This window comes from Pontibacillus sp. HN14, from assembly GCF_021129245.1.
GTDB lineage: Bacteria > Bacillota > Bacilli > Bacillales > BH030062 > Pontibacillus.
This window is the reverse complement of the sequence record NZ_JAJOLR010000007.1, coordinates 57672-115342: the sequence shown is the minus strand read 5'-3', so window position 1 is coordinate 115342 and position 57671 is coordinate 57672. Positions and strand designations below refer to the sequence as shown.

The following is a 57671-nucleotide window of genomic DNA, read 5'->3' as shown; positions in this document are numbered from 1 at the left end:
CAGGGCGTGGGATGGTCTGTTACGGGTTAAAAGGGGGGATTGGGTCGTCTTCTCGTCTTATTCACCTCGATCATGATACATATACAATAGGTGTGCTCGTTTTGGCTAATTTCGGGCAAATGGAAGACCTTATGATAAACGGATCTCGTGTGGGACAATCCTTGAAAGAAAAGATGGACCAAAATGATGAACCAGACAGGGGCTCTATTATGATGATCGTCGCTACAGATCTTCCTGTTACAGAGCGTCAGTTGAACAGAATGATTAAGCGTACAAGCACCGGGCTAGCCAGAACAGGATCAACGATCTCTCATGGTAGTGGCGATATTGCGATCGGCTTCTCAACAGCTACTAAAATTCCACATTATAAACCAACTACCCTCTTATCGATTCCCTCTGTTCACGAAGAGGACTTAAATGCGGCTTTTCGAGCTGTTGGGGAAGCTACAGAAGAAGCTATATTGAACGCTCTTGTGACAGCCGAATCAGTCCCATTACGTGATGGACGGATCGCCATGTCTCTTATCGAAGCGATTGAAGAACATGGCCTTTCTCTTACGTAAGAGGTGAATGGCCTATTAGCGGCTTAGAAATTAAAAAAACGACCAGGTTGCCCTTCTGGTCGTTTTTCCATATTTATTAAACTATTTTTTAATGCAACCGCCGTAGCAGCATGCATTCACTTGGGGAAAGAACAAAGGATAATGTTCCATCTTGTGTTTTATAAACCGATTTTTCAATGATGTTTTGCCATCGTCCCTTTTGAGCTTTAAGGGTGATATCTTTTGTTTCACGTACGTTTCGATTAAACACAAACATCATCTGTTCATCTGCTACTTCCGCTCCGAATTCATCCACCCCATTTTCTATAGATCGAACAAACGTATAGACATCTGAATCCGCAGCATGTGAAATCCAGCTTCCTGTTCGAAGAGCCTGGTGTTCCTGTCTCATAGATCCTAGCATTTTGTACCAGTTCAGAAGGGTTTGATCCTCTTTGCCCCATGGATAGGGCTTCCGGTTATCAGGGTCCTCTCCTCCTGTTACACCTGCTTCGTCTCCATAATAGAGAGAAGGGATTCCCGGGAACGTATACATCCATAAACTTAATGCTTTAAGTTGTTCAGAAACAATCGATTCCCTCTCATCTTTTGAATGGGTCGGTAATGCCTCATCTAGTAACGTTTTGATGCGTTCTACATCGTGGCTTGAGAGCATGTTCATGACCGCATAGAAATATTCCTTAGGGTAATGTTCTCGCAATGTGACAAGACGAGTATGCAAGGTAAAGGCATCTATGTCTCCACGTATAAAATCAAGCATAAGGGCCCGCAAAGGATAATTCATGACAGAGTCTAAAACTCCTCCGAGGAAATAATCTCTGCGTTTCCCATAAGCGGTTTTATTTGAAGCATCTTCCCACACCTCTCCTAGCAGAACGCTGTCAGGCTCATGGTTTTTTAACTCCTTATAAATCATACGGATTAGGTCATCGGTTAACTCATCCGCTACATCCAGCCGCCAATGATTCATCCCCGAGCGTTGCCAGTTCTTAATAACGCTATTCTCGTCATGAACAAGAAACTGCTGATAACTTTCATCTTCTTTATTTACTGTTGGTAACGTTCCCACACCCCACCAGGCATCGTATTCATCCGGATACTGATGAAAGGTGTACCAGGAAAAGTAAGGGGACTCTTTTGATTGATAGGCTCCCACTGAGTTGTAGGTTCCTTTTTGATTAAAGTAAATGCTGTTACTACCTGTATGGCTGAACACACCATCTAGCATGATTTCAATTCCACGGGACTTAGCTTGAGTAATCAGTTCCTCAAAGTCTTCTTTCGTGCCTAACAGAGGATCAACCTTATGGTAGTCACCCGTATCATAACGGTGGTTACTCTCCGCTTCAAAAATCGGATTCAGGTAAATTACCGTTACACCAAGTGACTGGATATAATCGAGTTTTTCGATAATGCCCTGAAGATTTCCACCAAAGAAATCCCATCTGACCACCTCTCCACGCTCATTCCTGATATAGAACGGATCGTTTGACCAATGAGCATGAACTAGACTTGTTTTAGGAGCCTTCTTTAGATCAACCCCACCCGAAGCATGAAACCGGTCTGGAAAGATTTGATACATCGTTGCGTTCTTCCACCAATGGGGAGTATGATAAGCGGGATCGTAAACGGTTATTTGCCACGAGAGTGGATCCACATCGTATACCTTTCCCTCTCCGCTTTCTTCTGGATTCTTACATCCATAATAGAGGGAGCGATCTTCCGTCTCAATTTCAAAGAAGTACCAGACAAGCTGTGGCTCCTCTGGCATTGTAATCATAACTTCATATCCACTGTATTGATGTTCTTCCGTGTATAGATCCATTTCTTTAATATGTTCTTCGTTCGTTTTGTCAAAGATATAGTGAAGGTGTACGCGTGTGACGTGTTGGCGATGATGCACATCAATACTCAACTTAACCTGTGAGGATTTTGGTGCTGCCCCAAATGGGTCACGATAGGATGAATCGAAACTATTATGAAATATATCTAAATGTTTCATCTGGATTCCCCTCCCCCAAAAAACCTAGCCGTTTAACAGTTTAGCTCCACTCATGTTCCAAATTTCATTTGCATAATTTTCAATTGTATAATCACTTGAAAATCTACCAGAATGGGCTATGTTCATTAAACTCATTTCATTCCACTTCCGCCTGTTAGCATAATCATGACTGATCTCTTTTTGGGCCTCTACATAGCTGTTAAAATCTTTTAACAGAAAATACTCGTCATTGTTTGTAACAAGAGCATGATAAAGCTCATGAAATGTTGTGTCCCCTTTTGAAAATGGGCTATAGTGAAATAGCTGATCGACCACACGTCGAATCCGCTGATCCCCTTCGTACATTTCCTTCGCATCATACGCCCCTGTATGATAATAACTGAGCACTTCTTCAGAACTTAAGCCAAACGTGTAAATGGCATCGTTCCCAACCTCTTCATGAATTTCAACATTAGCGCCGTCCATCGTACCAAGCGTAATAGCTCCATTCATCATAAGTTTCATGTTTCCGGTTCCAGAAGCCTCTTTACTGGCCGTAGAAATCTGCTCACTCACATTTGTTGCTGGTATAATTTTCTCAGCTAATGACACCGAATAATCTTCCATGAAAACAACTTTAATCGTATCTTTCGTAACAGGGTCCTGATTCACGACTTCTGCAATCGTATTGATTAACTTTATAACTTTCTTAGCGAAATAATAACCAGGAGCAGCCTTGGCCCCAAAGATAAACGTCCGTGGCGTCATATCTATTCCTGGATTTGCTTTTAACTCATTATACAGATGCATAATATGAAGAGCATTGAGTAATTGACGCTTGTATCCATGAAGTCGTTTTATATGAACATCGAAAATGGAATTCGGATCAATTGAGATTCCGTGATCCTTCTCAATCCACTGAGCCAGATTTTCCTTATTATGTTGTTTGATGTGATGCAGTTCATCTAAGAATGCGCCATCTTCTCGATACGAGAGTAGCTGCTTCATCAAGCGGGGCTCACGTTTCCACTCTTCCCCTACTGTATTTGTAATCAATTCTGCTAGTGAAGGGTTCGCATGGAGCAGCCATCTGCGGTGCGTAATCCCGTTTGTTTTATTATTAAACCGTTCTGGAAAAGCCTCGTAAAAATGCTTCATCTCACGATTCTTTAAGATCTCAGTATGAAGTCTTGCGACCCCATTCACGCTATGGCTTCCCACAATGGATAAATGGGCCATCTTTACGTTCCCATCTGCAATGATTGCGAGCTTGGCAATTCGATCGAAGTCACCGGGGTCTTGCTCCCATAAGGATTGACAGAAACGTTCATTAATCTCTTCAATAATCATAAAGATTCGCGGCAATAATGTGCGTATGACCTCAACCGGCCAGGTCTCAAGCGCTTCGCTAAGAGTTGTATGATTGGTATAAGAAACGGAGGACTGCGTAATCGTCCATGCCTCTTCCCATCCTAATCCCTCCACGTCCATAAGAATCCTCATCAATTCAGGTACAATTAAAGCAGGATGAGTATCATTAATATGCAGCGCGATCCTTTTTGAAAAATCAGACCAAGGAAGGTCCAAATCCTTATACTTTTGAACGATATTTTGTAAACCAGCTGATACAAGGAAATACTCTTGCTTTAACCTAAGTTTCTTGCCTTCTTCATTCGAGTCATCCGGGTACAGAAATGACGTAATCTCTTCTAAATGACGCTGGTGCCCTATATAATTTCCATACGCCTGTTCAATTTGAGCCTTGGCCAATAAATCTTCTTCTGTTGGCTCAGCACTCCACAACCGAAGTGTATTTACGGCTTTTTCCTGATCCCCTACAACAGGAATGTCATAAGGAACCGCTCGTACTCTTTGACTGTTTTTATAAGTGAAATGGAGATCTCCATTTTTGTCTTCAACTGATTCAATTTCTCCACCAAATGACACTTCTATCGCTTCCTCTTCGCGCCTTACTTCCCATGCATAGCCGTCTTCTAGCCAATGATCAGGCAGTTCAACCTGATAACCGTTGACGAACCGCTGCGTAAACATCCCATTACGATATCGGAGTCCAACTCCATGTCCAGCTAAACCAAGAGAAGCTAAAGAATCCAGAAAACAAGCTGCCAATCGACCAAGTCCTCCATTACCAAGACCCGCATCTGCCTCAGACTCTTCAAGAATCGGCAACGTAAGACCAAGGTCTATAAGCCCTTCTTCTACTACATTTAATGCTCCCATATTTAATAGATTATTCCCTAATAAGCGCCCCATCAGGAACTCCATAGAGAAATAATAGACTTGTTTCTTACCTGCTGCTTGATAGGATTGCTCGGTTTCTTTCCATTTCTGAACGAGTCTTCCACGCACCATTTGACTCAATACGTGATAAGCATCTTGTTCGGTTGCCTGTTCAATCGTTTTACCGGTTTCGGATTCTAGATTCTTAGCAAATGCTTCTTTAAACTCTTCTTTACTGCTGAACATACTGGGATCCTCCATTCTGATGCTTTATGCGTAAATTTTTAGCATCGATTGATATAAGTCCATATATTGTTTCGCAGAGTTCTCCCAGGAATATTGGCTTTTCATGACGTTCTTAATAAGCTGTTTCCACGTTGCTTGGTCATGATAAATGTCAATGGCACGGCGAATCGTAAATAACATATCGTGAGCGTTAAAGTTCGTGAAGCTGAATCCATTCCCTTCGCCTGTTGCCTCATCAAAAGGATGAACGGTATCCACAAGACCACCCGTTTCCCTCACAATCGGAACCGTCAAGTAACGAAGAGCTAACAATTGTCCAATACCACAAGGCTCGAACCTTGATGGCATCAGGAATAGATCACTCCCGGCATACACTTGTCGTGACAGCTCTTCACTGAACGTGATGTTGGCTGAGATCTTGTCTGGATACTTGTGCTCAAACCACTGGAACATTTGTTCATAATACTGTTCACCGGTTCCTAATAACACAATTTGAACGTCTTCTTGACCCAATAGGTCATCTAAGATCCTGCCGATGAGGTCAAATCCTTTTTGCTCAACCAGTCGTGAAACAATACCAATCATCGGTATCGTCTGATCAACAGGCAGACCAAGCTTCTCTTGAAGCCACATTTTATTTTGAGCTTTCTTGATTAACGAACTACGATACGGGAAAGCGAGTGATTCATCTTTCATAGGGTTATAGTCTTGGAGGTTAATGCCATTGACAATGCCAGTAAGTCGGTGAGAATGTTTGCGAAGTACTTCATCTAGGTTTTCCCCATAATAAGGTGTTTGAATCTCTCTTGCGTAAGTTTCACTAACCGTTGTGATGGTATCCGCGAAATTTAAAGCCCCTTTCATAAAGCTAATGTTTCCGAAGAATTCAATGCCATCCACAGTCATGAAACGTTCATCAAGATCCATTAAATCATGAAGTACCGATTGCGGGAATATACCTTGATACTTAAGATTATGGATCGTGAAAACTGTTTTCATACCTTCAAATACAGGATCATCTTTATAGTGGGTGTGAAGGAAGAGTGGAATCAAGCCCGATTGCCAATCGTGGCAATGGAGAATTTCTGGCTTCCAGTCAAGTATTCGCACCATTTCCATCACTGCACGATTAAAGAAGACAAAACGCTCCGCTTCATCCTCATAGCCATAAAGATTAGACCTTTTGAAATAATATTCATTATCCAAAAAGTAAACCGGAATTCCTTCGTATTCTAAGTATTCAACCCCTGCATATTGCTGCCTCCATCCCAACTGGATAGTTAGGGTATCGATAAGGGTTAACTGATCTTTCCATTCTTCTTTCATTTCCTGATATTTAGGTAAGACTACTCGAACGTCAGCTCCCTGGTCTTTTAACGCAAGAGGCAAAGACCCTAACACATCAGCTAGTCCCCCAGATTTAATAAAGGGTGTGCACTCAGAACCAATCATCAATACGTTCACGTCGATCACTCCTCTTATAAGATATAGAAAATAATAAAAGGACTGCCAAAATGGAGTTTAGGCAGCCCCGCCTTTTCCTACATGGTTTTACGCTTTGCTACGACAAACGGCTTTTCTGGTGCTCCGATAAGTGTCTTCCCTTCAGAGATCGTACAATCCTTATCCAGGATAACATTCTCTAACACAGCTCCCTCTGCAATATCACACCTTTGCATAATGACAGAGTTCTTAATGACAGCACCTTTCCCGACCTTAACGCCCCTAAAAAGAATACTATCCTCTACATGGCCTTCGACGACGCACCCATTAGCTACTAGGGTGTTCTTTACATCTGACCCTTGCATATACTTGGACGGCGCTTCATTCTTCACTTTCGTTAATATAGGAGCTTCTTCCTTAAATAAACGGTCATGTTCTTCTGACTTTAATAGATTCGTACTGTTGCGATAGTAGCTCTCTACTGAATTCACAAGAGCATGGGCACCCTTATATTCGTAGGCATGAATATGAATGGCTGGTAAGCGATCTTTAATGGCATCGCGGAAAAAGTGAGAGTGACCATGAGCAATGGCTTTCTCAACTAAATCGTGCAGCAGGCTTTTCTTAATCAGAAACATTTCCATATAGACGTTAGGATTGTGATGCTCGTTATGAATGGCTTCTACTCGTTGATTCCCCTCAATATCTAACTTCTGCGCAAGCTGATACTCCGGGAGCATCTCAGACACACGTTTATAAATGACCGTAACATCAGCTTTTGTTTCCTTATGTTCTTTCAAGACCTCTTGAAAATCTATATTGCAAATGTGCTGTGAACCAGAAACGAGTATATAATCCGCAGACGTTCTGCGAATAAAGTCAATATTGTTATGAAAATGCTGGAGATCCCCTTTTGAAATATCTGTTGGATCATTCCAATCCGGAGGAAGGATGAATAAGCCTCCCCGCTTTCGGTCCAGATCCCACGCCTTCCCTTGTTCGAGATGGTCCATTAATGAACGATATTTCCGGCGAGCGAACACCGCAATGGATTCAATGCGTGAGTTCGTCATGTTTGAAACAGCAAAATCAATCATGCGGTAACGTCCACCAAATGGAACGGCTGCCCCACAGCGGAAATAAGTCAATTCATTCAGCATATCCTGTTCATGATCTAAATTAATAATACCTGCTATACGATCCATTTCATTTCCCCCTACTTAGTGAGTCGTTGCATAACTATTTGCCATAACGCTGCCTTCTTCAGCAACAAGGGTAATTTCACTACCTGGCGCTTTGTCCCCGATCACACAATTATCCTCAATAATGCTTCCCTCAGAAATAATAGCGCGGTGAATCTGTACATTACGACCAATCTTAACGTTTGGCATAATAACGGAATCCTTAACCATCGCTCCTTCACCTACATGAACACCGTAGAACAATATAGATGTATCGACTGTTCCATGAATTCGGCACCCTTCATTAATCAGTGCGTTTCGGACCGATGCCGTTGAAGAGAGGTACTGAGCCGGCTGGTTCGGATTCTTTGAATAGATTCGCCAAGCAGAATTATTCAAATCCAAATCAGGTGTCTCTTTTAATAAATCCATATTGGCTTCCCACAAACTATCGACTGTCCCCACGTCTTTCCAATATCCTTCAAACGTATAAGCTTTTAACTTCTTCTCATCTTCAAGTAAAGCGGGAATGATATCTTTTCCGAAGTCATGAGAGGAATCTGACTTCGCATCGTCGTTCGTCAAATACGTTTTCAACACGTCCCACTTGAATATATAAACTCCCATAGAAGCTAAGTTGCTCATAGGGTATGCAGGTTTCTCATCAAACTCAATGATGTCCCCGTTCTCTTTGGTATTCATAATTCCAAATCGACTTGCTTCTTCCCAAGGGACTTCAATGACCGAAATGGTAGCATCTGCGTCCTGTTCTTTGTGGTAATCAAGCATCAACGAATAATCCATTGTATAAATGTGATCGCCTGACAGAATCAACACATGTTCTGGGTCGTATTGGTGCAGGAATTTTAAGTTGCGATAAATCGCATTAGCAGTTCCTGTATACCACCCTCCACCTTCCGCTTGCATATAAGGAGGTAATACAGATACACCGCCATATTTCCTATCGAGATCCCATGACGATCCAATTCCGAGGTAATGGTTCAAGACGAGTGGTTCGTATTGTGTCAACACTCCAACCGTATCAATGCCTGAGTTCGTACAATTACTGAGAGGGAAATCAATAATTCGGTACTTTCCTCCGAAAAAGACAGCCGGTTTCGCCAAATCTTTTGTAAGAGATTTTAACCTTGTTCCCTGACCACCTGCTAACAACATCGCTACACATTCTTTGTTTTTCATGACTTGTCCTCCTTTAGTAAAGAAGTTCTCTTCAAGAAGCTTACTCCAAGTGGCGGAATGGTCATCGAGACATGTTGATCTTGACCCTGCCATGGTATGGAAATCGTTTCGAGGGTAGTGCCGTTTAATTGACCTGACCCACCAAAACGGACATCATCACTTGAGAATACCTCTTCATACATCCCAGATGCCGGAACGCCTACTTTATAATCGTGGTACACTACCGGCGTAAAATTACAGATCACAACGATTTGATCCTCACTTGAACGACCTTTACGAATAAATGAGACAACACTTTGCTCGTAATTGTTTGGATCTACCCATTCAAACCCATCTTCCTTATGATCAAGTTCCCATAATGCAGGGTGATCTTTATAGAGTTTATGAAGTTGGCTCATGTAGGTTTGAACAGAGGCATGGGCATCAAAGTTCAGCAACTCCCAATCAAGATCTTCAAGGTCTTTCCATTCATCGAATTGACCGAATTCCGCCCCCATAAATAATAGTTTCTTACCAGGGTGCGCATACATATAAGCTAAGAACGCCCGTAAGTTAGCGAACTTCTGCCAGTAGTCCCCGGGCATTTTATTGAGCAACGATTTCTTGCCATGAACCACTTCGTCATGAGAAATCGGCAACACAAAGTTCTCTGAGAAAGCATAAAACAAGGAAAACGTAATTAAGTTATGGTGATACTTTCTGTGAATAGGATCCATCTCCATGTATTTCAACATGTCGTTCATCCAGCCCATATTCCATTTATAATTAAACCCAAGACCTCCTACATAGGTCGGTGCACTGACTAAAGGCCAGGAAGTTGACTCTTCCGCCATCATTAGAACATTAGGGGTCTCTTCAAAAATGGCCTCATTCATCTTCTTAATAAATGAAACGGCTTCAAGATTTTCACTTCCCCCATATTCATTTGGCTCCCATTCGCCCTCTTCTTTACCAAAGCTTAGATAAAGCATACTAGCCACCGCATCTACGCGAAGACCGTCTAAATGATATTCCTTTAACCAGTAGATCGCGTTCGAAATGAGGAAGCTTTGAACTTCGTTACGTCCAAAATCAAACGTTAACGTTCCCCATTGCGATTTTTCAGCTTTTAGAGGGTCTTCATATTCATACAAAGGCTCCCCGTCGAACCTGCGTAAGCCATGCTGGTCCTTACAGAAATGGCCCGGAACCCAATCCAGGATGACCCCAAGCCCATTCTGATGACACTGGTCCACAAAATATTTAAAGTCATCAGGAGTACCATAACGTGACGTTACAGCAAAATAGCCTGTAGCCTGATATCCCCAAGATCGGTCAAAAGGGTGTTCCGTTATGGGAAGGAGCTCAATATGCGTGTAACCTAATTCCTTCACATAAGGGATCACCATGTCTGCATACTCCCGATATGTATAAAACACTTCAGGCTCAATATTTTTCCAAGATCCGAGATGAAGCTCGTAAATCGATATAGGTGATTCATAGAGATTGGTATTGTTTCGTTCATCCATCCATACTTGATCGTTCCAGTCATAACGATCTAATGGGTATAAAACAGAAGCTGTATTGGGGCGTAACTCGCTTGAGAAAGCATAGGGGTCTGCTTTCAATTGTAAATGGCCGTGAGGCGTTAGAATTTCATATTTATAAACGGTGCCTGGTGGTAAATCAGGAATGAAGGTAGACCACAGTCCATTTTCATTCAGCTTTTCCATAGGGTGTTGTCGTCCATCCCATTCATTAAATGTCCCGACTACGTTAACTTCTCTAGCATGTGGTGCCCAAACGGTAAACCGTACTCCGTCTTGCCCATTTTGTTGCTCTATATGAGCACCTAACAATTGATAGGCATAACGTAGATTTCCCTGGTGAAACAAATAGATATCGTGATCCATAGCTGTCGAAGTGACCAAACTACCACTCACCCTTTTCTCTCCGTGTAAGAGGATTTTGTATTTGTAAAACATCTTACAATCTATGCTTATTGTTATTATAGAATTCACCCAAGACCATTACAATTGATATTTATTAAAAATTTCTGAAAGTTTTGTCGAAAAATGTTTATTTTTATCACTATTAATAGAAATGCTATTAATTCTTATCAGAATTCACTTCACCTATGTAATTTAGCTCCCTCTATTCTTCCTTCTAATAAAATATTACAGTTACATTTCAATTTTCTGATACTTTTTGTAGTCTTCCTTTTTCGTTTTTGATACCCTTTAAAGGGGAAAGCGTTTTCTAGTAGGATAGTAGTGAATACGAATTGGTGGTGTTTCGTTATGAAAAGATTAGTCATAGTCGGGGGCGGCTATGGTGGGTTAAAAATCCTTCAAGATTTACTCGAAGGTGGTTTGCCAAAGGACGTCCATATTACAATGGTAGACCGCAACCCTTATCACTCCCTGAAAACTGAATTTTACGCCATAGCGGCGGGAACAAAAGCAGATAAAGAAGTTCGGATTGACTTCCCAGAACATGATCAAGTTGATTATGTATTTGGAGAGGTTATGGAGATCGATGTGCAGAATCAGAAAATCGTAGTGCGGGAACATGCTGAACCTGTTCCTTATGATGACCTTGTCATTGGACTAGGATGCGAGGATAACTATCATGGAGTTCAAGGAGCTCCTGAATATACACAAAGTGTCCAAACGTTTAAGAAAGCTCGAACAGCAGGATTTGAAGTAGGAAACCTACATGCACACGGGAAAGTTGCAGTGGTCGGAGCAGGACTAAGCGGAATTGAGGTAGCCTCTGAAATCCGTGAAAGCCGTCCCGATTTAAACATTCGACTATTAGACCGTGGGGAGACCGTCCTTCGTCCTTTTGACCCTAAAATTCAAGAGTACGTAGAAGATTGGTTTAAACGAAATGATGTAGAAGTGATTCACCATGCAAATGTAGAATACGTCGAGCGTGATGGCGTTTGTAACAACGGCATCTGCTTTATGAATGATGTGACGATCTGGACGGCAGGGGTTAGACCTAATCATCTGGTACGTGCCTTACCTTTTAAAAAAGACCAACAAGAAAAAGTCATTATCAACGATTACTATCAGGTACCGGAACAACCTAATGTGTACGTCGTCGGGGACTGTGCTTCATCCGATTATTCTCCAAGCGGCCAATTAGCCGGACAGCAAGGGGAGCACATTGCTGCCATTTTGTTAGCTCTCTATAACGGAAATGAACCAGATAAGCCAAAAGAAATAAAACTAAAAGGGTCTCTTGGTTCCTTAGGGAAATCAGATGGATTTGGAAACATGATGCAAAAACCAGTGACTGGTCTATTGCCTCGTCTTGCAAAGTCTGGAGTTCTGTGGCTCCATAGAAGACACTAAAAAACGCTTAGAGTGTGATAGGTACACTCTAAGCGTTTTTGTATAGAACCCTTTTTACTTATAATTTCTTAATAAACACGACCTTCAAGTAATCTCCGGCTTTATATTCTTTCGTCGTCACAAAATCTGACGGCAGTGTATATTGTTCTTCGATTTTGTAGCGATGGCCGGTTTCTTTAAAGGCCTTTTCAACGAACCCTTTAAACTTGCCCATTCCATAGCCACTATAATTTGTGGATGCGATGATTACGCCATTTTTTTCTGTAATAGCAATGGCTTGTTTGAGTAGGTCCTTGTAATCTTTTGCAGCACTGAAGCGATGCTTCTTTGAACGGGCGAAACTTGGAGGATCCAACACAACAAGGTCAAACGTTAGCTGCTTTTTTACCGCATATTTAAAGTACTCGAATACATCCATCACTTTAATATCATGAGCTTCGTAATCAATTCCATTAATGCTAAACTGCTCAACAGTCTTTGGATAACTTCTATTCGCTAAGTCAACGCTCGTCGTCTTTTGAGCCCCTCCAAGAGCCGCAAAAACAGAAAAAGCACCTGTGTAAGAGAACGTATTTAGTACCGTTTTTCCTTCTGCATAGCGATCACGGATGGCTTTACGTACGTCCCGTTGATCTAAGAATACCCCGGTCATTGGACCTTCATTCAAATGAACCGAGAACTGAACGCCATTTTCCTTCACCAACATCGGAAATTCTCCGCGCTCCCCTGTAACGAAATCATCATCGTCGATATATTTTCCACCTGTATTAAAACGTTTTTTCTCATAAATTCCCTTATACTCCACAAGATTCTGAAGAGCCTTCAGGATTTGGTTTTTGAAAGCATAAATGCCTTCACTATACCAGCTTAAGACATAAAAGGCTTCGTAGTAATCAATCGTCAGGCCACCAATGCCATCCCCTTCACCGTTAAATATACGAAAGGCTGTCGTGGACTCATCTTTAAAGAAGCCGCTTCGCTTTTGAAGGGCCGTACCAATTTTCTTCTCAAAGAACGATTGGTCCATTGATTCATCCTGTTGGCGCGTTACGACCCAGCCATACCCTTTATTTTGCTCGCCATAATAACCTCTTCCTATAAAACGACCACGTTCATCAATCAAATGAAGCGTTTGTCCTTCCTCGCTTAGGATATCAGCATTGATCAGAGCTTCCTTTTCAATTAAAGGAAAACCGTCTTTCATCTTCTTTGCATAGTCGTTTCTCACTTTTACTTTTATTTCGTTCTTCATCATCTCACCCAATCTGCTAGAAGTCCTGAACCTAGCTTATTAAAATTATGACGCTCTTACAGCCGTTTCATACCGATGTTTCCCATCTTATCAGAAGAAGGAGGGAATGGGTACAGTTCACGTCACATCCGCACAATTCCCGTTGACAAACATACAGCACGTTTACTAGAATATAGCTTAACTTAATACCGAATTTAGAACTTTCGTATAATCTTGGAGATAAGGTCCATAAGTTTCTACCAAACTACCGTAAATGGTTTGACTACGAGAGACATTAGATACGTGTATCCACTTCTAATGCTTTCTCTGTCAAACTCTAGCCTAAGCTAGAGTTTTTTTATTTCATTCTGTAAGGCATGACTATTGAGGAGGCAAAACAATGACACATAAAGAAACGATCACCAATCGAATTCAAACAGCTCATCACCAACAGGTCGCTGATCTCGTTATAAAGAACGCCCGCATTGTAGATGTATTTAACTTAGAAATCTTCGAAGAGGATGTGGCGATTACAGATGGACTCATTGTTGGGATCGGAGATTATAAAGGTAAAGAGGTAGTGGATGCAGAAGGTAAATACATCTGTCCAGGTTTCATTGATGGACATGTGCATATTGAATCCTCTATGTTACCCCCCTCCGAATTTGAGAAAGTGGTGCTGCCTCATGGGGTCACTTCCGTCATCACCGACCCCCACGAAATCGCAAATGTGGCTGGAACAGAAGGGTTAGACTTTATGATTAAAGATTCAGAGAATCTCACATTAGATGCCTATATGATGCTCCCTTCCTGTGTCCCCGCGACTCCTTTCGAACATGCCGGAGCTACGCTGTTAGCAGAGGACCTTCGCCCTTACTTAAAACATCCACGTGTCTTAGGGCTAGCAGAAGTGATGGATTATCCTTCTTTACAGCAATCAGCTTCTGACCTCCTTGATAAATTAACCATGCAGAAATCGATGAAAATAGACGGGCACCTCGCCGGGTTAGATACAAACGCGATTAATGTATACCGGGCAGCTGGAATCGATACCGACCATGAATGCAAGACTAGAGAAGAAGCACTCGAACGAGTGAAAAGAGGGATGTATGTCATGATTCGAGAAGGATCGGTCTCTAAGGACCTCTCCAACCTTATCCAAGCCGTCACCCCAAACAACGCGCACCGCTTTCTCTTTTGTACCGATGATAAACATATCGATGATTTGCTCGATGAAGGAAGCATTGATCACAACATACGCTTAGCCATCCAACACGGAATTGATCCGCTTCAAGCTATACAGATGGCTACATTAAACGCAGCACAATGTTACGGATTGTCCAATAAAGGAGCTATTGCACCAGGTTATAAAGCTGACTTTGTTTTACTAGACGACTTAACTACCATCACGATATCTGATGTATATAAAAACGGAAAACGGGTTATTGTTCAGGAGTCACAAGAAAAACCTTCCACTCTCTTAGCTCAACAGTTAACACAGAGTGTTACTGTGCCAGACCTATCAGGTCAGCACCTGCAAATTCCGATAAACTCTGCTGAGTTCGCCAATGTCATCGAGATCATTCCAAATAATTTAGTGACACGTAAATTACGTACAAACGTGAATACCGTCAATCATTCTTTTGAGCCATCAACAGAAAGGGACTTACTGAAAGTGGTCGTTGTAGAACGGCATCACGGAACGGGCCATATCGGGACAGGGATCGTAAAAGGGTTCAACCTATCATCTGGAGCCATTGCTACCACTATCGCGCATGACTCACACAATATCGTAGCCGTCGGTACCAATGACGAAGACCTTCTAACTGCCATTCACTCTTTACAAGACATAAATGGTGGGCTGGTTGTCGTAAAGGACGGGAAAGTTGAATCTTCTTTACGTTTAACTATAGGTGGACTCATGTCTACAGAAGCATCAGAGAGTGTTTATAAATCCTTAAAGGAAATGAAGCAATCCCTTCAAACGATTGGATTCCAAGGCCATTTCAACCCATTCTTAACATTGTCTTTCTTAACGTTACCCGTTATTCCCGCGTTAAAGATGACGGATATGGGGTTATTTGATGTAGAGACAGGGCAGCACATCCCAGTTCAATTTGCACACCCCCAGCCCTCTTAAAGCGTTACCGCTGGAGCACCCTCTATTTTCATAAAAAAGGCTCTTTCTGAAAACATACTTCAGAAAGAGCCTTTCTTTATTAAGATAAAGACTTTAAGTAATCCGTTACCGTCTCAATGCCTTTTGTAAAATTCTCTAAGTGTAAATGCTCGTTTGGAGCATGTAAATTTTCTGATGGCAAACCAAAGCCCATCATTACAACAGGCGAGCGTAATACTCTTGAGAAGACCTCTACAATGGGAATAGACCCGCCTTCTTTTGGAAATAGAGGCGCGACTCCATAAACCTTCTCATAAGCTGCGGCGGCCTTTTGAATCATTGGATTCTGAGAGTTAAGGGACACTGGTTTGGCTGTAATAAGCTTCTTTGTTTCAAGTGTCGCACCAAATGGTTTGTTAGCATCTAAATGATGTAACAGGGCTTCATATACCTCTTCTGGGTCTTGTTCCCCTACAAGACGGCAGCTTATTTTCGCATGAGCTTCACTTGGTACAATGGTTTTGAATCCTTCTTCATGAAACCCGCCCGCTAAACCGTTGATCTCAAGGGTTGGTCGAATGCCAGTGCGCTCTTGGAACGTAAATCCATCTTCTCCATAAAACGCTTCTAACCCTAACTCTTTCTTCGTTCCTTCTTCATCAAATGGAATGGAAGCTACTTCTTCTCTTAATTCCTCAGTAGGTTGCTCGACACCTTTATAAAACCCTTCTACTGCTACTTTTCCTTTATTGTCGTGAAGAGAATTCAATAGATCAACAAGACCATGAATCGCATTCGGTACGCCGCCTCCATATACACCGGAGTGAAGGTCGGTATTAGCCGTCTTCAAGTGTAGTTCCATCGCAAGAGCTCCTCGAAGCGAAGTACAAATGGCAGGCTGTCCTTTTTGAATAAAGGAGGTATCCGAAATTAATACGGCATCTGCCGCTAATTTCTCCTGATTCTGTTCAATAAACGGGGGTAGATTGGGACTGGCCATTTCTTCTTCTCCCTCAATACAGAACTTCACATTGACGGGGAGCTCACCATTTTCCTGCATAAGCTTTTCTACCGCTTTCACATGAATGTACAACTGACCTTTGTCATCCGTTGCCCCTCTGGCATAGAGCTTATCATCCCGTATCGTTGGCTCAAATGCAGGAGTTTCCCAAAGTTCCTCCGGGGAAGCCGGCTGAACATCATAGTGTCCATAGATTAAAACCGTAGGCTTTCCTTCAGCATGAAGCCAGTCCCCATAAACAATAGGGTGACCCTCTGTTTGAATAACCTCCAGATTCTCAATTCCTGCTTGGTCCAGTGAATCCTTTAACCATTCGGCTGCCTTCTGTACATCCTCTTTATGTTCAGGCATAGATGAAATGCTTGGGATCTTAAGAAACTCACTCAGTTCATTTATGTAACGTTGATTATGTTCCATTGTACGTCCTCCTTAAAAAGGTTGTTTTCCTATTATAACAAGAAATCGACTCCTTCTCCTTAATTGAATAGCCTGATCCGTCGAAACTTTTGTCATCTAATCCTTAGAAATGTGCATGATTTAAAACATTATACAAACCCTATTATAAATTGGGTTATATAGGAAGACGACCCATGATAAATGTCATATATCCCACCTGACGTTTATGTCTTATAAAGCGTTTACTGTTCCTTTATGATTATAAGAACAGTTCATTCAATAAGCTTTCCTGAAGGAGTTATCATATGGACCACAAAAAACAACAACAAGAATTAAAAAAGAGTGTTGCGGCTTTCGCAAAGCCCGATACAAACGCTGGTATTAAACAGATAATTAACACATTTGTTCCGTTTATTATAGTTTGGTATCTTGCATACCTTAGCCTTTCGATCTCCGTATGGGCAGCCATTCCACTCGCTATGGTAGCCGGTGGATTCGTCATACGTATCTTCATTATTTTTCACGACTGCACACACCAATCTTTCTTAAAAAACAAAAAAGCAAATCGTATTATAGGGACCATAGCTGGTATTATTACGCTGTTTCCATTTGAGAAATGGAAACGAGATCACAATATTCACCATGCTACGAGTGGAAACCTGGATAAACGAGGCACGGGCGATATCTGGGTACTCACAATAGAAGAATATAAAGAAGCATCGTTTAAAGAACGATTAGCCTATCGTTTATATCGTAATCCTCTAGTGATGTTTGGACTTGGGCCCCTTTATTTATTCCTGATTTCAAACCGCTTCAATCGTAAGGGAGCAAAGAAAAAAGAGCGTATGAACACGTATGTGACCAACGTTGCGATTGTTATTCTCTATTCTGTTATGATTTGGGCAATAGGCTGGCAAGCTTTTCTCATCATCAACCTTCCTATTCTTTATGTATCTGGTTTCCTTGGCATATGGTTATTCTATGTGCAGCACCAGTTTGAGGACTCCTATTATGAAGAGGATAGTGAGTGGGATTTTGTGAGAGCAGCCGTTGACGGGAGTTCTTATTACAAACTTCCAAAAGTCTTGCAATGGATTTCTGGTAACATTGGGTTCCACCATGTTCATCACTTAAGTCCGAGAGTTCCTAATTACAATTTAGAGAAAGCTCATGATGCTACACCGCCACTCGAGCATGCGACAACGATTACACTCAAAACGAGCCTTGAGTCTATCCGCTTCCGCCTTTATGATACAGAGAATAAAGGGTTTGTTAGCTTTAGAGAAGCAAAGTCACGCATCAAAGAGGCAAAAGAACCTTTACTTGGTCGAAAACGCCCTAGTTTACAAGAAAAATAAGAAACCAAGATCCCTGCCTCATTGGTTGGGATCTTTTTTATCTGGGTTTCTTGCTTCTATATAGACAGCCGTTCGTGACAAGAGAAAGGGAGGTGAGATATGCTTGAATCACTCCCAGATTAAATCGAGAAAGGAGGTCCATCTGTTATGCAAAACTGGTTTCACATCATCCCAAAGAATACAGGGCTTAGTACATATGTATGGATTATCTTTTGCCTTCTTCCCTTCTTCTTTATATTCAGATCTTCTTCTATGGCAGAGATACTATTCGGGTTTCTGATGATCGCCTTGTTCTTCGTGGCCTATTTGCGATCCTTCAACTCTGAAAGTGGATTCGCCTATGTGTGGGTGAGTATAGAAATTGTTATTAGTCTCATTATGACTTTATTGTTTGGTTACGTGTACTTCTCTTTATTCCTGGCATTCTTTATCGGGAATATCCAACATAAAGGAGGATTTCTTTCTTTATATATTGTCCACCTCACTACAACGTTAGCTGCTGCCACAACGGTTTATATCGCTCAAAACGAGTCTTTGTTCCCTCAGCTCCCTTTTATTATTATCACGATTATAGGAGTTATTTTACTCCCTTTTACTATTCGATACCGGAATCAACAACAGAAACTTGAGGGGCAATTAGAAGATGCAAATGAACGAATTTCACAGCTAATGGTCATTGAGGAAAGAGAACGAATTGCAAGAGATCTTCATGATACACTTGGCCAAAAACTTTCTCTCATAGGGCTTAAAAGTGACCTGGCAGGGAAACTGATCCGTGTAAAGCCGGACAATGCTGTTAAAGAAATTCAAGATATTAACCAAACGGCAAGAACCGCTCTAAAAGAAGTACGTGAAATGGTCTCAAATATGAGAGGATCTAAGCTTGATGACGAAATTTTTCGTGTTCAGCAAATTATTGAAGCGGCCGAAATGACCTTTTCGTTTGAAGGAAACCCTGAGCTTTCGCACACCCCATTATTAGTTGAAAACGTGCTTAGCATGTCTTTAAAAGAAGCGGCTACGAATATTGTTAAGCATAGCCAGGCTTCTAAATGCCACGTATCCATACACCAATCAAATGAAGACGTTGTAATTGAAGTACAGGACGATGGTGTTGGAATCTCTGATAAAATTGATTCGCTAAAAGGTCACGGCCTTCAAGGGATGAAAGAGCGGTTGGAATTTGTTAATGGCTCATTAGAGATCGACGGCACCAACGGCACGACACTTACCATACGGGTTCCAAACGTTGCTCACAAAACAGAAGAGGAGGGATCGATGTGATACGAATTGTCATTGCAGAAGACCAGCGCATGATGCTCGGAGCGCTTGGAGCGTTGTTAGATCTTGAAGATGGTATGGAAGTGGTAGGTCAGGCCAACAATGGAGAAGAGGCCTGCAGACTTGTTCGGGAGCAGAAGCCGGATGTGTGCATTATGGATATTGAGATGCCCGTTAAAACGGGTTTGGACGCTGCAGAGGAACTGAGAGATGAATCTTGTAAGATTATTATTCTCACGACTTTTGCTCGAGCAGGTTATTTTGAAAGAGCACAAAAAGCAAGGGTGAGCGGCTACCTATTAAAAGATAGTCCTAGTGAAGAACTGGCTACATCCATTAGAAGGATTATGGACGGCCAAAGAATCTTCGCCCCCGAACTTATTGACCTTGCTTACGGAAATGAAAATCCACTGACCGAACGAGAAAAGCAAGTGATGCAACTTATGGCCGATGGCAAGAACACTAAAGATATTTCAAGTGAACTGTATATTACACCAGGTACGGTACGTAACTATATTTCTGTCATTTTAGATAAGTTAGAAGTGAGCAATCGTATTGAAGCGATCTCTCGTTTTAAGGAAAAAGGTTGGTTCAAATAGAAAAGGCCCCTCCTATGACTAGGAGAGGCCTTTTCTTAATCCGATTCATTCCACACTTATTTCATGACGAGCACAGGACAAGTTGCGTGCTGAACGATGTTATTACTTACACTTCCAAGAATCATCTTCTTCACGTTACCAAATCCACGATTCCCTACGATAATTAAGTCCATATTACGCTCTTTCGCATAATCACAAATACGGTTTCCTGCGTTTTTCTCAACTTGTCCAACAATGACATCCGTGATAACCTCTACACCTTCTTCTTTCATTTCCTCTTTAAGGCGCTTCATATCGGTTCGGTATTGTTCGGCTAATTCGTTCCCGATACTTTTAGACATTTGGGCATTGGTGAAAGGTCCTGATGTTCGCACGACTGAAACAACATGTATTTCAGCATCCGGCGCGTCGGCGGCTTGGCTTTTTGCCTCTTGTAATGCCTGTTTACTCATTTCACTACCATCATATGCTACGAGGATTTTCTTACGCATGATCAACCCTCTCCTTTGTCATAGAGTGTGTGTTTATACTCTTATTTTAACATATTTTATCAGATTGTTCAGAGTAAATGATTTAGGTATGAGGCAATAAGAAGCCCTCAGAGTATGCTAAAAGAGAAAAAACGTTCAGGGAGATCCCCCTGAACGTTTCTATTCCACCATAATTAGACGTGTTTAATCTTTAATCGTTTTCCAATGCCTTTTTCAATCGCTGCAAACATTTGTTGATCTTTCGGTGCTACAAATGTAATGGCAACCCCATCATCACCTGCACGGCCCGTTCTGCCAATTCGGTGGATATAACTGTCTACATCCTGAGGGATATCGTAATTGTAGACATGCGTGACCCCCTCTACGTCTAAGCCACGTGATGCTACGTCTGTCGCTACTAACAATTGAACCTTAGCTTCTCGAAACTGCTCCATCACTTTTTCGCGTTTCTTTTGGGATAGGTCTCCGTGCAGTTCATCCACTTGATAGCCCATTGCTTTTAAATCTTCATAGAGTTTACTTACCCTTCTTTTCGTTCGACAGAATACAATGCCAAGGAAGGGCTGTGTTTCTTTAATCACTTTACGCAAGGCTTCTTGCTTCTTACGATCCGTCGTCTCAATCACAAACTGTTCGATTTCTTCTACCGTCCGTCCTTTTTCTTGAATTCGAACTTGTTTGGGATCTCGCATAAATTTATAGGCTAATTTATTAATATCAGATGGGAGAGTCGCTGAAAACAGAGCCATCTGTTTATGGGTTGGTGTTTGGCGAACAATCGTTTCAACATCTTCAAAGAAGCCGAAATGAAGCATTTGATCTGCCTCATCCAACACAAGGAAGGATACATTCGACAGATCAATGGTCTCTCGGCGCATATGATCCAACAAGCGTCCTGGTGTTCCAATGACCACTTGTGTTTTATCTAGTTTTTTTACTTGCTGTTGTACATCCTTTCCTCCGTAGACAGCAAGCACATTCACTTCTTCAGAAAGCCTCTCTAACTCGGCTGTAAGCTGAAGCGCCAACTCTCTTGTAGGCGCCACTATAAGTGCCTGTATGGCAGGATTCTTCACGTCGATTCTTTCAAGGAGTGGTAATAAAAAGCCAAACGTTTTCCCTGACCCGGTTTGAGCTTGGGCAATGACGTCCTTCCCTTCGAGTAATAAAGGAATGACTTCATCTTGAATGGGTGTTGGAGTAGTAATCCCCATTTCTTTCAATCGGGTTATACTCATTTCTTGTAAATTTAATTGGTTAAAACTATTCAAAGGCGTATCCTCTTTCTTTTTTTATCATATTCATCTATTGTATCACTCAATCAGGATACTGTTATACCTTTTCTAAACTCTACACCATCATACATACGCACAGGAAAAAGAGCGCGACTCCCACGCCCCCTCCTCCAATACCTCTATAATCCGATGAACAACACTGCGGCGCCCCAGTGTCTTTTCAGATCCCTTTCAACCTCCCTCCTATATGAATGGACAATCATAAACTTATATCTATTCGATCTACTCCCCCTTTAGTGGCAGACGTCTATATACACAGGAACCTACTATCCGCCCTCCCTCTCGTTTTCTATTTCATCTACTTTCCATACTTGGTCCATGACCGCAAAGTCTATCTAGCAATGAAACACGTTAAGCTTCTTACCACGACTCATCCGACCCCCGACCAAATACACGATCTACTCGTCGTTTTCCTACTCGGATCTCCCCTGGCCTTCACCCCATACTCTTTGGCCTTATAAGAAAACTTCATCAGTCGTTCATCAAGAATTTCTTTCCTTCCTTTATTTTCAAACACTGATTCAATCTTCGAGGCGACCTCCTCCATCGTTAAAAGAAAACGGGAACCTCCGGAAACCGTTGCAACCTTCATCACAGAAACTAAACTCCACACCCACATCATACTCCAAAACATCGAAACCATTTTCTTCATCTTGCATCTCCTCCTTTAATTTCATCCTGCGTTTATTTTTCCTATGCCTATTAAATTGGACGAAATCTCTTCTTTTCCTTTTTGAATCGTTCCTCAAATAACTGCATGGTTTTACAGCGTGACTATAATTGTCGTCGTTTGATTGGGAATCCTAGCTAGAATCGACTTCACAAGTGTATAGTCTCGGTCATCCGACAGAGTTTTGAGGGACTCACTACATGTGAATTTTCTTAAAAAAGTTAAAGGAACAAAGGAATCTCTGAAAGGAGTGAAGGGTGACTCTTGAAAGGGAGCTCCTAAGCTAAGGAAAAACGTTACCAAATACCTAAACCTTTTGACTTCTTTTCATTCATTTTCATCAAACGGGTGCTACAAAACCTTTTTAGACCCATATATATTATGAGTTATGTTTATCTAATGAGAGGAGATGGCTCATGATTAAAATGACACGTGTACTAATCATCTTGATTGCCTTTGTTCTTTTAGCACCCTCCTTTGTTACAGCAGGTTCTATTAAAGAAGGGGGAGCCTCAGGTACCCCCGGAGAATGGTGGCTCGGTGAGCTTCCCTCCGATCCCCTCCCATCTAAACACCCGATTTTATTTGTCCACGGCTTGAATAGTTCATCGACTACATGGACCGACCAAAATGATATGGACGAAATTTCATATCAGAGAGGATACGAGACCGCATTTATTGACCTCTATCCCACAAAAGATATGTGGGAGAACGGCGCTTTGCTTTCACAAAAAATTAAAGAGGTGTATAACCATTTTGGCGAAAAGGTGGTTGTGGTGGCCCATAGCAAAGGGGGCATCGATACGCAGACTGCCCTTGTCCATTATGGCGCCGATCCTTATGTGGAACGAGTCATTACGCTCTCCACCCCTCACTATGGCTCTCAATTAGCTGATTTGGCATACAGCAGTTGGGCTGGATGGCTAGCGGGGATTTTAGGGAGTAAAAATGAAGCTACCTCTTCTCTTCAAACAGGGTATATGGATTATTTCAGATCCGTCACAGATGAACGTTTAAATGTAAGGGACACGCCGATCTATACACTCGGGGGAACCAAATGGGGAAGCTTTGGCAGTTCCCTTTATTGGGGAGGACTTTATTTAAGGGCTTATGGAAGTAATGACGGCGCCGTAACGGTTCAAAGTTCAAGACTTCCCTACGCAACAGAACTTAAAGTCGGAGATTGGAATCATACAACCATTAAAGAAGGATCATCTACGTTTTCCGTTTTTGAGAACTACTTGAACAAAAACGCTGGTTACTTAGCCAGCTTTCAGGCTGCAGCAGGGCTGGAAGGAAATGAATCGAATAATTTCTCTGAAAATGCGGACCGCTACATTCACGGGGGGATCTATTCAGGAATGAAGGAAGAGCCCATCCTTGTAGAACCAGGGGCAGAGTCTATTACAGTTGATTGGATGAGCGAGCATTTTGAGTCAAATGTTGGTTTGATTTCACCGAGCGGCAAAACGTACAACAACCTTCAAGTAAGAAAAGACGATACCGCCTATTTAAAAGGCGCCTATCATCATACCGCTACAATCCAAGATCCTGAAGCAGGAGAATGGATAATCAGGGCCTTATCCAATCAACAGGAGCATTATTTACTCAACGTAACCTACGATAGCCCACTCAATTCCCTCCTTACTTCTGAAATGAATAACGGAACCGTTCATATAAAGTCAAAGAACGAACACGTAAAAGTGAAAACAGATATGACCATCGCCTATTATAAAAAAGGACAGTTGAAGCATCTAAATGTAAAAGCCAATAAACAGAATGATTCTTTCCGACTTCCAAACCTCGGTTCAGGCACCTATAATATGACGATTAATGTAAATGGAACAATTGACAAGACCCCTTTTCAAAGAACAACGATTACATCCGTGTATGTAGATGAAAAAGGGCAATTATTTGGACATTAACCGAGAACTATTTTATGATAAAAAGGCCTGCTTCTTTAACATAAGCAGGCCTTTTTTCTATGAATATCCGCACGCATTTTAGTACAAAATAGAATGCTCAAACGTTTAAGAGAACACGAACACAGGTAATAATATAAGTAATGAGAATGATAATCGAATCAGCTCATTCCCTCTAATGTAATCACACCATATCAACCTTATTTTCGATACCCTATCCATCTAAATCACATTTACAGCTTTAATATGCGGGAACAACTTGACAAATCATCGCAGATATATAATAATAGTTTTTGAATTATAATGATTTTAAATTAATAACTTTTACACAAAAAAGAGGAGGATTTTTCATGTCATTAATCGGTACTGAAGTACAACCATTTAACGCGAAAGCATTCAAAAACGGTGAATTCGTTGACGTAACAGAAGAAAACTTTAAAGGTCAGTGGAGCGTCGTTTGCTTCTATCCTGCAGACTTTTCATTCGTTTGCCCAACTGAACTTGAAGATCTTCAAAACGAATATGCAGCACTTCAAGAACTAGGTGCTGAAGTTTACTCTGTTTCAACAGATACTCATTTCGTTCACAAAGGTTGGCACGATAGCTCAGAAAAGATTAACAAGATCACTTATACAATGATCGGTGACCCTTCTCAAACAATTTCTCGTAACTTTGAGGTACTAAACGAAGAAGAAGGTCTTGCAGATCGTGGTACATTCATCATCGATCCAGACGGTGTTATCCAAACAGTAGAAATTAACGCTGGCGGAATTGGCCGTGACGCAAGCAACCTTGTTGGTAAAATCAAAGCAGCTCAATACGTTCGTCAGAATCCAGGTGAAGTTTGCCCAGCTAAATGGGAAGAAGGTTCTGAAACACTTACACCAAGCCTAGATCTAGTAGGTAAAATCTAAAGGAGTGCACTCATAATGCTTGAAGCAGATATTAAAGCTCAATTAAACCAATATCTAGAACTATTGGAAAGCGATATCGTGCTTAAAGTTAGTGCAGGTTCTGATAAAGTATCAAAAGACATGCTAGCTCTTGTAGAAGAGCTAGCTTCTATGTCTTCTAAGATTACATTCGAGGAAGCACAATTATCCAGAACGCCTAGCTTTAGTGTGAATCGCGTCGGAGAAGATACTGGAGTTACGTTCGCAGGTATTCCTCTTGGACATGAATTTACGTCTTTAGTTCTTGCTCTTCTACAAGTTAGTGGCAGAGCCCCTAAAGTTGACCAAAGTGTCATCGATCAGGTTAAGAACATTAAAGGTGAGTACAACTTTGAAACGTATGTTAGCTTAAGCTGTCATAACTGCCCTGATGTGGTCCAGGCCTTAAACATGATGAGTGTTTTAAATCCTGGTATTACTCATACGATGATTGACGGCGCAGCTTTCAAAGAAGAAGCTGAAAGTAAAAACGTGATGGCTGTTCCTTCTCTGCATCTTAATGGAGAATTCTTGAGCGGTGGTCGCATGACGTTAGAAGAGATCTTAGATAAGATTGTTGAAGGTCCTAGCGCTGAAGAATTTACAGATAAAGACCCATATGATGTTTTAGTTGTCGGTGGTGGCCCAGCTGGTGCAAGTGCGGCCATTTATGCTGCTCGTAAAGGAATTCGTACAGGCGTCGTAGCTGAGCGTTTCGGCGGTCAGGTTCTAGACACCATGAGTATTGAAAACTTTATTAGCGTATCAAGCACAGAAGGACCGAAGCTTGCTGCAAGCCTTGAAGAACACGTGAAGGATTACGACATTGATGTCATGAACCTTCAGCGTGCAAGCAGCTTAGAGAAGAACGATGGTATGTTCGAGCTCGGGCTTGATAATGGTGGCGTCCTAAAAAGTAAAAGTGTCATCATCTCGACCGGTGCACGCTGGCGTCAAGTTGGCGTACCAGGTGAAGAAGAGTTCAAAAATAAAGGTGTGGCATACTGCCCTCACTGTGATGGTCCTTTATTTGAAGGAAAAGACGTAGCTGTGATCGGCGGAGGTAACTCCGGAATTGAAGCAGCTATTGACCTTGCAGGCATTGTGAAGCACGTTACAGTACTTGAGTTTGCTTCAGAACTTAAAGCCGACCAAGTCTTACAAGAACGTGCAAACAGCCTTCCTAACATAACGATTCATACCAACGCCCAAACAACTGAGATCACTGGAGACGCTAACGTAAACGGTATTACGTATGTGGATCGCGAGACAGGTCAGGAGAATCACGTTAAGCTAGAAGGCGTGTTCGTCCAAATTGGACTTGTTCCAAACACAGAATGGTTAGACGAATCCATTGAGCGTAACCAAATTGGCGAAATTGTCGTTGATAAGCGCAATGCCACAAGCATCCCTGGTCTATTTGCTGCTGGTGATGTGACAGATGTTCCGTATAATCAAATCATTATCTCTATGGGAACAGGCGCAAATGCTGCCTTAGGCGCATTTGATTACCTGATTCGCAACTAATCATAGAACTTTTGAAAGACGCTCGTCCTTTGGACGGGCGTCTTTTTGTATGTCTTTTTTTATATCTCTTTCCATGGGAGTACTGGAGAAACGATATCCCCAACGCTCCTCTCTTGAAATAGATGGACTCCCCCTTTTAAGAAGTCGGACGTGCGACTTCTCTTACAATTATTTACACACCACAAAAATACATATACGGTATAAATGACAAATGTTTACTTATTCAAACTAAAGTTTGGAGTGATCCCTATGTCCACCGCGAAGCTGACAGAACGAGAACGCCAAGTTTATGAGTTAATTCAAAAGAACCCTTATGTGTCTCAACAAGACTTATCAGAAACCCTTCATTTATCACGTTCCACTGTAGCCAACCTGGTTTCAAGTCTTGTTCAGAAAGATGTTTTATTAGGGCGTGCCTATGTATTGAATGATTCCCAACAGGTCGTATGTGTAGGGGGGGCCAACGTTGACCGAAAGTTTCGTAGTTTAGAGCCTTTTCAGCTTCATACGTCTAATCCGGTGCAATCAAGTTACAGTGTGGGCGGAGTGGCTCGGAATATAGCAGAAAACCTGGGTAGACTTGGCTATAATCCAAGTTTAATTACAGCTGCAGGTAAAGATGCGGACTGGGAAATCATTGAACGTGCCTCGTCGCTCATCCAGTTAGACACCGTTCTTCATATTCCGTCTGCCTCTACCGGGACCTATACGGCTGTCTTAAACGCTGAAGGAGACATGACTGTAGCTTTCGCTGATATGGAAGTCTATGACTATATCCTCCCTCCTTTACTAAGCACACACGATAAGAAACTGAAACAAGCTTCCTGCATCATCGCAGATTTAAATTGTCCCAAAGAAGGTCTCTATTATCTCTTGCAGAAGGCACAAAGCTTTCACGTACCGCTTGCTTTTGTTACCGTATCGATCCCTAAAATGAAGCGTCTGCCTAAAGATTTGAGCGGCCTTACATGGTTAATGACAAACGTGGAAGAGAGCGCGTCTTATCTTGGGATGACAATTGAAACGAATAAGCAATGGGAGGACGCCGTTACCTATTGGCTGGAGCGTGGCGTATCCTATGTAACCGTTACCTGGGGTGAACACGGAGTAATGGTGGGTTCAGCCGAGGGCATCGAGCTATATGAAACAGCTACTATACCAGAAGTACAAGACGTAACAGGAGCCGGAGATGCGTTCGCAGCTGCTGTAATCTATTCATGGTTAGAAGGAAAGACGCTAAGAGGAGCGATTCAAACAGGCCTTCAAAGTGCGACTTTATGTATCCAATCTCATTACACCGTTCGTCCAGATTTAACTCCCCAACTATTAAACGCTCAGGAGGAAAAAATATGAACGTACACTTAACAAGATCTCCAGAAGTTGAAGAAGCAGCAAAACACGGTAAACCGATTGTAGCTCTTGAATCAACAATAATCTCTCACGGAATGCCGTACCCACAAAATGTAGCCACAGCAAGAGAGGTAGAACAAATTATTCGCGAGAACGGAGCTGTGCCGGCAACGATCGCTATTCTAGACGGAAAGATTAAAATCGGTTTAACAGACGAAGAACTTGAAGAACTAGGCTCAAGAAACGATATAGCCAAAGCCTCCCGTAAAGATATTCCTTATCTAGTAGCTACTAAAAAACCAGGTGCCACAACCGTTGCAGCTACGATGATTTGTGCAGAACTAGCCGGTATCCAGATCTTTGTCACAGGAGGAATCGGCGGCGTCCATCGCGAGGGTGAAACCACTATGGATATATCTGCGGACTTAGAGGAGTTAGCTCATACCAATGTAGGCGTTGTCTGTGCCGGCGCTAAGTCAATTTTAGATTTAGGTCTTACTCTTGAGTACTTAGAAACAAAAGGCGTGCCTGTCATGGGCTATCAGACGCAGACGCTTCCTGCCTTTTTCACTCGCACCTCCCCATTTGCTGTTCATTATCAAGTGAACGCGCCTAGTGAGATTGCCTCTATTCTTAAAGCTAAATGGGAGTTAGAGATCAATGGAGGGGCTGTCATTGCTAATCCAATTCCTGAAGAATATGCAATGGATGAGCAGTTCATTAACGGGGTCATTGATTCAGCGATTGCAAAGGCAAAGTCACTAAATATAGAAGGAAAAGACGTCACACCATTTCTATTAGATCAAGTGAACCAAGCAACAGAAGGTAAGAGTTTAGCGGCTAATATCCAACTTGTAAAATCGAATGCAAGGCTCGGGGCCCAAATTGCCGTACACTACGCAAAACAAACGTTACTTATATAAAAAAGGACTTTTCATTAGAAAAGTCCTTTTTACTACGTCTTAAGAAGTCTGACTTATATCGTTTTCTTCCTCTGAAAGATAACTATAAAGAGGTCGTTTATTTAAACCAAGTGCTTGATCTGTATTCTTATGAATATCCTTGAGAAGCTCAGGGTGGTCAGCTAATGTTAACCCGTAAGAAGGAATCATCTCTTGGATTCTCGGTTTCCACTCTTCCATCTGTTGAGGGAAGCAACTCTCCATCAGATCAAGCATAACTTGAACAGCTGTAGAGGCCCCTGGTGAAGCTCCAAGTAAGGCAGCAATGGAACCGTCAGAGGAGTGAACAACTTCCGTTCCAAACTGAAGCGTTCCTTTCCCACTGTCATCCGTGTCTTTTATGACCTGCACACGTTGACCAGCGACAGACAGACTCCAATCACCACTATTAGCGTCAGGGATGAATTCTCTTAACTCTTCCATCCGCTTTTCTTTAGATTGAACCACTTGTTCAATTAAATACTTAGTAAGTGAAGCATTCTTTACCCCCGCTGCTGACATGGTCGCAAGATTATCTGTTTTAACAGATGTAAATAAATCAAGAAACGAACCTTTCTTAAGGAACTTCGGAGAAAAGCCAGCAAATGGACCGAATAATAAGGTTCTCTTTCCATCAATATAACGAGTATCCAAATGAGGAACAGACATTGGCGGTGCCCCTACTTTTGCTTTCCCGTATACTTTCGCATTGTGTTTCTCCACAACTTCTGGATTGTTACAAACCAAAAACTGACCGCTCACCGGGAAACCACCAATGTGCTTAGACTCTGGAATACCTGATTTCTGAAGAAGGTGAAGACTTCCTCCGCCTCCCCCAATGAAAACAAAATCCGTAACGTGGTACTCAATTCGGTTTTGAGCCTGGTTTAATACTTTCACTTCCCAGGATCCATCCTCAAGTCTGTTTAAATTCTGTACACTATGCTGGTAGTTAAGCTCTACATCTGTTGCTTCTAGATAATCAAACATTTTACGCGTAATGGTCCCGAAATTCACATCTGTTCCTGAGTCCATTTTCGTAGCAGCAACCGCTTCTTCTGGATTACGACTCTCCATCATGACAGGCATCCATGCTTTCAACTCTTCTTGATTATCAGAAAACTGCATACCCTGAAACTGAGGGTGTTCTGACATCGTTCGGTAGCGCTTTCTCAGGAATTCAACATTCTGCTTCCCTTGCACAAAGCTCAGATGAGGCAATGGCATAATAAACTCTTGTGGTTTCTTAATGCGATCATTCTGAATTAAATACGTCCAAAATTGCTTGGATACTTGGAACTGCTCATTCACTTTAATGGCCTTTGAAATATCAATGGAGCCATCGGATTGTTCCTTTGTATAGTTGAGTTCACATAAAGCCGCATGTCCCGTACCCGCATTGTTCCATACATTCGAACTTTCTTCTCCTGCACTGTTTAACTTTTCAAATACTCTAATTTTCCACTCTGGCACTAATTCTTTCAGCAATGATCCTAACGTAGCGCTCATAATTCCTGCACCAATCAGGATCGCGTCGGTTTTTTCATAGTTTTTACTCATAGTCCCATACTCCCTATGTCTTACAGAAAAGAGGAAACATTTCATCCCGCCCCGGGTGCCTCATCTTTTCTAGTATTTTATAACCTACTACTAGTGTATCACTTTCCAAAAATATTGAAAATTAATTCTATTGCAATACCCACTTTATAATCGGTTGTAATGAGAGTTGTAAAACCAATTACGGTGAACCATTTAAACGAAACTTTTATACTTTATCATTTCCCATTTCTTAGCTAAATAATCATACTTCACGTCATTCAGTATGCGGAAGCCCCTTAATAATAAAATCGACACCTTCGCTTGATTCTTCCAAATCTAATTCAATGTCTTTCGCTATATCCTGCATAGAAGATTCTATGGAAACCCGAATGCCGTTGACTTCAGTTATAAGATCGGACTCAGCCGGCTCTTCAAGTCCCATCCCCAATTGGGTTCCTCCACACCCTCCTGCAGCGAATATTCTAAGGTTGGAGGACTCCTCTTCATCGATTATTTGTAGAATTTGTTCTTTAGCTTCATTTGAAATTTTCACTTTTGATCTCTCCTATCTACAATCTATTCTCAACTTTTATTTTGTTATCAAACACACTGAAAATTTTAACATATACCGAAAGTAGCGTGTCTCATCCAACGAAGAGATTCGTTCCCTTGCACTTTTCGTTGGATACTATTAAAGTATATAATGATTGCTTTCTATTCTAAATGGAAACGAATTAGAAAAAAACATTTTCACTTTTAACTTTGGGAACTTGTTTTCCCTTAAGGAAAGGGTTCAGATATAGTATGAAAGATAATTTTTGGCATGAGTTGCCGCGACCGTTTTTTGTTTTGGCACCGATGGAAGCTGTAACGGATGTTGTATTTCGTCATGTCGTGAGTGAAGCAGCAAGGCCGGACGTATTCTTTACAGAGTTCACAAATACGGAAAGCTACTGCCATCCAAGAGGCAAAGATAGCGTTCGTGGCCGTCTGACATTCACAGAGGATGAACAGCCGATTGTTGCCCATATTTGGGGAGATAAACCTGAATACTTCCGACAAATGAGCATTGGAATGGCTGAAATGGGATATCGCGGAGTCGATATCAATATGGGTTGCCCTGCACCGAATGTTGCTACAAAAGGGAAAGGTTGCGGACTCATACGCCGTCCGGATGTTGCAGCGGAAATTGTACAGGCGGCTAAAGCAGGAGGCCTTCCTGTAAGTGTAAAAACCCGCCTAGGTTACACAGAAGTCGAGGAGTGGCACGACTGGCTTCGACACCTTTTAGAACAGGATATAGCTAACCTCTCCATCCACCTCCGTACGAAAAAAGAGATGAGTAATGTGGATGCTCACTGGGAGCTGATTCCTGAGATTAAGAAGCTTCGTGACGAAGTAGCTCCTGATACACTTCTAACTATTAATGGGGATATCCCTGACCGTCAGAAGGGGCTTGAACTTGTTGAGAAATATGGTGTAGATGGGGTTATGATTGGACGAGGAGTCTTCCATAATCCATTCTGCTTCGAAACAGAGAAGAAAGAGCATACCAGTGAGGAGTTGCTTGATCTTCTACGTTTGCAGCTCGATCTTCATGATAAATATTCAGAGGAATTAGAGCCGCGCCTCTTCAAACCACTTCGCCGCTTCTTTAAGATTTATGTTAAAGGCTTCCGAGGAGCAAGCGAGTTACGAAATCAATTGATGAGCACTGAATCAACTGATGAAGTCCGTGCTCTCCTTGATGAATTTACAGAGAATAATGGAGTGGAAGAAGAGAAAGGTTTTTCAATTTCTTAAATAATCTCTCGTGTATTTCATGCGAACTATGCTAGGTAATAAAAAAACGAGGAGAGCCTTAAGCTCTCCTCGTTTTTTATATTACTTTTCAATACCGCACTGCTTCTTTGATGTTAAACCCGCTTGTATTTATTTAATAGATCTTCAGAGATATGACAATAATCTCCCGGACATCTGGTTAACCGATCCTGGTGTTCTTCCGCACTTCTTACATAGTTAGTAAGTGGTAAAACTTCCACTACGATACGTCTAGCGTCCTCTCTTTCCCTTATAAACGCTTGTGCATCTTCCAAATGCTCAGGGGCCTCGCTATACACACCTGTTCTATATTTCACGCCTACATCTTCCCCTTGTTGATTCAGGCTGTAGGGGTCAATGATTTCAAAGAGATACCCCATTAAATCTTTTATGTTTACAACCGCCGGATCAAATGTTGTTTTGACACATTCAGCGTAGCCGTCATAGTCCCCTCCGAGTGTAGGACTCGTCCCATTCGCTCTTCCCGCTTCTGTAGATGTAACGCCAGGGAGTGTCTTGATGAATTCTTGCACGCCCCAGAGACATCCACCAGCTATATAGACTGTTTCCATCATCATGTACCTCCTTGTTTAAGCATGTAAGCTCTTCTTTATTTATGGTACGGTTCCCCCCGATTAATCCGAAACGCACGATATATTTGCTCTAAAAGCACAAGCCTCATTAACTGGTGGGGGAGCGTCATTTTCGAGAACGATAAAGCGAAGTCTGAGCGCGCAGTCACTTCTTCACTTAAACCTAATGACCCTCCGATAACAAAGGTTACTTTGCTCTTCCCATAAGTAGCCAGCTGATCCAACTGTTTCGCCAGTTTCTCAGATGTAAGCATATTTCCTTCAATCTCTAACGTAATGACATGAGCATCAGGATTAACCTTAGCAAGAATGCGCTCTCCTTCTTTCTGCTTCACCTCTTCCATTTGGGCTTCACTTAGGTTTTCAGGAGCCTTTTCATCAGGAACTTCAATTAAATCGATCGAGGCATAAGCTCCCAGTCTCTTTTCATATTCGCTGATGCCTTGTTTTAAGTATTTTTCTTTTAGTTTTCCAACAGAAATAATGGTGATCTTCATAGTTATACTCCTTCGGTCTATTTCTTACGTTTATCGTATCATGAAACAGTGTTAGAGTATAAAAAACCCCAAAGTCACAGATGACTTTGGGGTGATTTCTTATTTATTCATGGAGGAGAAGAAGTCTGCTAGTGGATCATCTTCGTCGAATTCCACCTTTTCCTCTTCCTTATGGATCTCCTCTTGTAAGTGATCAAGATTAATATCATCAAGATCATCATCAGTCGTCCAGTTATCCTCAGCCGGTGACTCATTTTCTCGCCAGTCGTTTGTATAGGAGGACGCGTTATCTTGCCCAGAAGCTACAGCGTAAGACTTTGCCTGAATGGCTGACTCCACTTGTTCTTGAAGCTCTAGAACATCATCAAAATCATAAGCGTTGTTGTGTAACGACGCATAAAGAGAGGTAGCCCGAATTGGGTCCATAAGCAATTGGTAGAGTATACTACCCATTAAAGCTTCTGAATGTTCATGTTTAAGCCAATTCCGCTGTTCTTTCGTTAATGATTTTGGTAATGAAACCGTAACGGTCTCTTTCTCCTTAGAACGCGTTTCTGATACCCCTTGCATAACATACTGAGCAATTCGGCTTGAGAAATTGCGTTTTTCCGTTTCCTTTAAATGTTGGAGTTGCTTCAATACATAATCCGGTGTATCTGAAGGAATACGGAATGTGATTGCCTGGCCTCTTTGAATACCTTTTTTGGAATCTCCCATGAAATCTTCCTATCTACTTAGCAGAAGTCGCTTCTTGTTTTTGCTTCTCCTGTTTTTTATCTCTCTTTGTTTTCCTAACGAAATCAGATACTAGTTTGTAATAAGCATTCGCCATCATCCAAATGCTTTCATTTTCGTCTTCAAAGAACTCAATATTAAATCCATCCAGACTATTATTGAGGGATTTTAAGTAATCTTTTAAAACGGCAGAACCGCCGCCAACGAAATAGCAAATTTCAGACTGAGAATTTCGCTGCCAAACATTGCGCAGATAGCGGTATTGCTTCTTCGCTAATTCTAAAAGAATACGATCTGTAATATCATGGACGCTTGTCCGACTTCCTTTCACCATGATGTGGTGTCGATCATTTTTACGCGTAATGATATCGACCACATCACGACGACTGTCTAACTCTACGCCATGTTTTGTCCGGATTTCATCACGGATGGCTTCTAATGATTCAGCCACTCCAAGGTTAAACCCTTGTGCTTTATCATCATCTACATTGCGGTTACGAATCACGGCAATATCCGTTGATAATCCACCAATGTCTTGAATTAAGATTTGCTTATCAATTAAGTCTTTATTGATCACATTTAAATCGTTATCCATGACAAGATTGACGAACGCTGCGAATCCTTCTGGGTATACTTTTACTTCATCAAATTTAAGATTTACTTTCATACCCTGATACTTTGGTGTTACAAGGAACTCGACCTGGTGAACAGAACCGAGTAACTGAGAGCGATAGCCTACGTCTTTTCCTTCTTTTACTTCTCTAAGAGGTAGTCCTGTTCCAAGCGTATAGTTAGCGTCCACAACGTTTCGGTTATTTCCATGATGCTTTCTAGTATCGTCTTCTCTTGATACTGCATCAAGGGCTAATGAGGCAAACAGCATAACCAATGTCTGATCTTCTTCAGACTTACTACTTCCTGGATCTAATTCAGTAGAGTTACTACTCTTTGTTGCTAGATTTCCTACACGGTAAATCGCATTATTGTCCTTTAAGGCAGGCGAATGCACGCGGATATGTAGATTATCTACAGGATCCTTTTCGTCTAATTCTTCTATTCCTATTACAGGACGATCTTCAATATCTCTAGCAATCACGTTTGGAATATAAAGCTCCGAATCTAACTTACCGAATAACGCCTTTAGGGCATCATTACCAACATCAACAGCTGCAATTCTTGAATTTGTCATGAAACTAGCTCCCCTTCTTTTTTGAAGTTAATGACTAGAGTCTCTATCCGATACCTAAAAGATATAGAAGATTTAGACAACAGTCAATGTCTTCTTTTGTCGACATTTCTGTATACATGTGTACGGTTTATGTTTACATGTATACGAAATCTGTACACATACTGTTATATCAACATGTATACGCTTTTGTGTACTTGTATACACTTTTGTTTACTTAATGTTTACGTTTTCCGTATACTTGTTTACGTAATTGTATACATGTACACATTTTTGTAAACACAAACCATAAAAGAAAGAGAGAAGCATTTAACCTTCTCTCTTCATGTTTATATCTATTCGTCTCGAGTAACCAGAATGTGACTAGGTCTTATAACTTAGAGAGATCTCCATTTTGTATCCAACCTCTCGCTTTAAGTGCTAGTACAAGATGGCGTATCCCCACCATATAAGCTGCCTGACGCATTTCGCAGCCTTTCTCCTCTTTCATCGAGTATACTCGCTTAAAGGCAGCAATCATTTTCTCTTCAAGTTCTGTGTTCACTTTCTCTTCTTTCCAATAATAATTCATCGTATTTTGGACCCATTCAAAGTAAGATACGGTTACGCCTCCGGCATTACACAGGATATCCGGAATAATAAAGATCCCCTTTTCTTCTAAAATACGGTTTCCTTCTGGTGTAGTTGGACCGTTAGCGGCTTCAGCAACGATTTTTGCCTGGATTTTAGGTGCTGTATCTTTTGTAATCTGATTTTCTAATGCAGCTGGAATGAGGATGTCTACAGGGAGTGCAAACATCTCTTCGTTTGAAATGGAGGTGCAATGTTCAAAGTCAGCAATGACATTCCCCTCCCCTATAAATTCTAAGAGAGCCGGGATGTCTAATCCTTCTTCTTTGTATATTCCACCCGACACATCTGTTACAGCTACTACTTTTACGCCGGTTTCATGTAAGAATTTAGCTGTTGCGCTTCCTACATTTCCAAACCCCTGTAATGCAGCTGTAGCTCTTGATAGGTCAATATCAAGGGCGTTGGCCGCTTCTCTTATATGAATAACCACTCCACGTCCCGTAGCATCAAGGCGCCCCTCAGATCCCCCTATAATGATCGGTTTGCCTGTAATGAGCCCTGGTATATTGTAACCACGTAGTTTGTCGTATTCATCGATCATCCATGCCATAATTTCAGGAGTTGTATTCATATCCGGAGCAGGTATATCCTTTTCTGGGCCAATGACAGGTGTAATCTTCCGAATGTAACTTCTACTTAGCTCTTCTAACTCTCTTTGATTTAAGTCATTCGGGTTTACAATCACTCCCCCCTTCCCTCCTCCGAGGGGTAACTCAATAATGGCTGATTTCAAGGACATCCAGATCGATAGAGCCTTTACTTCATCAAGGGTTACAGAGGGATGGAAGCGTATTCCCCCTTTACATGGCCCTAGTACGTCAAGGTGCTGTGAACGATAGCCTGTATAGTTCTCAACAGAACCGTCCTCTTTGCGAATAGGAATTGATACTTCCATCACCCTCATCGGTTTCTTTAAGATGTGATAGATGCTCTCATCTAACCCTAACTGTTCCACGGATTCACTGAGTAATTGTTTTACAATCGTATATGGATTTTGATCATGTGTAGAAATATCTGCTTCTGCTTTATGTTTTTCCATAGCTTTTCCCTACCTCTCGTACATTTACATATTAGTAATGTGTCACCATTTACGTTTCCTTATGTAAACATTCGTCATATTTATTGTTTCATTTGGAAAGATAAGAACACTATTCATACAGAGAGGACATTCATACCCATGAGCAAATCGAGTATAAGCTTTATATTGCGACTGAAACTTGATAAGAAGACAGCTTCTTTCGGTCAGATTGCTACTGTTATTAGTTCAGCAGGCGGGGATCTTGTCGCCATAGATGTTATTAAGGAAAATAGAAACTCTACTATACGGGATCTAAGTATTAACATTCATCAGGAAGAGGTTCAAAATCGTATTACGGCTGAATTAAGGAAGTTAACAGGGATTACGATTCAACAGACCACTGACCGTACTTTCCTCGCTCATTCAGGTGGCAAGATTCACATTATGCCTAAAATCAAAATTGATAGCCGTGATGATATGTCGCGTGTTTACACACCTGAGGTAGCTAGAGTGTGCGAAGCAATTGATGAAAATGTAGAACTAGCCCACGACTATACCATTAAGAAGAATGCTGTGGCAGTGATTTCAGACGGAACCGCAGTTCTCGGTTTAGGAAAGATTAAACCAGAAGCAGCCATGCCTGTCATGGAAGGAAAAGCCATGCTATTCAAGCAATTCGCTGATATTGATGCTTACCCTATCTGTCTAGATACTCAAGATCCTGAAGAAATCATTACAATTGTTAAGGCACTCCAGCCCACATTTGGAGGGATTAACCTAGAAGACATAGCTTCTCCAAACTGCTTTTCCATTGAAGAACGCCTAAATAAAGAATTAGTCATTCCAGTGTTTCACGACGATCAGCACGGCACAGCTATTGTTGCATTAGCCGGATTGTTAAATGCCCTCAAACTCGTTTCTAAGCCTATCAAGGACTGTAAAATTATCGTTTGTGGGATTGGTGCAGCAGGTATGGCCATTACCAACATGCTACTAAAAGCAGGAGCGAAAACGATTATAGGCGTCGATGTTGAGGGAGCGCTTCATTGCAATCAAAACTACGATCGTCCCGGTTGGAATGAATTCGCTCAAAAAACCAATCCAAAGCAGGAAAAGGGAAAACTATGCGAGGTCATAAAGAATGCTGATGTGTTCATAGGTGTTTCAGCGCCTGGACTATTAACCAAAGCTGATATTAAAAAAATGGCCAAGGATCCAATCATATTTGCTTTAGCCAATCCGAATCCAGAAATAAAACCAGAAGAAGCAAAGCCTTATGCAGCTGTTATTGCTACAGGGAGATCCGATTATCCAAACCAAGTAAATAACGTATTGTGTTTCCCAGGTATATTCAGGGGGGCACTAGACTGTCGCGCTACGGAAATTAATGATGAAATGAAGCTTGCCGCGGCTAAAGCAATTGCTTCAACTATTGGAGAAGAGGAGTTAGACGCCGAATATATTATTCCGAGTGTGTTTAACAAGGAAGTCGTCCCCTCTATTCGCCAAGCCGTTATAGATGCAGCCGTTAACACGGGTGTGTCTCAGATTGAACCAGAATAGATACGAAAAAGGAGCACTCAAATGAACGAAGACGATAAAAAGCAACGACAAGATGCAGAAGAAGCCGTTGGCAAAAAAGACATTAAGCATTTGGCGTTCTACGGAGGCCCATTTACCGCTACCATCCCGCTTGTGTTTTTTATTATTTGGGCCATCTCTTTAAGTGTGACAAAGCTGGTTACAGAGGAAGCCCTTGTTTTGGGTATGGTAATCGGCGTCGCACTCGGCCTATTCTTCTGTAAAACCGTTTGGAAAGATTACGCCCAAGGATTAGTAGAGGGAATGGCTCAACCGATAGGAATTATTGCAGTCATTGCTTGGTTTTGGGCAGGGATGTTCGCTAAACTCTTAGCGGCCGGAGGACTGGTAGAAGGTCTAATTTGGGTTGGATTTCAGACAGGCCTTGAAGGTGGCTTTATTGTAGGATTAACCTTCCTATTGGCTGGTGTATTCTCAACAGCCGTAGGAACAGGGTACGGGACTGTAGCAACGTTCGGAATACTTATGTTTCCTGCAGGAATTATATTAGGGGCTGACCCCGTTATATTACTGGCAGCTATATTAAGCGGAGCTGTATTTGGTGATAACTTAGCCCCTGTATCGGACACCACCATCGTTTCAGCTACAACTCAGGAAGCGGATGTACCTGGAGTAGTCCGCTCTCGGTTTAAGTATTCCATTACAGCAGCTATACCTGCATTGATATTGTTTGTTATTTTAGGAGGAGGCGAGCAATCAAGCAATAAAGAAGCCTTTCTTCAGCTTCAAGAACAAGTAACACCTACAGGTTTATTGATGCTCATTCCATTTGCTATTGTATTATTTTTGGCTCTTTCCGGACGCCACTTATTAACATCATTAACAATAGGAATTGTATCCTCGATTGTCATGATCATTATAATTGGAGTCCCCCTTCGTAAAGTACTTTATATCTATCGCAACGAAGCAGGGGAAGCTGCAATTGGAGGCGCATTAATGAACGGAATCGGTGGATATTTTAATATGGCGATCCTCATTCTATTTATATTAGCAGCCGCTCACCTAATGGAGCTAGCTGGTACGATGGAAGCCATTAAAAACTTCTTTTTAAAAATTATAGATGGAATTGTCCGACGTGCTGAACTTTCGATTTTCGCCATCGTAGCCTTTTTAAATGTATTTATAACCATTAACACCGCTGCTGAAATTACGGCAGGACCTTTTGTTCGGAAAATTGGGGAAGAGTTTAATATACATCCATACAGAAGAGCCAATTTCCTTGATACTGTTTCGTCATCCTTAGGCTACATCTTCCCATGGAGTGGTGGTGTATTGTTAGCTTGGGCAACTATAAAAGGAGCAGCCAAGGAATATGAATTTCTACCTGTCGTAGGTCCTACGGAAGTATTTCCTTTTGTCTTTCAAGGATGGTTTCTATTACTAGTGATGTTTATTTCGGCCCTGACAGGTTGGGGGCTTCGCTATAAAGGTGAAAACGGAGAAGAAATTAAACCCACTAAATAAAGGATCCCTTTAAAAGGGTTCTTCATGGGGCTGTTTTTTAGAATTTCTAACACACGCATCTCTTTGCATAAATTAAGGAGATATTTATCCACAGTTTATTTCAATCGTCTAGGTTTACTCAAAAGCTTCACGTTTCATAGACCAACACGAACCTTCTCCACTACTTTTTTGTAACTATTCCGGTTTTATAACAAGAAAGTAATAGTACAATTTGTCCTGATTTATTATTTTCTTTGCTGAATTTAAGCAAAATGAATGTCTCAAAATCTGATTAGTTCTTAGGGATGGGACCTTTAGTCTTAGCATATAAAAACGTCAGTTTCTATTAAGAAACTGACGTTTTCCTTTACTCTTCTTATCAAAATTGTACGACTATTCCAACTTATCAACATACTTATCCACAATCTTAAAGTTCTTGTGATACTAACAAGGGAAAGGGGTATATAAACAAGTTATACACAAAGTTATCCACATATACACAAATGAATCACTTTATTTGGTATTAGAACCTGCGTTCGCCACTATATATGTAGCAGACTCACTACAGTATTCACACGCTGTGGATAATTGTTCATCTTTATTAAGTTGATCTAAGTTCGGGAAAGTTTCACACTCATCCACAATGACATCAATCCCCCGATCAACATGATCCTGACATACAAATAATTTCAAACTCCACACCTCCCTTATTTAAGAATAGGAAAAGCAGGGACATCAGCCCCCGCTTCTTGTTCTCTTAATAACTTTGATTGGACAACGTCATTGTAACTTCTTGCTGCTGTCCATTACGGAAGAATGTAACCGACATTTTGTCACCAACGTTTTTATCCTTATACAAATGTTTACGTAAATCAACGATGCTTTGAATGTCTTTACCGTCTAATTGGGTAATGACATCATATTGCTGAAGTCCTGCTTGGTCAGCTGGAGAAGCGGTTTGTACATTATCAACCACAACACCACCATCAACCTCTTTAGGTAAACCTAAGATTTCCCTTTGTTGAGAACGAGGGACTTCAGATAAAGAAACCGCTCCGATTCCCATAAATGGTCGAGTAACTTCTCCATCTTCTTCTATGTCTTCCATAATCGGAACAGCATTATTAATAGGGATAGCAAACCCGATTCCTTCTACTGCTGATTTAGCAATTTTCATGGAGTTGATTCCTATAAGCTGGCCTTTTATATTAATAAGGGCACCGCCGCTATTCCCTGGATTAATTGCAGCATCCGTTTGCATCACTTCTGCCTGCCAATCCATTCGTCCATCTCCATTGAAATCTTGAGGGATCGCCCTTTGCTTTCCGCTAATAATCCCTTTCGTAACAGATCCAGAGAACATCAACCCTAGTGGGCTACCAATAGCTATCGCTGGTTCCCCCACTTTTACATGGGACGAGTCGCCAATCTCAATCACCTTATCCACTTTTGAATCTTCGACGGTCAGAACAGCTAAATCTGTATATGGATCAGCTCCAACTAACTCCGCTTCAATGCGGGTTCCGTCAATTAAAGAAACTTCCACTCGGTCAGCACCTTGAACCACATGGTTATTGGTTACGATATAGGCTTTGCCGTTTTCTTTTTTATAAATAACACCAGAACCTGTGCCTGCCTCGCCACCAGATGGTTGCTCTTGGAATAAACCTGAGGATTCGCGAATCTTCACAACGCCTACAACGGCCTCTTGCACATCACTTACTACCTCTGTAACTTGAGTAGTAACATCCAAGTTCACATTTTCTGTTGTCGTATTATTACTTTCTCCTTCATCTGCTTGCACTTGTTTATTCTCTTGTGAGGATAAATCATATGGCAAGAGATTCGATTGAATAAGAGCGGGTAACGCTAACATGATTAACACAGCACCAAGGATAATACCTACAACCGTCGGCATAATCCAGCCAGGACGCTTGTGTTGATTGCCTGAAGGGGTTTGATCATCATAGTAGCCCATTTAGCCTTCAATCCTTTCTGAACTAGATCTATACTAGTTCCCCGTTACCTCCCCATACTTTTTCTAAACGTCATTCAGCGTATAGATGGGTGTAGCATGATTCGGGTCGGTATCAAATAAGTCAATCGCATTCCCTAAAGGAATACCACGTTCTTTTAACATATTCCCTACGGACATACGCGCTAGATCTTTCATGTTATTATCTTGACTTAAATGGGCTAAATAAATACGCTTTGTTGAATTGCCAATAATATCTGTTAATGCCAGTGCACTATCCTCATTAGAAACGTGCCCCTTGTCACCTAATATACGTCGTTTAACATTCCATGGATACCTTCCCATTCGGAGCATCTCCACGTCATGATTGGATTCAAATATATAAGCATCAGCGTCTTCAACGGTCTTCTTGATTCGCTCAGATACATATCCCGTGTCCGTCACTAAAGCTACTTTCTTGCCATTATGGTGAAACACATAAAACATTGGCTCTGCCGCATCATGAGAAACTCCGAATGATTCAACTTCAAGGTCGCCAAAAGCTTTCACAGTTTCCATAGAGAACTCAAACTTCTGATCTGTTGTGATCTTCCCAATCTGACCTTCCATTGCTTTCCACGTTTTCTCATTCGCATAGATCGGTAAATTATACCGTCTCGCGAGTATGCCTAAACCTTTAATGTGATCGCTATGCTCGTGAGTTACAAGGATGCCATTTAAATCATGCGGATCTACGTCTACTTGAGACATGACACGCTCTAATTGTTTCCCGCTTAACCCGGCATCTACAAGTAACTTCTGTTGTTCAGTACCGATATAAAAGGCATTGCCGGTACTTCCGGATGCCAGTACGCTAAAGTGCATACTCATGATCCTCCACCCCAAATTGATTGTTCCAAATCGATTTGCTTACTTATGCTAGACATTGTTTCATTTACAAATTCATCTTCGTCCGTTGAAATATACTGACCTTCGAGGCCACTGATAATAAAGTTTTGATCCTCATTCACTTTAATATTCCAAGTAGGAGAGAAAACCCGGTCTCCGTTCTCAAGCGGAACTAAGGTGTAATAGCCAACGTCAAACTTTGACACCACATCTCCACTGTATAATTTATTTTTATCGAATAAATTACCGATGGCTTGGATTGGTTTAACGAGGTCTATCTTCTCCTCTGTACTCTTCAAATCATCTAGATGGGTTTGGACGAAAGCTGTAATGCCATCCTTTTCTTCGTTCAATTGAGCCATTACAATGCCCGATTCATTGTAATAAATGGGATCTTCCTTGAAGCGTTGAAAGAAAATCAGGACATTGTATTTCTCATTGTAATCCCAGAACTGATACTCATCTCCAAATAAGATCTTATTGTTAATGGTACCCTCGATTGTCTCATCACTGCTTTCTAGATCAACGGCAACTGGCTCCTCAAAAACAGATATCAATATATTGTTATCTTCCCCATAAATCTCAGGTTTTTGGTTTTCGTTTTCTTCTAATTCCTCTTTGTCTTCTTCTTTAAAGGCATATCGTTTAGCAGAAATATAAGATTTCTTTGGCGCTTCTTTAGGTACATTGTTCAGTTGGATATCCTCTGTCTTTAACTGTTCCTCTAAACTTGTATCCGTTAGAAGTCCAAGTTGAGCCTGCTCTGTCTTATTCATAAATTGAAAGACCAAGAAGACATCTAATATTAAGAAGCATAGAATAAATAGCGTTTTAATCTGTCCCCATTGCATTATTCTGTGCTCCCTTCATCCACAAGCTCTTCCCAATCGTCCTGTCCTACATATTTTATAAACCATGCCGGCTCTAATAAAATGACGAGCTCTTGTTGACCTTTTATTTCCACTCTGTACCCAATCTTAATATCTTCAAATGACTGATCCTCAATATAAGGTAAAATCTCTCTCCCCGATAAAATATCGTCATGTTGATTCGGATTTAGGATGGGATACCTAAGCTGGATAAGAGGTCTTTCATACTCAACAAGGTCCTGGTTTCGCCATGTTTGGGTAATCTTTAAACTTAGCTCTTTTCCCCCATCTAAAACAGGATATCCATCCTGGAAAATTCGGTAATCAATAACATTATCTCGAATATCGAATAAATGATAGGAGGAGTTGGCTGTCCAACCGTTGTGGTCGTTTATATCATTCAAACTTTGCTTAATTAATTGTTGCCGAGACAGTTCGTTGGTTTCATCGGTTTGAAATTGCTCAAATCTCATATGTCTCTCATTTTCACTAACTTTCATTAACCGGTTGTCTATATTGTAAAATGTTTCCCCGTACGTTGAATTCCGTTTGACGAGTTTTGGATTATTAAACAAAACATTTTTCATCGTTTCCACATTTAACTTTTGAGCTTGAAATGGAAGAACAGGTAACGTAACTTGGGATTCAGGCAAATAGACCGGATTTCCGAAATAGTTGTCCACGCTGAAATATTCCATTTCACTATTCGAACCTGTTAAATACTTCTCGACAGCATTCGATACATCAAAATTACGAATAACAGCACTATAAGCTGTACCACTTTGCCGTGAAACAAAGTAAACATCATAATACTTAGATTGATTCTGTGTGAAAGAAATAAAGATTTGATCAATATTCATATTCATTTCTTTGACATCTTTCTCTGCTTCACCACCGATCGTAAAGGTACTAGCTAATGTGCTAAGTGGAATTCCAGCAGGGTAAACAATTTCAATAGATGATTCGGTCTCAATCACATCCTTAGAGACCAAATTGATATCCGTTAATGGCCACTTGACTATTTTTTCATATAAATTTTTTGTTTCATTCCAACTCTTTAATGAAAAATGTCTTTCATCCTGATGAAACAATAACAATTCTGGCTTAATAATATCCGATACGCTTTGCTGTACACCGTTATTCAACTTCGTCTCCGCCTCTAAAATAGGGCTTCCATTATTAATGTCATCGTATTCAGGTTGATAGGTCCAAAGGGCAAACGTAACCAATAGACTAATGGTTACGAGGAGCCCTAATATAATTGACTTTAAGTACTCCCACATTACTCTTCATCCCCCTCATATTGTTTCAATAACGGCAGGGTAAAGGTAACCTTTGTCCCCTTCCCTTCTTTACTATCAGCCCAAATCTCGCCCCCGTGAGCATCGATCATTTCCCTGGAAATAGCCAAACCTAAACCTGTACCTCCGAGGTTCCTGGCACGGGCTTTATCAACTCGGTAAAATCGTTCAAACACCTTTTCCAATTTCTCTTTAGGAATCCCAACTCCTTCATCAGAGATCGATACTTCTAATTTCTGTTGATGTTCATTGATCTCTAATTGAAAGCCGATCGTTCCTCCTTCTGGAGAATACTTAATGGCATTTGAAATGATGTTATCCAATACTTGGGTCATTTTATCCTTATCGATCCATACTTGAACTTCTTTATCCGGTAATTGCCGCTCAAAATTAATATGATCATCTTGATTAATTTCAAAGCGTTCTACAACCGTTTGGAAAAACCCAATAAAATTAACTTTCTCTTTGTGCATTTTATAATCTTTATTGTCCATTTTAGAGAGCTGTAATAGATCATTAACAAGACGAATCATACGTTCTGTTTCGTTTTGAGTCACGTCTAAAAAGCGCGGGGCAATTTCTTTATCTTCCCACGCACCTTCTGTTAGAGTTTCTAAATAGCTCTTCATGGTTGTAAGAGGTGTACGAAGTTCGTGTGAGACATTTGCAACGAATTCTCTTCGTTCTCGTTCAATTTTTTCCTGTTCTGTTACATCACTTAAGACGGTGATATACCCATTCATTTGTTCCATTTCGTATTGAACGGCCGTAAAGCTTGCCTTAAGTAAAAGCTGTTGTTCATCTTCACTAAAATCAATAATAATGGATTCCTGATCTTTTAGATCTGTAATACTATTAAGGCGCTTATGAATATTTAACACATTCAATAAAGGCTGGCCTTGTACATCTTCAATTTCTTGGCCGAGAAGTCTCGATGCAGGTTCATTCATGAGAATGATAGCCCCAGTATGGTCGGTAGCGATAACGCCTTCTGTCATATTGGAAAGAACTGAGCTTAGTTTTCGCCTCTCCCCTTCCGTTGTTGCCTGGGAGATTTTCAGTTTATCGTTCAGTTCATTAAACGAAACAGCCAGCTGTCCAATCTCATCTTGTCCATAGACATTGACTTTCTGAGAGAAGTCTCCGGCACCCATGATTTTTGCATGTTTCCTCATTTCAGTAATCGGCTTTGTAATGGTTCTTGCAATAACAATACCTAATAGCACAGAAATGGATACGCCAAGGAAAGTTCCGTTTGCAAAAATGCGGTTAATGTCTTGGAGCTGCCCATAGACCTTTTCAATAGAAGCTTTGAGATAGATCGCACCTACAACGACTTTCTGGTCTCCGTTTTGATTATCCTTTTCTTTTTCTTGGTAAATTGGAAAGGTTCGAACTAAAACCCGTTCACCTTTTTGGTTCACCTTCGTATCTGCGTCTACCGTCCCAAGCATCAGTGTCCGTTGTATTTCAGTTAGTGGAAGCCTCTTTCCTACTTTACTCTTATCAGAATCTTCCGTAGCTGCAATCACACGGCTTTTATTGTTTACAACTAATAGTTCTGATATATTCTCAGCATCAAACCCCTGAAGGATGTCCTGAACATCTTCTTCAAGGGAGGGGGCCTCTTCTTTTCGTTCTTTTGAGAATGCATCTTCCAACTGAATATTCAATATATCGACATTATTCGTTATAGATTCTTCAAAGTTCTGCTTCAATTTCTCTTCAAGTTGCTGAGAAAAGTAAGCTCCGATGACTTGAATCGGGAACAAAAGCAGGAGTGTAATAATGATAATAAACTTCAAGCGTATGGATTGAAAAAACCCCACCTTTTTCATAATTAAGCTACTCCTGTTCAGGGTTTCTCAAATAATACCCCACTCCACGACGGGTAACGATCCACATAGGTGTGCTTGGGTTCTCTTCGATTTTCTCACGTAATCGTCTGACAGTTACGTCCACTGTACGCACGTCGCCATAATAATCATATCCCCAGACCGTTTCAAGAAGATGCTCACGCGTCATAACCTGACCAATATTCTTTGCCAGGTAGTGAAGCAATTCAAATTCACGATGAGTCAGTTCAATCTGTTCACCGTCTCTTGTAACTGTGTAGGCATCAGGGTGAATAACCAGTTTCCCGATTTGAATATCATTGTTTGCCCTTCCGCTTTCCTCAGGCTCTTGCTGATGACGTCGTAAGTTTGCCTTTACCCTAGCAATCACTTCACGATTGCTGAACGGTTTGGTTACGTAGTCATCTGCTCCGAGCTCCAGACCAAGAACCTTATCGATCTCCGAATCTTTGGCTGTTAGCATTAGAATCGGCATGTTTTTTGTTTTACGAATTTCTCGACAAACTTCCATACCGTCTTTACCTGGCAGCATAATATCAAGGAGAATAATATCAGGGTCCTCTTGAAGTGCAAGATCGATGGCTTCATCCCCATCATAAGCACAAACCACGTTGTATCCTTCTTTTTCTAAGTTGAATTTTAGTATATCTGCAATTGGTTTTTCATCATCTACAACTAACACTTTAAAATTCATCTATACCCCTTCTTTCTATCAGGTCGTGTAGTTCTTTAATATTTAATTCTAACGTATTTTTCATTAAATGTCTTTTTCAATAGGATTACAATGCCCCATACGCAAAAAAATCCTGCAACACCAAGGATGCAGGATTTTTTCTTATCGACTTACGTAGTTCAGAGGATTCTGTAAGCTGCCATTTTTATGAACTTCAAAATGTAAGTGAACTCCCGTAGAGTCACCAGTGGTACCCATTATACCAATTGCCTGACCACTTCTCACGGTTTGACCAACGCTAACTTTAATAGAGGATAGGTGGGCATAAGTAGTCTTATAGCCATTGTTATGATCAATAACGACTTTATTCCCATATCCACCATCGCGACCAGCTTCAGTTACAACACCATTATCCGCAGCACTGATCGTGCGATTGCTCACTCCAGCGATATCAATCCCTTTGTGATAAGCGCCCCATCTCATGCCTTGCTTACTAGTAATCACGCCACCGACTGCAGGCCAACTGAAGTTACCCGTTCCTCTTGAAGGGATAACTTTTGTTCCTTTGACCACAACTTTTTTAACAGGTTCCTTTGTTGTTTCTTCATCGATTACCTTTTCGCTAGTGACCTTGCCATTCTTTGTTTTAATTTCGTACTCGATATCTTTAGAGCCATCTTGGCCTTCTTGTTTAACTTTTTGTTCACCTTTATAAAGGTCATCTGACTCGCGTACTTCAACTTCATATTTAAGAGTCTTTTTCTCTCGTTTCTTTTCAGTAACGAAGACATCGAGGTATGCCTCATAATCGGTAACATTTAACTCCTGCCCAATGTGAAGAAGGTCATCCTCTTTCAACTCAGGATTAAGTTCTTTAATCTTTTCAGAGTCCAGGTTATATTGACCGGCAATTTCTCCTAATACTTCACCTTCTTTAACCGTATGGAGCTGATCCGTTAAAACACCTTTTTTTAGAAGTTTAACCATGTCACTTACCGTTAATATATCCTTAGGAGCCACTTTTTCATCAGATAGTGAAACTTTTTCTGATAGAGATACGTCTACTATAGTAGAGTCACCTACTTTTACCGGCGCATCTTTTTGTTCTTGTGTCATACCTTCAAAAGCTTTTAAATCTTCAGGCGTGACATATTGAGTTTTGATCTTATTCAGTGCTTCATCCGCTTGCTCTTTTGAAGCCATATAACCTACAAGTTTTCCATCAACTTTAACTTTTGTACCATCAACTTTTACCGTTAGCTCATCTTTTAATGATTGAACAAGTTGTTGATTATTAAACGTTGGTCGGAACATTTTCTCAGGTACATATGTAACCTCTTCACCCACCGTTAAAGGAAGGTCTTTATGCTTTTGTTCAGCTTGATCGATTCTTTCATCGACATAATTCTTAACTACTTCTTTGTTGTCTACAATCCCTAAGTGCTCGCCATCAACATAAACGTGATACACAGTTGGAATCTGACTCTCGATGTTATCAGCATAAACAGAGCCAAACGTAATTCCCACACCTAAACAAGTCGTTAACGCAATCTTTTTCCATAAAGAATTTTTTCTAGGCTTTTGGTAATCAGCATTTTTGTTGAGAGGGCGTTTTGCTTTTTTCGTCCACACAACATTTTCCCCCTACAAGTTTTGCTTTATCTATAAATCTATATACGGACATTTTTACTACTTACTTTAGCACTCTATTAATCTATCATATTATCTACTCCCAGATAAATAGGATGTAGAACGATGTAATAAACTTGTATTATAGCTGCCAAATTAATCCGAAGGTATTAGTTTCTTTTTTTTATAATAGTGTAATTTTCTTCTTTTATGGAACTAAAACATTACAGTATATGGCGGAAATATTTCGAAACCATTACATATGATACAGTTCTTTCACATGCCAAAAGTCCCATTAGAAAAGAAATAAAAAACAGGGCCCTCTTATGAGAGTCCTGTTTGAAGAGTGGCTCGGGACGGAATCGAACCGCCGACACACGGATTTTCAGTCCGTTGCTCTACCGACTGAGCTACCGAGCCATAAATCACATTCTGTATTTGAAGATATAGTGGCGGTCCGGACGGGACTCGAACCCGCGACCTCCTGCGTGACAGGCAGGCATTCTAACCAACTGAACTACCGGACCTTACAAAGTATAGAGGAATCTGAATCGATCGGACCCCTCTATCAGGCTATGACCCGTACGGGACTCGAACCCGTGTTACCGCCGTGAAAGGGCGGTGTCTTAACCGCTTGACCAACGGGCCAATATAGAATGTCGAGACGATCTGTCTAACTGACAGCGATATTAATAATAGCAGTATATCTCTTATTTGGCAATAGTTTTTATTAAAAAAATAGATTTTATCTAAAAATACAATCGGGACAAATCTGAAATTATGATAGAACAGCTTGTTGCACTACGTGAGTGAAGAAATTCTTTTCCACTAAACTAATCGGTAATGCAATGTTTCTAATAAACATTTATAAAGCGGAGGTTACATACAATAAACCACCCAGAAGATTGTTCGTGCTCCCGGGTGGTTTATATATCTTTATAAGGCTTTTTAAGACTCGTAGACGTTCTTCAAGATATTCGTCTGGGTTCTGTCTGGTCCGACAGAGAAAACAGCCAGAGAGATTCCTGTGAGCTCTGTGATGCGGTTTACATAATGCTGAGCGTTAGCTGGAAGATCTTCAAAATTCTTTACGCTTGTAATATCTTCTGTCCAACCTGGCATTTCCTCGTAAACAGGCTCACATTCCGCTAAGATATTTAAATTTGCTGGGTATTCCTCTAGACGCTCGCCTCTATACTGATAAGCTACACAGATTTTGAGTGTATCAATACCTGTCAGCACATCAATTGAATTAAGCGATAAAGCCGTAATGCCGCTCACACGTCTTGCGTGACTAACAACAACACTGTCAAACCAACCAACGCGGCGAGGGCGGCCTGTGGTTGTTCCATACTCACGACCCACTTCACGAATGCGATTTCCTATTTCATCGTGTAATTCAGTAGGGAACGGGCCATCTCCTACTCGAGAGGTGTACGCTTTAGAAACCCCTACCACATGATCAATCTTATTAGGTCCAATCCCTGAACCGATAGCTACCCCACCTGCTGTTGGATTAGAAGACGTCACAAACGGATACGTACCTTGGTCGACGTCAAGCATGACACCTTGTGCCCCTTCAAATAAAACAGGCTCATCTGCATCAATAGCATCGTTTAAGAGTTTTGATGTATCGCAAACGTACTGAGCAATTTGTTGACCATACTCATAGTACTCATCAAAGATCTCTTCAACTGTCATCGGATCTGATTCATACACTTTTTCGAAGAATTTATTCTTTTCTTTCAAGTTTTGAGTAAGTTTTTCGCGAAAAGCGTCAGGATCCAGTAAATCGGCAATACGAATTCCCATACGTCCTGCTTTATCCATATAAGCAGGGCCGATTCCTTTATTCGTTGTTCCGATCTTTTGATCTCCCTTGCTCTCTTCCTGAAGAGCATCTAATTTAATATGGTAAGGAAGAATGACATGAGCGCGATTGCTAATACGTAGGTTACTAGTTGATACGTTACGTTCATGTAAATAAGCTAGTTCTTTCACTAACGCTTTAGGGTTAACAACCATGCCATTTCCTAATACACATTCTTTATCATTATAAAAAATACCTGATGGAATTAAGTGAAGCTTGTAGGTTTCACCTTCAAATTGAATAGTGTGACCTGCATTGTCACCGCCCTGATAACGCGCGACAACGTTCGCTTGTTCAGACAAGAAGTCGGTAATTTTACCTTTCCCCTCATCTCCCCACTGTGTTCCAACAACTACTACTGAAGACATATATGGCACCTCCGCCGAATTTCATTTCCGTAAAATTGACAACATGAGTAGCTTATCAGCTTCTCCAGCAAAAGTCAATTTAAAACACGAACATTTTATAAACTAATTAACTATACGTTCGTAAAATCGAGTCTTTTCGCTCGAGAATGGAGTTAACGTGGCTGAATATATATTGTTCAGGGTTTTGAGATCATGATCATTGAATCCTCGAAATGACATAAAAAAGAGGGATTCCCAATCAAATATGGGAAACCCTCTTTAGGCGGGAGGAATATCACTCTCGTCATAACGATGTTCTAAGTCGACGAACTTGTTATACTCCTTCACAAACATAAGCTCTACGGTTCCAACAGGTCCGTTACGCTGTTTAGCTAGTATGATTTCAATTATATTCTCTTTTTCAGACTCTTGATCATAGTAATCATCACGGTAGAGGAAACCAACGATATCGGCATCCTGCTCGATACTTCCGGATTCACGAATATCCGACATCATCGGGCGCTTATCCTGTCGTCCTTCTACCCCACGCGATAGCTGAGATAGTGCTATTAGAGGAACATTGAGTTCACGGGCTAACCCTTTTAAAGCACGTGAAATTTCAGATACCTCTTGTTGGCGGTTTTCTTTCGAATTCCCGCTTCCCTGAATGAGCTGAAGATAGTCAATCAAGATCATACCCAGGCCATGTTCTTGGGCTAGTCGTCGGCATTTTGAGCGAATTTCATTCACTCGTATACCAGGAGTATCATCAATGAATATCCCTGCATTCGACAAGCTTCCCATAGCCATCGTTAGTTTACCCCAGTCCTCCGTTTCGAGTTTACCGGTTCTAAGTCTGGTTGCATCAATGTTTCCTTCTGCACAGAGCATACGCATAACCAGTTGGTCTGCTCCCATCTCAAGGGAGAATATCGCTACATTCTCATCTGTGTGGGCGGCAACGTTCTGTGCAATATTTAAAGCAAAGGCTGTTTTCCCTACAGATGGGCGGGCCGCAATGATAATGAGGTCATTTCGTTGAAACCCTGCTGTCATTCCATCAAGGTCTCGGAATCCTGTAGGTAAACCTGTAACTTCTGCAGATGTATTGTGAAGCTGCTCAATGTTGTCATAAACATCAATTAGTACATCTTTGATATTTTTAAATTTACCAGAGTCTTTCTGCTGAGCGACTTCTAATATTGATTTTTCTGCATCATTAAGAATGCCTTCAATATTTTCCTCTTCAGAATACCCATTCGTTACGATAGTGGTAGCCGTTTTAATAAGGCGACGCAAAATCGCTTTTTCTTCAACAATGCGAGCATAATACTCTATATTAGCTGCCGTTGGAACAGAATTGGCTAAATCACTCAGGTACGACACGCCACCGATTTCATCGAGTGTTTTGTTGTTAGACAGAGAAGTCGTAACCGTTACTAAATCAATCGGTTCTCCCTTCTCAGACAGATGAGACATGGCTTCGTAAATACGCTGGTGACTAGCCCGGTAAAAGTCCTCCGGTTGAAGTAATTCCGTAGCTGTAGCAATCGATTGCGGTTCCAAAAAAATAGCGCCGAGCACCGCCTGCTCGGCCTCTATATTATGGGGCGGTGTTCGGTCATTAAAAAACTCGCTCAATTCATCTTCCCCCTTTTCAATTAAGAGGATGGATTAATTATTTCTCTGAAACATGAACTTTAATCGTAGCTGTTACCTCGTGGTGAAGTTTAACAGGTACATTTGTATATCCAAGAGAACGAATTGGTGAATCCATCTCTATTTTACGCTTATCAATTTTGATGTTATGAGATTTCTTCAATTCTTCGGCAATTTGTTTATTCGTAATGGAACCAAATAAGCTTCCCTTGTCACCTGACTTAGCCTGTAGCTCAACTGTAAGATTTTCAAGCGTTTCTTTTAAACGCTTCGCTTCTTCTAACTCTTCTTGAGCTTCTTTTTCCTTCTTGTTATCAATCGCTTCCTGAGCTTTCATGTTTCCTTTGGTCGCTTCTACGGCTAAATTATTTTTTAAAAGGTAGTTACGAGCGTAACCTTCTGAAACATTTTTAATTTCACCTTTTTTCCCTTTACCTTTTACATCCTGTGTAAAAATAACCTTCATGATTCATTACCTCCTTCAAAGTACTCATCTATTATTTCTTTTAATTGCTCCTCAGCTTGTTCAATTGTTGTATCGTCAAGCTGTGTCGCGGCATTGGTTAAATGGCCACCGCCGTTCATTCTTTCCATTATGATCTGAACGTTTACATCACCTAAAGATCGAGCACTGATTCCAATCCGCCCATCAGAACGTTCTGATATCACGAAAGAAGCGACAACGCCGCTCATGGTCAGCAATGTGTCAGCAGCTTGAGCAATAATTACAGGGCCGTATGTTTCACCTTCATCTGCTTTAGAGATTGCCACTCCGTCCCGAAAGATTTTTGCACTCTCAATCAGCTTGCTTCGCCTTACATAAACGTCCAGGTCCTCTTTCATGAACTTTTGAACAAGGACAGTATCAGCACCCTTAGAGCGAAGATAACTCGCCGCATCAAATGTACGCGATCCGGTACGCAATGTAAAACTTTTTGTATCTACAATAATACCGGCAAGAAGAGCTGTTGACTCAAGCATATTGAGTTTTAACTTCTTCGGTTGGTATTCTAACATTTCTGTAACAAGCTCTGCAGTAGAAGAGGCATATGGTTCCATATAAACCAATGTAGGGTCCTGAATAAACTCTTCTGCTCTTCTATGGTGATCAATGACAACAACATGTTCTGTCTTGTTTAATAGCTTTTCCTCAATGACGAGGGAAGGCTTATGAGTATCGACGACTACAATAAGCGTCTTCTTCGTTACAACTTCATGGGCCTCTTCAGGGTCAATAAAACGGGACCAGAGTTGCTCATTCTGTTGAATCTCATCAAACAAGCGTTGAACACCCGTATTGGCTTCATCTGGATCATACACTATAAATCCGTCTTTATCATTGGCTTGAGCCATTTTTAAAATGCCAATACAAGCCCCGATCGAGTCCATATCAGGGTTTTTGTGCCCCATTACAATAACTTTATCAGCCTCTTGAACAAGTCCTTTTAAGGCGTGAGATATTACACGTGCACGAACTCGAGTACGCTTCTCCATCGGATTGGTTTTGCCACCATAGAAACGTACCTTTCCGTTTTCATCCTTAATGGCTACTTGATCTCCTCCCCTGCCGAGGGCAAGGTCTAAGCTGGATTGAGCTAATTCTCCTAAATCAGGGAGAGATGCCTCCCCTACCCCTACACCAAAACTGAGCGTAAGAGGTACATTTTTATCGGTAATTAACTCACGTACATCATCCAGAATATCGAATTTAGTTCGCTCTAAATTCTTTAAAATCCGATGATTCATAACGGCGAAAAACTTATCCTGTGAAGAGCGCTTTAAGTAGACTCCGTTTTCCTGGGACCATTGGTTAAGGATCGATGTAACTTGTGAGTTAATATGACTTTTAGCCGTATCATCCATCGCTTGAGTGATTTCCTCATAGTTATCGAGAAAGATGATCGCGAGAACAGTCCGGTCATTTTGATATAAATTTTGAACTAATGTTTGTTGAGTTCGGTCAAACAGGTATAACAATCGTTCATCCTTTTTTACAACCGTTTGCAATTCATAATCATCCATTGAAATCCAAACATCATCTTTTCCTTCTTTAATCGCTGCTACAAGTGTATCGGAAATCTGGCTAAGAGGCTCTCCCACAAGCGTTTCTTGGGGAAAGAAATGATTCATATAAGGATTGGCCCATTCGATTTTGTAATCTTCACTGAATAGGAGAATTCCTATCGGCATTTCCATCAAAGCTTCTTCTCCTACTTTCTTCACTCGATAGGAGAGAGTCGAGATATACTCTTCTGTTTCATTAATCAGAAACTGCTCTGTTCGAACACTGTAGTATATAGAAGCGATTAGCAGAGCGGTCATAACTAAACCGAGCTTCCACTCATAATAAAAGATCAGCGCTAATAGAAGAATGGATAATGTGTAAATTACCCATAAATGACTACTCAACCTTGGTTTTTTAAAGAAATTCGGCATGACCGTCATCTCCTAAATATAAAGTCGATCTTCACTGCTTTCCTAAACGTTCTCGTAACGAGAAACCTAAATCAATTATACCTAAAATCCGAACCGGAAACACCAATAGGTACGGGAAAAGTAACGTTAATATAACCGCTGTGATAGGGAGAGCCTTTGATCGTTTCTTATAATGAGTGAGAGCAAATAAGTAGGACAAACCTTGCAGGATCATAAAGAATCCGGTAAGGGTATACATATTTTGTGCAACAACACCCATATACTCATCAGGACTTTGGAAAATCCAAGTAAACACAACCGCTATAAAGTAATACCACAAAACCGATTTTGGGAAAGAAAACTGGTGGACAGGAGGGAATTTCAATGTTTCCTTTTCAATCTTATTCCTGACCCTAAATCCGACCCATAGCGTGATAAATGAGCATACTATAGCTGAGATGGCCATGATGCTTGGTAACATAGCCGGAAGATTTTCAAATTGAGCCTGAACAATCGTTAGTTGCTCTTCAGAAACCCCTAAATCCGAAACCATACTTTCTGTAGATTGAAAGGCTTCATCAATCATATCCTGAAAGGCTTCAACTAAATTTAGTTGAAAGAGAACGATCATACTTAAGTAAAAGCTCACAATACCAATTAAGTAGCCTACAGTCCCTTGCGCCCATGCTTCATAAGGTGTTTTTTTGTTATATAGTGCAGCCCCCAAGAAAACTCCTCCAATTCCGACAGAGAAAGTAGCTGGGATCGCTACGGTACCTAATATGAGCATCGATACAATCGACAATATAACTAGAAATAACAGAGATTGCTTCCACCCATTTTTAGCAGCAAATAAGAAAAAGGGCAGAGCCAACACTACCATTGAAAATATAGATAAAACAGGGATGACAATGGTAAGCAGTATAAGTATGATATAAACCCCACCATACAACAAACTCTGTCGTAACATACTCGAAGATTTCATTTTCGTTTACTCTCCTCTAATCCATCTACTGAATAAAGTTAGATTAACATAAATCAATTCTATGTTCATTATTCGAGTCACTAATTGCTCTATGTACTCTATATTCCTTTAAGATTAACTTTACAATGCTTTACCAGAGAACGCAAAACTTCTCTTCACTATAAAAGGGGCTCAATTTACCAATCTGCCCAAGAGTAAAGGAAAGAAACCCTTTATATTTGAGGGATAATAAACATTCTAGTTTAAAGAAAACCCGCCAAATGGCGAGCTTTTTTTAAACACATCGTTTTATTGTTGCAAAAAAAGCACAGCTTTATATGCTGTGCTTTTAAAGTCTTACGAAAGAATATTAGTCGTTTACGTAAGGCAATAATGCCATTTGACGTGAACGTTTAATCGCTCTTGTAAGTTTACGTTGGTATTTAGCAGAAGTTCCTGTTACACGACGAGGAAGAATTTTCCCACGCTCAGAAACAAAACGCTTTAGAAGTTCAACATCTTTATAATCGATGTGTGTAATTCCGTTTGCTGTGAAATAACACACTTTTCTACGCTTCGCGCGACCACGACGAGCCATAATTGAAAACCTCCTTATATTTTAATTAAAACGGTAAATCGTCATCTGAAATATCGATCGGTTCCCCATTATCAGCGAATGGGTCATCCTGTTTAGGTTGATTGTTGTTATTATTATTTGGATTATATCCAGATTGGTTCTGATTAGACTGGAATCCTTGTGAACCTGAGCCACCTGAAGACGAGCCTTTTGTTTCTAAGAATTGTACGCTATCTGCAACAACTTCTGTAA

At 41.1% G+C, this 57671-nt stretch carries 46 protein-coding genes, 3 tRNA genes, 1 pseudogene and 1 riboswitch (2 of these 51 cut by a window edge); of the genes and pseudogenes, 14 read left to right on the top strand and 36 right to left on the bottom strand.

Translation table 11 applies throughout. From position 1 onward, the window contains the following. A protein-coding gene (locus tag LQ226_RS18195) for a DmpA family aminopeptidase (RefSeq protein ID WP_231419470.1) crosses the window boundary here: on the top strand, window positions 1-563 show its 3' portion. It extends 499 nt beyond the left edge of the window; the window shows 563 of its 1062 coding nt (coding positions 500-1062); its start codon lies beyond the left edge, outside the window; its stop codon occupies window positions 561-563. 88 nt (window positions 564-651) lie between these two features. On the opposite strand, the gene LQ226_RS18190 is transcribed toward LQ226_RS18195, so the two are convergent. The 6 genes from LQ226_RS18190 to glgB all read right to left on the bottom strand — a co-directional run bounded on the left by LQ226_RS18190 (window position 652) and on the right by glgB (window position 10747). Beyond that, window positions 652-2565: a glycoside hydrolase family 13 protein gene (locus LQ226_RS18190; protein ID WP_231419469.1), complete on the bottom strand. Its 1914-nt coding sequence runs from the start codon at window positions 2563-2565 to the stop codon at window positions 652-654. Window positions 2566-2589: 24 nt separating this feature from the next. Beyond that, the gene (locus tag LQ226_RS18185) at window positions 2590-5031 is read right to left on the bottom strand and encodes a glycogen/starch/alpha-glucan phosphorylase (RefSeq protein WP_231419468.1); all 2442 of its coding nucleotides are present in this window, start codon (window positions 5029-5031) and stop codon (window positions 2590-2592) included. A 24-nt stretch (window positions 5032-5055) separates the two neighbouring features. Then, entirely contained in the window at window positions 5056-6495 is a 1440-nt protein-coding gene (gene glgA / locus LQ226_RS18180) for a glycogen synthase GlgA (protein WP_231419467.1), read from the bottom strand. 77 nt (window positions 6496-6572) lie between these two features. Further along, a complete protein-coding gene (gene glgD, locus LQ226_RS18175) occupies window positions 6573-7679 on the bottom strand; it encodes a glucose-1-phosphate adenylyltransferase subunit GlgD (RefSeq protein WP_231419466.1) in 1107 nt (368 codons plus the stop codon). A gap of 15 nt (window positions 7680-7694) precedes the next feature. Continuing rightward, window positions 7695-8855, bottom strand: coding sequence for a glucose-1-phosphate adenylyltransferase (locus tag LQ226_RS18170; protein WP_231419465.1), 1161 nt, complete (start codon window positions 8853-8855; stop codon window positions 7695-7697). Continuing rightward, window positions 8852-10747 carry a 1,4-alpha-glucan branching protein GlgB gene (gene glgB, locus LQ226_RS18165; protein WP_231419560.1) on the bottom strand — a complete coding sequence of 632 codons (1896 nt, stop codon included), beginning with the start codon at window positions 10745-10747 and terminating at the stop codon, window positions 8852-8854. Before glgB ends, LQ226_RS18170 begins: the two co-directional genes overlap by 4 nt. A gap of 387 nt (window positions 10748-11134) precedes the next feature. Here glgB and LQ226_RS18160 point away from each other — a divergent pair, with 387 nt between their 5' ends. Beyond that, window positions 11135-12196: an NAD(P)/FAD-dependent oxidoreductase gene (locus LQ226_RS18160; RefSeq protein WP_231419464.1), complete on the top strand. Its 1062-nt coding sequence runs from the start codon at window positions 11135-11137 to the stop codon at window positions 12194-12196. Between the two features lie 58 nt (window positions 12197-12254). Here LQ226_RS18160 and LQ226_RS18155 read toward each other — a convergent pair whose 3' ends face one another. Beyond that, window positions 12255-13448, bottom strand: coding sequence for a class I SAM-dependent rRNA methyltransferase (locus LQ226_RS18155; RefSeq protein ID WP_231419559.1), 1194 nt, complete (start codon window positions 13446-13448; stop codon window positions 12255-12257). Window positions 13449-13631: 183 nt separating this feature from the next. After that, window positions 13632-13733: riboswitch (purine riboswitch) on the top strand. 94 nt (window positions 13734-13827) lie between these two features. Here LQ226_RS18155 and ade point away from each other — a divergent pair. Continuing rightward, entirely contained in the window at window positions 13828-15567 is a 1740-nt protein-coding gene (ade, locus tag LQ226_RS18150) for an adenine deaminase (protein WP_231419463.1), read from the top strand. Between the two features lie 79 nt (window positions 15568-15646). Here ade and LQ226_RS18145 read toward each other — a convergent pair whose 3' ends face one another. Then, complete coding sequence (locus LQ226_RS18145) at window positions 15647-16984, bottom strand: dipeptidase (RefSeq protein WP_231419462.1); 1338 nt, start codon at window positions 16982-16984, stop codon at window positions 15647-15649. Between the two features lie 284 nt (window positions 16985-17268). On the opposite strand from LQ226_RS18145, the gene desA reads away from it, so the two are divergent. From desA to LQ226_RS18130, 3 genes are all read left to right on the top strand, one after another. Beyond that, complete coding sequence (desA, locus tag LQ226_RS18140; protein ID WP_231419461.1) at window positions 17269-18321, top strand: Delta(5) desaturase DesA; 1053 nt, start codon at window positions 17269-17271, stop codon at window positions 18319-18321. Window positions 18322-18468: 147 nt separating this feature from the next. Beyond that, window positions 18469-19605 (top strand): sensor histidine kinase, encoded by a 1137-nt coding sequence (locus LQ226_RS18135; protein ID WP_231419460.1) that lies wholly within the window; start codon window positions 18469-18471, stop codon window positions 19603-19605. Next, window positions 19602-20201, top strand: a complete 600-nt coding sequence (locus LQ226_RS18130) for a response regulator transcription factor (RefSeq protein WP_231419459.1) — start codon at window positions 19602-19604, stop codon at window positions 20199-20201. The genes LQ226_RS18135 and LQ226_RS18130 overlap by 4 nt, the downstream gene beginning before the upstream one ends. 56 nt (window positions 20202-20257) lie before the next feature. Here the strand turns inward: LQ226_RS18130 and LQ226_RS18125 are convergent, their stop codons facing one another. The 3 genes and pseudogenes from LQ226_RS18125 to LQ226_RS18115 form a co-directional block, all read right to left on the bottom strand. Further along, on the bottom strand, window positions 20258-20692 hold the full coding sequence (locus tag LQ226_RS18125) for a universal stress protein (RefSeq protein ID WP_231419458.1): 435 nt from the start codon (window positions 20690-20692) through the stop codon (window positions 20258-20260). 200 nt (window positions 20693-20892) lie between these two features. Then, window positions 20893-21930: pseudogene (locus LQ226_RS18120) on the bottom strand (DEAD/DEAH box helicase); the annotation flags it as partial. Window positions 21931-22357: 427 nt separating this feature from the next. After that, window positions 22358-22639 carry a hypothetical protein gene (locus LQ226_RS18115; RefSeq protein ID WP_231419457.1) on the bottom strand — a complete coding sequence of 94 codons (282 nt, stop codon included), beginning with the start codon at window positions 22637-22639 and terminating at the stop codon, window positions 22358-22360. Window positions 22640-23073: 434 nt separating this feature from the next. Between LQ226_RS18115 and LQ226_RS18110 the strand changes: the two genes are divergently transcribed. The 5 genes from LQ226_RS18110 to LQ226_RS18090 all read left to right on the top strand — a co-directional run bounded on the left by LQ226_RS18110 (window position 23074) and on the right by LQ226_RS18090 (window position 29311). Continuing rightward, on the top strand, window positions 23074-24582 hold the full coding sequence (locus LQ226_RS18110; protein ID WP_231419456.1) for an esterase/lipase family protein: 1509 nt from the start codon (window positions 23074-23076) through the stop codon (window positions 24580-24582). Window positions 24583-24929: 347 nt separating this feature from the next. Further along, window positions 24930-25493, top strand: coding sequence for an alkyl hydroperoxide reductase subunit C (gene ahpC, locus LQ226_RS18105; RefSeq protein ID WP_231419455.1), 564 nt, complete (start codon window positions 24930-24932; stop codon window positions 25491-25493). Window positions 25494-25505: 12 nt separating this feature from the next. Further along, window positions 25506-27038: an alkyl hydroperoxide reductase subunit F gene (gene ahpF / locus LQ226_RS18100; RefSeq protein ID WP_231419557.1), complete on the top strand. Its 1533-nt coding sequence runs from the start codon at window positions 25506-25508 to the stop codon at window positions 27036-27038. A gap of 249 nt (window positions 27039-27287) precedes the next feature. Next, window positions 27288-28391, top strand: coding sequence for a carbohydrate kinase (locus LQ226_RS18095; protein ID WP_231419454.1), 1104 nt, complete (start codon window positions 27288-27290; stop codon window positions 28389-28391). Next, a complete protein-coding gene (locus LQ226_RS18090; protein ID WP_231419453.1) occupies window positions 28388-29311 on the top strand; it encodes a pseudouridine-5'-phosphate glycosidase in 924 nt (307 codons plus the stop codon). The genes LQ226_RS18095 and LQ226_RS18090 overlap by 4 nt, the downstream gene beginning before the upstream one ends. A 39-nt stretch (window positions 29312-29350) precedes the next feature. Here the strand turns inward: LQ226_RS18090 and mqo are convergent, their stop codons facing one another. Continuing rightward, complete coding sequence (mqo, locus tag LQ226_RS18085) at window positions 29351-30889, bottom strand: malate dehydrogenase (quinone) (RefSeq protein ID WP_231419452.1); 1539 nt, start codon at window positions 30887-30889, stop codon at window positions 29351-29353. A gap of 253 nt (window positions 30890-31142) precedes the next feature. Beyond that, window positions 31143-31421 (bottom strand): adhesin, encoded by a 279-nt coding sequence (locus LQ226_RS18080; RefSeq protein ID WP_231419451.1) that lies wholly within the window; start codon window positions 31419-31421, stop codon window positions 31143-31145. A 251-nt stretch (window positions 31422-31672) separates the two neighbouring features. On the opposite strand from LQ226_RS18080, the gene LQ226_RS18075 reads away from it, so the two are divergent. Further along, window positions 31673-32671 carry a tRNA dihydrouridine synthase gene (locus LQ226_RS18075; protein ID WP_231419450.1) on the top strand — a complete coding sequence of 333 codons (999 nt, stop codon included), beginning with the start codon at window positions 31673-31675 and terminating at the stop codon, window positions 32669-32671. A 113-nt stretch (window positions 32672-32784) separates the two neighbouring features. Here LQ226_RS18075 and LQ226_RS18070 read toward each other — a convergent pair whose 3' ends face one another. From LQ226_RS18070 to LQ226_RS18050, 5 genes are all read right to left on the bottom strand, one after another. Next, window positions 32785-33261 carry a peptide-methionine (S)-S-oxide reductase gene (locus tag LQ226_RS18070; protein ID WP_231419556.1) on the bottom strand — a complete coding sequence of 159 codons (477 nt, stop codon included), beginning with the start codon at window positions 33259-33261 and terminating at the stop codon, window positions 32785-32787. Between the two features lie 38 nt (window positions 33262-33299). Beyond that, complete coding sequence (gene rlmH / locus LQ226_RS18065; RefSeq protein WP_231419449.1) at window positions 33300-33779, bottom strand: 23S rRNA (pseudouridine(1915)-N(3))-methyltransferase RlmH; 480 nt, start codon at window positions 33777-33779, stop codon at window positions 33300-33302. Between the two features lie 99 nt (window positions 33780-33878). After that, window positions 33879-34496, bottom strand: coding sequence for a hypothetical protein (locus LQ226_RS18060; RefSeq protein ID WP_231419448.1), 618 nt, complete (start codon window positions 34494-34496; stop codon window positions 33879-33881). A gap of 13 nt (window positions 34497-34509) precedes the next feature. Beyond that, window positions 34510-35703 (bottom strand): ParM/StbA family protein, encoded by a 1194-nt coding sequence (locus tag LQ226_RS18055; RefSeq protein WP_231419447.1) that lies wholly within the window; start codon window positions 35701-35703, stop codon window positions 34510-34512. A 367-nt stretch (window positions 35704-36070) separates the two neighbouring features. Then, window positions 36071-37372 carry a Glu/Leu/Phe/Val family dehydrogenase gene (locus LQ226_RS18050; RefSeq protein WP_231419446.1) on the bottom strand — a complete coding sequence of 434 codons (1302 nt, stop codon included), beginning with the start codon at window positions 37370-37372 and terminating at the stop codon, window positions 36071-36073. Window positions 37373-37510: 138 nt separating this feature from the next. Here LQ226_RS18050 and LQ226_RS18045 point away from each other — a divergent pair, with 138 nt between their 5' ends. Then, complete coding sequence (locus LQ226_RS18045; protein WP_231419445.1) at window positions 37511-38914, top strand: NAD-dependent malic enzyme; 1404 nt, start codon at window positions 37511-37513, stop codon at window positions 38912-38914. Between the two features lie 21 nt (window positions 38915-38935). Further along, on the top strand, window positions 38936-40417 hold the full coding sequence (locus tag LQ226_RS18040) for a Na+/H+ antiporter NhaC family protein (RefSeq protein ID WP_231419444.1): 1482 nt from the start codon (window positions 38936-38938) through the stop codon (window positions 40415-40417). 492 nt (window positions 40418-40909) lie between these two features. Here the strand turns inward: LQ226_RS18040 and LQ226_RS18035 are convergent, their stop codons facing one another. The 18 genes from LQ226_RS18035 to ssb form a co-directional block, all read right to left on the bottom strand. Further along, window positions 40910-41089: a CxxH/CxxC protein gene (locus LQ226_RS18035; RefSeq protein ID WP_231419443.1), complete on the bottom strand. Its 180-nt coding sequence runs from the start codon at window positions 41087-41089 to the stop codon at window positions 40910-40912. 64 nt (window positions 41090-41153) lie between these two features. Then, window positions 41154-42374, bottom strand: a complete 1221-nt coding sequence (locus tag LQ226_RS18030) for a S1C family serine protease (RefSeq protein ID WP_231419442.1) — start codon at window positions 42372-42374, stop codon at window positions 41154-41156. A 63-nt stretch (window positions 42375-42437) separates the two neighbouring features. Then, complete coding sequence (locus LQ226_RS18025; RefSeq protein WP_231419441.1) at window positions 42438-43241, bottom strand: MBL fold metallo-hydrolase; 804 nt, start codon at window positions 43239-43241, stop codon at window positions 42438-42440. Further along, complete coding sequence (locus LQ226_RS18020) at window positions 43238-44110, bottom strand: two-component system regulatory protein YycI (protein ID WP_231419440.1); 873 nt, start codon at window positions 44108-44110, stop codon at window positions 43238-43240. Before LQ226_RS18020 ends, LQ226_RS18025 begins: the two co-directional genes overlap by 4 nt. Next, a complete protein-coding gene (locus LQ226_RS18015; RefSeq protein ID WP_231419439.1) occupies window positions 44110-45411 on the bottom strand; it encodes a YycH family regulatory protein in 1302 nt (433 codons plus the stop codon). The genes LQ226_RS18020 and LQ226_RS18015 overlap by 1 nt, the downstream gene beginning before the upstream one ends. Further along, a complete protein-coding gene (gene walK / locus LQ226_RS18010; protein WP_231419438.1) occupies window positions 45411-47267 on the bottom strand; it encodes a cell wall metabolism sensor histidine kinase WalK in 1857 nt (618 codons plus the stop codon). The genes LQ226_RS18015 and walK overlap by 1 nt, the downstream gene beginning before the upstream one ends. 7 nt (window positions 47268-47274) lie before the next feature. Continuing rightward, on the bottom strand, window positions 47275-47979 hold the full coding sequence (yycF, locus tag LQ226_RS18005) for a response regulator YycF (protein WP_231419437.1): 705 nt from the start codon (window positions 47977-47979) through the stop codon (window positions 47275-47277). 141 nt (window positions 47980-48120) lie between these two features. Beyond that, a complete protein-coding gene (locus tag LQ226_RS21220) occupies window positions 48121-49590 on the bottom strand; it encodes a peptidoglycan DD-metalloendopeptidase family protein (protein ID WP_231419436.1) in 1470 nt (489 codons plus the stop codon). A gap of 344 nt (window positions 49591-49934) precedes the next feature. Continuing rightward, window positions 49935-50007: transfer RNA gene (locus LQ226_RS17995), tRNA-Phe, on the bottom strand. Window positions 50008-50037: 30 nt separating this feature from the next. Next, a tRNA-Asp gene (locus tag LQ226_RS17990) sits at window positions 50038-50114 on the bottom strand. Between the two features lie 49 nt (window positions 50115-50163). Beyond that, window positions 50164-50235, bottom strand: a tRNA-Glu gene (locus LQ226_RS17985). Between the two features lie 300 nt (window positions 50236-50535). Further along, window positions 50536-51825 carry an adenylosuccinate synthase gene (locus LQ226_RS17980; protein ID WP_231419435.1) on the bottom strand — a complete coding sequence of 430 codons (1290 nt, stop codon included), beginning with the start codon at window positions 51823-51825 and terminating at the stop codon, window positions 50536-50538. Window positions 51826-52083: 258 nt separating this feature from the next. Next, window positions 52084-53445 (bottom strand): replicative DNA helicase, encoded by a 1362-nt coding sequence (dnaB, locus tag LQ226_RS17975; protein WP_231419434.1) that lies wholly within the window; start codon window positions 53443-53445, stop codon window positions 52084-52086. Window positions 53446-53482: 37 nt separating this feature from the next. Beyond that, window positions 53483-53929, bottom strand: a complete 447-nt coding sequence (rplI, locus tag LQ226_RS17970; RefSeq protein ID WP_231419433.1) for a 50S ribosomal protein L9 — start codon at window positions 53927-53929, stop codon at window positions 53483-53485. Beyond that, complete coding sequence (locus LQ226_RS17965) at window positions 53926-55899, bottom strand: DHH family phosphoesterase (RefSeq protein WP_231419432.1); 1974 nt, start codon at window positions 55897-55899, stop codon at window positions 53926-53928. The genes rplI and LQ226_RS17965 overlap by 4 nt, the downstream gene beginning before the upstream one ends. Before the next feature lie 31 nt (window positions 55900-55930). Next, on the bottom strand, window positions 55931-56863 hold the full coding sequence (locus LQ226_RS17960) for a YybS family protein (protein ID WP_231419431.1): 933 nt from the start codon (window positions 56861-56863) through the stop codon (window positions 55931-55933). Between the two features lie 349 nt (window positions 56864-57212). Beyond that, entirely contained in the window at window positions 57213-57440 is a 228-nt protein-coding gene (rpsR, locus tag LQ226_RS17955) for a 30S ribosomal protein S18 (RefSeq protein ID WP_036780513.1), read from the bottom strand. Window positions 57441-57465: 25 nt separating this feature from the next. Next, window positions 57466-57671, bottom strand: partial view of a single-stranded DNA-binding protein gene (ssb, locus tag LQ226_RS17950; RefSeq protein ID WP_231419430.1) — the final stretch only. 274 nt of this gene lie beyond the right edge of the window; 206 of the gene's 480 nt are visible here — the last part of the coding sequence; its start codon lies beyond the right edge, outside the window; its stop codon occupies window positions 57466-57468.

Coding starts and splice junctions, on each gene's coding strand:
- LQ226_RS18190 (WP_231419469.1), bottom strand. CDS start 2,565: ATGAAACATTTAGATATATTTCATAATAGTTTCGATTCATCCTATCGT.
- LQ226_RS18185 (WP_231419468.1), bottom strand. CDS start 5,031: ATGTTCAGCAGTAAAGAAGAGTTTAAAGAAGCATTTGCTAAGAATCTA.
- glgD (WP_231419466.1), bottom strand. CDS start 7,679: ATGGATCGTATAGCAGGTATTATTAATTTAGATCATGAACAGGATATG.
- LQ226_RS18170 (WP_231419465.1), bottom strand. CDS start 8,855: ATGAAAAACAAAGAATGTGTAGCGATGTTGTTAGCAGGTGGTCAGGGA.
- glgB (WP_231419560.1), bottom strand. CDS start 10,747: ATGGATCACGATATCTATTTGTTTCACCAGGGAAATCTACGTTATGCC.
- LQ226_RS18160 (WP_231419464.1), top strand. CDS start 11,135: ATGAAAAGATTAGTCATAGTCGGGGGCGGCTATGGTGGGTTAAAAATC.
- LQ226_RS18155 (WP_231419559.1), bottom strand. CDS start 13,448: ATGAAGAACGAAATAAAAGTAAAAGTGAGAAACGACTATGCAAAGAAG.
- ade (WP_231419463.1), top strand. CDS start 13,828: ATGACACATAAAGAAACGATCACCAATCGAATTCAAACAGCTCATCAC.
- LQ226_RS18145 (WP_231419462.1), bottom strand. CDS start 16,984: ATGGAACATAATCAACGTTACATAAATGAACTGAGTGAGTTTCTTAAG.
- desA (WP_231419461.1), top strand. CDS start 17,269: ATGGACCACAAAAAACAACAACAAGAATTAAAAAAGAGTGTTGCGGCT.
- LQ226_RS18135 (WP_231419460.1), top strand. CDS start 18,469: ATGCAAAACTGGTTTCACATCATCCCAAAGAATACAGGGCTTAGTACA.
- LQ226_RS18125 (WP_231419458.1), bottom strand. CDS start 20,692: ATGCGTAAGAAAATCCTCGTAGCATATGATGGTAGTGAAATGAGTAAA.
- LQ226_RS18115 (WP_231419457.1), bottom strand. CDS start 22,639: ATGAAGAAAATGGTTTCGATGTTTTGGAGTATGATGTGGGTGTGGAGT.
- LQ226_RS18110 (WP_231419456.1), top strand. CDS start 23,074: ATGATTAAAATGACACGTGTACTAATCATCTTGATTGCCTTTGTTCTT.
- ahpC (WP_231419455.1), top strand. CDS start 24,930: ATGTCATTAATCGGTACTGAAGTACAACCATTTAACGCGAAAGCATTC.
- LQ226_RS18095 (WP_231419454.1), top strand. CDS start 27,288: ATGTCCACCGCGAAGCTGACAGAACGAGAACGCCAAGTTTATGAGTTA.
- LQ226_RS18090 (WP_231419453.1), top strand. CDS start 28,388: ATGAACGTACACTTAACAAGATCTCCAGAAGTTGAAGAAGCAGCAAAA.
- mqo (WP_231419452.1), bottom strand. CDS start 30,889: ATGAGTAAAAACTATGAAAAAACCGACGCGATCCTGATTGGTGCAGGA.
- LQ226_RS18075 (WP_231419450.1), top strand. CDS start 31,673: ATGAAAGATAATTTTTGGCATGAGTTGCCGCGACCGTTTTTTGTTTTG.
- LQ226_RS18070 (WP_231419556.1), bottom strand. CDS start 33,261: ATGGAAACAGTCTATATAGCTGGTGGATGTCTCTGGGGCGTGCAAGAA.
- rlmH (WP_231419449.1), bottom strand. CDS start 33,779: ATGAAGATCACCATTATTTCTGTTGGAAAACTAAAAGAAAAATACTTA.
- LQ226_RS18060 (WP_231419448.1), bottom strand. CDS start 34,496: ATGGGAGATTCCAAAAAAGGTATTCAAAGAGGCCAGGCAATCACATTC.
- LQ226_RS18055 (WP_231419447.1), bottom strand. CDS start 35,703: ATGACAAATTCAAGAATTGCAGCTGTTGATGTTGGTAATGATGCCCTA.
- LQ226_RS18050 (WP_231419446.1), bottom strand. CDS start 37,372: ATGGAAAAACATAAAGCAGAAGCAGATATTTCTACACATGATCAAAAT.
- LQ226_RS18045 (WP_231419445.1), top strand. CDS start 37,511: ATGAGCAAATCGAGTATAAGCTTTATATTGCGACTGAAACTTGATAAG.
- LQ226_RS18040 (WP_231419444.1), top strand. CDS start 38,936: ATGAACGAAGACGATAAAAAGCAACGACAAGATGCAGAAGAAGCCGTT.
- LQ226_RS18030 (WP_231419442.1), bottom strand. CDS start 42,374: ATGGGCTACTATGATGATCAAACCCCTTCAGGCAATCAACACAAGCGT.
- LQ226_RS18025 (WP_231419441.1), bottom strand. CDS start 43,241: ATGAGTATGCACTTTAGCGTACTGGCATCCGGAAGTACCGGCAATGCC.
- LQ226_RS18020 (WP_231419440.1), bottom strand. CDS start 44,110: ATGCAATGGGGACAGATTAAAACGCTATTTATTCTATGCTTCTTAATA.
- LQ226_RS18015 (WP_231419439.1), bottom strand. CDS start 45,411: ATGTGGGAGTACTTAAAGTCAATTATATTAGGGCTCCTCGTAACCATT.
- walK (WP_231419438.1), bottom strand. CDS start 47,267: ATGAAAAAGGTGGGGTTTTTTCAATCCATACGCTTGAAGTTTATTATC.
- yycF (WP_231419437.1), bottom strand. CDS start 47,979: ATGAATTTTAAAGTGTTAGTTGTAGATGATGAAAAACCAATTGCAGAT.
- LQ226_RS17980 (WP_231419435.1), bottom strand. CDS start 51,825: ATGTCTTCAGTAGTAGTTGTTGGAACACAGTGGGGAGATGAGGGGAAA.
- rplI (WP_231419433.1), bottom strand. CDS start 53,929: ATGAAGGTTATTTTTACACAGGATGTAAAAGGTAAAGGGAAAAAAGGT.
- LQ226_RS17965 (WP_231419432.1), bottom strand. CDS start 55,899: ATGCCGAATTTCTTTAAAAAACCAAGGTTGAGTAGTCATTTATGGGTA.
- LQ226_RS17960 (WP_231419431.1), bottom strand. CDS start 56,863: ATGAAATCTTCGAGTATGTTACGACAGAGTTTGTTGTATGGTGGGGTT.
- rpsR (WP_036780513.1), bottom strand. CDS start 57,440: ATGGCTCGTCGTGGTCGCGCGAAGCGTAGAAAAGTGTGTTATTTCACA.